Annotated in this window: 45 protein-coding genes and 2 pseudogenes (1 of these 47 cut by a window edge); 27 read left to right on the forward strand and 20 right to left on the reverse strand. The window is 71.4% G+C overall.

Going from position 1 to position 56953, the window contains the following annotated elements; all coding sequences use genetic code 11:
• Window positions 1-286: pseudogene (locus H537_RS54650) on the forward strand (hypothetical protein); the annotation flags it as partial.
• Window positions 287-395: 109 nt separating this feature from the next.
• Here the strand turns inward: H537_RS54650 and H537_RS0131505 are convergent.
• Window positions 396-1313 (reverse strand): LysR family transcriptional regulator, encoded by a 918-nt coding sequence (locus H537_RS0131505; RefSeq protein WP_029001062.1) that lies wholly within the window; start codon window positions 1311-1313, stop codon window positions 396-398.
• 154 nt (window positions 1314-1467) lie between these two features.
• Between H537_RS0131505 and mdlC the strand changes: the two genes are divergently transcribed.
• The 3 genes from mdlC to H537_RS0131520 all read left to right on the forward strand — a co-directional run bounded on the left by mdlC (window position 1468) and on the right by H537_RS0131520 (window position 5865).
• Window positions 1468-3066 (forward strand): benzoylformate decarboxylase, encoded by a 1599-nt coding sequence (mdlC, locus tag H537_RS0131510; protein WP_029001063.1) that lies wholly within the window; start codon window positions 1468-1470, stop codon window positions 3064-3066.
• A 36-nt stretch (window positions 3067-3102) separates the two neighbouring features.
• Window positions 3103-4554, forward strand: coding sequence for an aldehyde dehydrogenase (locus H537_RS0131515; RefSeq protein WP_029001064.1), 1452 nt, complete (start codon window positions 3103-3105; stop codon window positions 4552-4554).
• A 330-nt stretch (window positions 4555-4884) separates the two neighbouring features.
• Window positions 4885-5865: a Bug family tripartite tricarboxylate transporter substrate binding protein gene (locus tag H537_RS0131520; RefSeq protein ID WP_029001065.1), complete on the forward strand. Its 981-nt coding sequence runs from the start codon at window positions 4885-4887 to the stop codon at window positions 5863-5865.
• A 51-nt stretch (window positions 5866-5916) separates the two neighbouring features.
• On the opposite strand, the gene H537_RS0131525 is transcribed toward H537_RS0131520, so the two are convergent.
• Complete coding sequence (locus tag H537_RS0131525; RefSeq protein WP_238446886.1) at window positions 5917-6576, reverse strand: DUF1345 domain-containing protein; 660 nt, start codon at window positions 6574-6576, stop codon at window positions 5917-5919.
• 72 nt (window positions 6577-6648) lie between these two features.
• Here H537_RS0131525 and paeA point away from each other — a divergent pair, with 72 nt between their 5' ends.
• Window positions 6649-7974, forward strand: coding sequence for a polyamine export protein PaeA (gene paeA / locus H537_RS46610; protein ID WP_043460942.1), 1326 nt, complete (start codon window positions 6649-6651; stop codon window positions 7972-7974).
• A gap of 74 nt (window positions 7975-8048) precedes the next feature.
• Here the strand turns inward: paeA and xdhC are convergent, their stop codons facing one another.
• From xdhC to xdhA, 3 genes are read right to left on the reverse strand one after another with little or no spacing between them, the layout of a single operon-like run.
• Window positions 8049-8858 carry a xanthine dehydrogenase accessory protein XdhC gene (xdhC, locus tag H537_RS0131535; protein ID WP_051243846.1) on the reverse strand — a complete coding sequence of 270 codons (810 nt, stop codon included), beginning with the start codon at window positions 8856-8858 and terminating at the stop codon, window positions 8049-8051.
• The gene (gene xdhB, locus H537_RS46615) at window positions 8855-11260 is read right to left on the reverse strand and encodes a xanthine dehydrogenase molybdopterin binding subunit (RefSeq protein WP_051243948.1); all 2406 of its coding nucleotides are present in this window, start codon (window positions 11258-11260) and stop codon (window positions 8855-8857) included. Before xdhB ends, xdhC begins: the two co-directional genes overlap by 4 nt.
• A 14-nt stretch (window positions 11261-11274) precedes the next feature.
• Complete coding sequence (gene xdhA / locus H537_RS0131545) at window positions 11275-12759, reverse strand: xanthine dehydrogenase small subunit (protein ID WP_029001068.1); 1485 nt, start codon at window positions 12757-12759, stop codon at window positions 11275-11277.
• 114 nt (window positions 12760-12873) lie between these two features.
• Here xdhA and H537_RS46620 point away from each other — a divergent pair, with 114 nt between their 5' ends.
• From H537_RS46620 to H537_RS0131560, 3 genes are all read left to right on the forward strand, one after another.
• On the forward strand, window positions 12874-13839 hold the full coding sequence (locus tag H537_RS46620) for a LysR family transcriptional regulator (protein ID WP_375136348.1): 966 nt from the start codon (window positions 12874-12876) through the stop codon (window positions 13837-13839).
• On the forward strand, window positions 13836-15128 hold the full coding sequence (guaD, locus tag H537_RS0131555) for a guanine deaminase (RefSeq protein ID WP_029001069.1): 1293 nt from the start codon (window positions 13836-13838) through the stop codon (window positions 15126-15128). The genes H537_RS46620 and guaD overlap by 4 nt, the downstream gene beginning before the upstream one ends.
• Before the next feature lie 598 nt (window positions 15129-15726).
• A complete protein-coding gene (locus H537_RS0131560) occupies window positions 15727-17049 on the forward strand; it encodes an NCS2 family permease (RefSeq protein WP_029001070.1) in 1323 nt (440 codons plus the stop codon).
• Between the two features lie 4 nt (window positions 17050-17053).
• Here the strand turns inward: H537_RS0131560 and H537_RS46625 are convergent, their stop codons facing one another.
• The 4 genes from H537_RS46625 to H537_RS46630 are packed head-to-tail and all read right to left on the reverse strand — an operon-like array spanning window position 17054 to window position 23301.
• Complete coding sequence (locus H537_RS46625; RefSeq protein ID WP_051243852.1) at window positions 17054-18400, reverse strand: hypothetical protein; 1347 nt, start codon at window positions 18398-18400, stop codon at window positions 17054-17056.
• 37 nt (window positions 18401-18437) lie between these two features.
• Window positions 18438-18866: a hypothetical protein gene (locus tag H537_RS0131570; RefSeq protein ID WP_084151099.1), complete on the reverse strand. Its 429-nt coding sequence runs from the start codon at window positions 18864-18866 to the stop codon at window positions 18438-18440.
• 59 nt (window positions 18867-18925) lie between these two features.
• Window positions 18926-20035 carry a response regulator gene (locus H537_RS0131575; protein ID WP_029001072.1) on the reverse strand — a complete coding sequence of 370 codons (1110 nt, stop codon included), beginning with the start codon at window positions 20033-20035 and terminating at the stop codon, window positions 18926-18928.
• Window positions 20032-23301, reverse strand: coding sequence for a response regulator (locus H537_RS46630; protein WP_156902062.1), 3270 nt, complete (start codon window positions 23299-23301; stop codon window positions 20032-20034). Before H537_RS46630 ends, H537_RS0131575 begins: the two co-directional genes overlap by 4 nt.
• A gap of 333 nt (window positions 23302-23634) precedes the next feature.
• On the opposite strand from H537_RS46630, the gene H537_RS0131585 reads away from it, so the two are divergent.
• The 9 genes from H537_RS0131585 (at window position 23635) to H537_RS0131625 (ending at window position 33110) form a co-directional block, all read left to right on the forward strand.
• Complete coding sequence (locus H537_RS0131585; RefSeq protein ID WP_029001073.1) at window positions 23635-25167, forward strand: ABC transporter ATP-binding protein; 1533 nt, start codon at window positions 23635-23637, stop codon at window positions 25165-25167.
• 19 nt (window positions 25168-25186) lie between these two features.
• The gene (locus tag H537_RS0131590; RefSeq protein ID WP_029001074.1) at window positions 25187-26284 is read left to right on the forward strand and encodes an ABC transporter permease; all 1098 of its coding nucleotides are present in this window, start codon (window positions 25187-25189) and stop codon (window positions 26282-26284) included.
• Window positions 26284-27204, forward strand: coding sequence for an ABC transporter permease (locus tag H537_RS0131595; protein ID WP_029001075.1), 921 nt, complete (start codon window positions 26284-26286; stop codon window positions 27202-27204). Before H537_RS0131590 ends, H537_RS0131595 begins: the two co-directional genes overlap by 1 nt.
• Before the next feature lie 59 nt (window positions 27205-27263).
• A complete protein-coding gene (locus H537_RS0131600; protein ID WP_029001076.1) occupies window positions 27264-28430 on the forward strand; it encodes a BMP family ABC transporter substrate-binding protein in 1167 nt (388 codons plus the stop codon).
• Between the two features lie 376 nt (window positions 28431-28806).
• A complete protein-coding gene (locus H537_RS0131605; protein WP_043460945.1) occupies window positions 28807-29556 on the forward strand; it encodes a GlcG/HbpS family heme-binding protein in 750 nt (249 codons plus the stop codon).
• Between the two features lie 79 nt (window positions 29557-29635).
• Complete coding sequence (locus H537_RS0131610) at window positions 29636-30673, forward strand: adenosine deaminase (RefSeq protein WP_029001078.1); 1038 nt, start codon at window positions 29636-29638, stop codon at window positions 30671-30673.
• 215 nt (window positions 30674-30888) lie between these two features.
• Window positions 30889-31632 carry a matrixin family metalloprotease gene (locus H537_RS49885; RefSeq protein ID WP_156902063.1) on the forward strand — a complete coding sequence of 248 codons (744 nt, stop codon included), beginning with the start codon at window positions 30889-30891 and terminating at the stop codon, window positions 31630-31632.
• 256 nt (window positions 31633-31888) lie between these two features.
• Window positions 31889-32632, forward strand: coding sequence for a matrixin family metalloprotease (locus H537_RS49890; RefSeq protein ID WP_084151100.1), 744 nt, complete (start codon window positions 31889-31891; stop codon window positions 32630-32632).
• A gap of 13 nt (window positions 32633-32645) precedes the next feature.
• A complete protein-coding gene (locus H537_RS0131625; protein WP_029001079.1) occupies window positions 32646-33110 on the forward strand; it encodes a hypothetical protein in 465 nt (154 codons plus the stop codon).
• 28 nt (window positions 33111-33138) lie between these two features.
• Here H537_RS0131625 and H537_RS0131630 read toward each other — a convergent pair whose 3' ends face one another.
• From H537_RS0131630 to H537_RS0131655, 7 genes and pseudogenes are all read right to left on the reverse strand, one after another.
• Window positions 33139-34122 (reverse strand): Bug family tripartite tricarboxylate transporter substrate binding protein, encoded by a 984-nt coding sequence (locus H537_RS0131630; RefSeq protein ID WP_029001080.1) that lies wholly within the window; start codon window positions 34120-34122, stop codon window positions 33139-33141.
• Between the two features lie 40 nt (window positions 34123-34162).
• The gene (locus H537_RS0131635; RefSeq protein WP_029001081.1) at window positions 34163-35143 is read right to left on the reverse strand and encodes a hydroxymethylglutaryl-CoA lyase; all 981 of its coding nucleotides are present in this window, start codon (window positions 35141-35143) and stop codon (window positions 34163-34165) included.
• A complete protein-coding gene (locus H537_RS0131640; protein ID WP_029001082.1) occupies window positions 35140-36348 on the reverse strand; it encodes a CaiB/BaiF CoA transferase family protein in 1209 nt (402 codons plus the stop codon). Before H537_RS0131640 ends, H537_RS0131635 begins: the two co-directional genes overlap by 4 nt.
• Before the next feature lie 139 nt (window positions 36349-36487).
• Complete coding sequence (locus tag H537_RS55995) at window positions 36488-37408, reverse strand: LysR family transcriptional regulator (protein ID WP_029001083.1); 921 nt, start codon at window positions 37406-37408, stop codon at window positions 36488-36490.
• A gap of 81 nt (window positions 37409-37489) precedes the next feature.
• Window positions 37490-38968, reverse strand: a pseudogene (locus H537_RS56000) (PAS domain-containing sensor histidine kinase); the annotation flags it as partial.
• Window positions 38969-39143: 175 nt separating this feature from the next.
• A complete protein-coding gene (locus H537_RS0131650) occupies window positions 39144-39905 on the reverse strand; it encodes a carbonic anhydrase (protein WP_029001084.1) in 762 nt (253 codons plus the stop codon).
• A gap of 162 nt (window positions 39906-40067) precedes the next feature.
• Entirely contained in the window at window positions 40068-40424 is a 357-nt protein-coding gene (locus H537_RS0131655; RefSeq protein ID WP_029001085.1) for a hypothetical protein, read from the reverse strand.
• A gap of 147 nt (window positions 40425-40571) precedes the next feature.
• On the opposite strand from H537_RS0131655, the gene H537_RS0131660 reads away from it, so the two are divergent.
• Window positions 40572-41669 (forward strand): BMP family ABC transporter substrate-binding protein, encoded by a 1098-nt coding sequence (locus tag H537_RS0131660; RefSeq protein ID WP_029001086.1) that lies wholly within the window; start codon window positions 40572-40574, stop codon window positions 41667-41669.
• A gap of 34 nt (window positions 41670-41703) precedes the next feature.
• Window positions 41704-42822, forward strand: a complete 1119-nt coding sequence (locus tag H537_RS0131665; RefSeq protein ID WP_211235119.1) for a spore photoproduct lyase family protein — start codon at window positions 41704-41706, stop codon at window positions 42820-42822.
• Window position 42823: 1 nt separating this feature from the next.
• Here H537_RS0131665 and H537_RS0131670 read toward each other — a convergent pair whose 3' ends face one another.
• Window positions 42824-43666 (reverse strand): dioxygenase family protein, encoded by an 843-nt coding sequence (locus tag H537_RS0131670; protein ID WP_029001088.1) that lies wholly within the window; start codon window positions 43664-43666, stop codon window positions 42824-42826.
• Between the two features lie 95 nt (window positions 43667-43761).
• On the opposite strand from H537_RS0131670, the gene H537_RS0131675 reads away from it, so the two are divergent.
• Window positions 43762-46377: an ABC transporter permease gene (locus H537_RS0131675; RefSeq protein ID WP_084151102.1), complete on the forward strand. Its 2616-nt coding sequence runs from the start codon at window positions 43762-43764 to the stop codon at window positions 46375-46377.
• Between the two features lie 49 nt (window positions 46378-46426).
• Window positions 46427-47392, forward strand: a complete 966-nt coding sequence (locus H537_RS49895; RefSeq protein ID WP_051243862.1) for a DUF3293 domain-containing protein — start codon at window positions 46427-46429, stop codon at window positions 47390-47392.
• 21 nt (window positions 47393-47413) lie between these two features.
• Here the strand turns inward: H537_RS49895 and H537_RS0131685 are convergent, their stop codons facing one another.
• Both H537_RS0131685 and H537_RS56605 read right to left on the reverse strand, forming a co-directional pair.
• On the reverse strand, window positions 47414-49213 hold the full coding sequence (locus H537_RS0131685) for a methyl-accepting chemotaxis protein (RefSeq protein ID WP_029001090.1): 1800 nt from the start codon (window positions 49211-49213) through the stop codon (window positions 47414-47416).
• Window positions 49214-49421: 208 nt separating this feature from the next.
• Window positions 49422-51014 (reverse strand): methyl-accepting chemotaxis protein, encoded by a 1593-nt coding sequence (locus tag H537_RS56605; protein ID WP_043461007.1) that lies wholly within the window; start codon window positions 51012-51014, stop codon window positions 49422-49424.
• A 264-nt stretch (window positions 51015-51278) separates the two neighbouring features.
• Between H537_RS56605 and H537_RS0131695 the strand changes: the two genes are divergently transcribed.
• The 6 genes from H537_RS0131695 (at window position 51279) to H537_RS0131720 (ending at window position 56725) form a co-directional block, all read left to right on the forward strand.
• Entirely contained in the window at window positions 51279-51788 is a 510-nt protein-coding gene (locus H537_RS0131695; protein ID WP_029001091.1) for a MarR family winged helix-turn-helix transcriptional regulator, read from the forward strand.
• 282 nt (window positions 51789-52070) lie between these two features.
• Window positions 52071-53294 (forward strand): ABC transporter substrate-binding protein, encoded by a 1224-nt coding sequence (locus H537_RS0131700; RefSeq protein WP_043460950.1) that lies wholly within the window; start codon window positions 52071-52073, stop codon window positions 53292-53294.
• A 16-nt stretch (window positions 53295-53310) separates the two neighbouring features.
• Complete coding sequence (locus H537_RS0131705) at window positions 53311-54171, forward strand: branched-chain amino acid ABC transporter permease (protein WP_029001093.1); 861 nt, start codon at window positions 53311-53313, stop codon at window positions 54169-54171.
• Window positions 54171-55181 (forward strand): branched-chain amino acid ABC transporter permease, encoded by a 1011-nt coding sequence (locus tag H537_RS0131710; protein ID WP_051243866.1) that lies wholly within the window; start codon window positions 54171-54173, stop codon window positions 55179-55181. Before H537_RS0131705 ends, H537_RS0131710 begins: the two co-directional genes overlap by 1 nt.
• A 76-nt stretch (window positions 55182-55257) precedes the next feature.
• Entirely contained in the window at window positions 55258-56025 is a 768-nt protein-coding gene (locus H537_RS0131715; RefSeq protein WP_029001095.1) for an ABC transporter ATP-binding protein, read from the forward strand.
• Complete coding sequence (locus H537_RS0131720) at window positions 56018-56725, forward strand: ABC transporter ATP-binding protein (protein ID WP_029001096.1); 708 nt, start codon at window positions 56018-56020, stop codon at window positions 56723-56725. The genes H537_RS0131715 and H537_RS0131720 overlap by 8 nt, the downstream gene beginning before the upstream one ends.
• A gap of 18 nt (window positions 56726-56743) precedes the next feature.
• On the opposite strand, the gene H537_RS49900 is transcribed toward H537_RS0131720, so the two are convergent.
• Window positions 56744-56953, reverse strand: partial view of a DUF2272 domain-containing protein gene (locus tag H537_RS49900; protein ID WP_211235120.1) — the 3' end only. 564 nt of this gene lie beyond the right edge of the window; only the last 210 of its 774 coding nucleotides appear in the window; the start codon falls outside the window, past its right edge — the gene reads right to left on this strand; the stop codon is at window positions 56744-56746.

A 56953-nucleotide genomic window follows, 5' to 3' on the forward strand; every position in this document is an offset into this window, starting at 1 on the left:
CGACGTGGACGATGTCTCGCTGTACTACTTGGCCAGCGAGGTCCGTGCGCATTACGCGGGCATGCTCGTGGCTGTAGAGCCGCAGGCCTGGCTCGCCTATGAGCAGCTTGATGCTGCGGCACTGGCGCAGGCGCTGCTGGACGTTGCGGCGCATGTCCAGCCCGCCCAGTTGCGCCGCCATCGCCGCGCGGCCAAGCCTGCGGCCAAGAAAAACTACGTCACGCACCGCGAAGCCTCTCGCCATGTCGCGACAGCGCGTGTTCTGGCCCGTGGCCGAGTTGACTGAGGAACTGACCTTGAAAGGGGTGGGCCTGAGGGCACGCGCCGCATCCGACCCATACGCTCTTCACAGCCCCTCTCCCGCGCCAGCGGGCGAGGGGTTTTTCTTTTGGGGCTCAGGACGCGGCCCGCTGCTCCTCCTGCCGGAACAGCCGCATCAGCAGCTCCCGCACCCAGCGCTGCGCCGCGTCGGCCTCGAAGCGGCGGCTCCAGTGCAGCGACACCGTGAAGTCCGGTTGCGGCAGCACCGGCTCCACCAGCGCGCAGCTGCCGTCCAGCGTGAAGTCCAGCGCCACGTCGCGCGGCAGCACCACCGCCAGCGCCGTGCTGCGCACGATGGCCGACAGCGCCAGGAAGTTGCTGCAGGTCAGCCGCACCCGCTCCTGCAGCCCCAGCTGCTGCAGGATGCGCAGCGTCTCGCCGTGCGAGCGCACCGCCACGAACTCCAGCGCCTGCAGCGCCCGCGCATCCACCGGGCCGGCGGCCTGCGCCAGCAGCGGGTGCTGGCCGTTGACCAGCACCACGTAGCGGTCGCGCAGCAGCGCCACCTGGCGCGTCTCCAGCACCGTGGGCAGGAAGCCGATGGCGAAGTCGAGCTGCCCGCCGTCCAGCGCCGCGGCGATCTCCTCGTGCGGCAGCCACACGCTGCCCACCGTGATGCCCGGCGCCTCGCGGCCCAGCGCCGCCATCAGCGGCGGCAGGAAGCGCGCCTCGCCGATGTCGCTCAGGTGCAGCCGCAGTGCCATGCGCGAGGCCGCCGGGTCGAACTGCTCGAACTCGCCCAGCGCCTGCTCCAGCGCGCCCAGCGCCGACTGCACCGCCGTCGCCAGCCGCTGCGCCCGCGGCGTGGGCCGCACCCCGCCCGCGGCGCGCATGAACAGCGGGTCCTTCAGCCGCAGCCGCAGCCGCGTCAGGCCCTGGCTGGCCGCCGGCTGCGACAGGTTCAGCGCCTCGGCGGCACGGCTGACGTTGCGCAGCCGGTACACCGCGTCGAAGAGGCGCAGCAGGTTCAGGTCCAGGTTCTCGATGTGCATGGGGAAAACAGGCGCGGCAGCGCGGCGCGTGGGCAGCGCCGGGTCATGCATTGCATGGATAAGACTTAGAAGCCTCATCTTATTGATGCATGAGAGGATGGCGCGCAGACTGCGCCCCAAGTCCTGAGCAGGACACGGACGCAGGAGACACCCCATGACCAAGCCCGCCGCGCAGCCCACCGTGCGCGAAGCCGTGATCGCGCTGCTGCGCGAGTTCGGCATGACCAAGATCTTCGGCAACCCCGGCTCCACCGAGCTGCCGCTGTTCCTCGACTTCCCCGAGGACTTCAGCTACGTGCTGGGGTTGCAGGAGGCGGTGGTGGTGGGCATGGCCGACGGCCACGCGCAGGCCACGCGCAACGCGGCCTTCGTGAACCTGCACTCCGCCGCCGGCGTCGGCCACGCCATGGGCAACATCTTCACGGCCTTCAAGAACCGCACGCCGCTGGTCATCACCGCCGGGCAGCAGGCGCGTTCCATCCTCCCTTACGAGCCCTTCCTGTACTCGGGCCAGGCCACGGAGCTGGCCAAGCCCTACGTGAAGTGGAGCATCGAGCCCGCGCGCGCCGAGGACGTGCCGCACGCCATCGCGCGCGCCTATTACCTGGCGATGCTGCCGCCGCGCGGGCCGGTGCTGGTGTCCATCCCGGCGGACGACTGGACCAAGCCCTGCGATTTCGTGCCGGCGCGCCAGGTCAGCACCCAGCTCCGCCCCGAGCCGGCGCTGCTGGCGGCCATCGGCGAGCAGCTTGACGCCTGCGAGCGCCCGGCCTTCGTCATCGGCGCCGCGGTGGACCGCGACGAGGCCTGGCAGGAGACGGTGCAGCTGGCCGAGCGCCACAACGCGCGGGTGTTCGTGGCGCCCATGTCCGGGCGCTGCGGCTTCCCGGAGGACCACCGGCTTTTCGCCGGCTTCCTGCCCGCCATGCGCGAGCGCATCGTGGGCAAGCTCGCCGGGCACGACTTCATCTTCGCCATCGGCGCGCCGGCCTTCACCTACCACGTGGAAGGGCAAGGGCCGCACGTCCCCGAGGGCGCCACGCTGGCGCAGCTGATCGACGACCCGGCCACCGCGAGCTGGACGCCGCTGGGCACTTCCGCGGTGGGCAGCATCCGCCTGGGCCTGCAGGACCTGCTGGCGCGCCCCGCGCCGCGTGCGCGGGCGCTGCCGCCGGCGCGTGCGGCCCGGCCGCGCGCGGAGCCGCCGGTGGCGGGCGAGCGGCTGTCGGTGGCCTACGTGCTGCAGACGCTGGATGAGCTGCGCCCGCGCGACTCCATCGTGGTGGAGGAGGCGCCCAGCGCGCGCCCCGTGATGCACGAATACCTGCCGATCTACGAGAGCGAGACCTTCTACACGATGTGCAGCGGCGGCCTGGGCCACTCCATGCCGGCGGCGGTGGGCGTGGCGATGGCCAAGAGCGCGCGGCAGCGCGTGATCGGCCTCATCGGCGACGGCTCGGCGATGTACTCGATCCAGGCGCTGTGGAGCGCGGCGCAGATGAAGCTGCCCATCACCTTCGTGATCCTGAAGAACCGCCGCTACGCCGCGCTGCAGGAGTTCGCCGGCGTGTTCGGCTTCAAGCCGGGCGACCGCCTGGAAGGCACCGACCTGCCGGACCTGGACTTCACCGGCCTGGCGCGTGCGCAAGGCGTGGAGGGCGTGCGCGTGGAGACCGCGGCGCAGCTGCGCGAGGCGCTCGCGTCCGCGCTTTGCTCCGACCAGCCGGTGCTGGTGGAAGTGGAAGTGGCCTGAGCGGGCCCGCGCCATCCAAGTAAGAGGAGACGACACATGAACCGCATCGACATGCTGATCAACGGCGAGGCCTGCCAGGCGGGCAACGGCGCCACCTTCGAGCGCCGCAACCCGCTGGACGGCGGCGTTGCCACGGTGGCGCCGGCCGCCACGGTGGCGGACGCGGTGGCGGCGGTGGACGCCGCGGCCGAGGCCTTCAAGAGCTGGTCGCAGACGGGCCCCGGCGAGCGCCGCGCGCTGCTGGCCAAGGCCGCCGATGCGCTGGACGCCCAGGGCGACGCCTTCGCGCAGGCCATGGCCGCGGAGACGGGCTCTTCGGCCATCTGGGCCGGCTTCAACGTGCACCTGGCAGCGGACATGCTGCGCGAGGCTGCGGCCATCACCACGCAGATCGGCGGCGAGGTGATCCCGTCCAACGTGCCCGGCAGCGTGGCGATGGCGGTGCGCCAGCCCGCGGGCGTGGTGCTGGCGATCGCGCCGTGGAACGCGCCGGTGATCCTGTCGGTGCGCGCCATCGCCGTGGCGCTGGCCTGCGGCAACTCGGTGGTGCTCAAGGGCAGCGAGATCTGCCCGGCCACGCACGGGCTGATCGTGCAGGCCTGCCAGGCGGCGGGCTTCCCGCGCGGGGTGGTGAACTTCATCACCAACGCGCCCAAGGACGCGGGCGAGATCGTGGAGGCGATGGTGGCGCACCCGGCGGTGCGGCGCGTGAACTTCACCGGCTCCACGCGCGTGGGCAAGCTCATCGCCGCCACCTGCGCCAAGTACCTCAAGCGCAGCGTGCTGGAGCTGGGCGGCAAGGCGCCGCTGGTGGTGCTGGACGACGCGGACGTCGACGCCGCGGTGGCCGGGGCCACCTTCGGCGCCTTCGCCAACTCGGGGCAGATCTGCATGTCCACCGAGCGGCTGATCGTGGACGAGGCGGTGGCCGACGAGTTCGTCGCCAAGCTCGCGGCGCGCGCGCAGGCGCTGCCGCTGGGCGACCCGCGCAAGGGCCCGGTGGTGCTGGGCTCGGTGGTGGACATGGCGACCGTGCACCGCTGCAACGAGCTGATCGACGACGCCGTGTCCAAGGGCGCGACGCTGGTGTGCGGCGGCAAGGCCGACAGCACGCTGATGCCCGCGACGCTGCTGGACCACGTGACGCCGGCGATGCGGATCTACCACGAGGAGAGCTTCGCGCCGGTGAAGGCGATCGTGCGCGTGAAGGGCGTGGAGGCGGCGGTGGCCTGTGCCAACGACAACGAGTACGGGTTGTCGGCGGCGGTGTTCGGCCGCGACATCGCGCGGGCGATGCAGGCGGCGCAGCGCATCGAGAGCGGCATCTGCCACGTCAACGGCCCCACGGTGCACGACGAGGCGCAGATGCCCTTCGGCGGCGTCAAGGGCAGCGGCTGGGGCCGCTTCGGCGGCAAGGCCGGGATCGACGAGTTCACCGAGCTGCGCTGGATCACGGTGCAGACGGGGGCGCGGCACTACCCGTTCTGATTTGATTGATGGAAGGGGCGCGGGCCTGGAAAGCGGTTTCGAGCGCATCGCGCCAGTCGGTGCGCTTCGCATCCTGTTTCGTCATTCCCGCGAAGGCGGGAATCCAGTCGGCCCCCAAGGAGGCCGCAAGCCACTGCGGTGGCGGGCCAAGAAACCGAAGGTCGTGATGCCTGCGCCAACTCTGGCGTGCTGACGTGGGGCCGCCTGGATCCCCGCCTGCGCGGGGATGACGAAGTAGTAAGGAAAGCGCACCAGCTTGCGGCCGACGTCCAGCAACTTTGCTCAGGCAACACCGCTTCGCTTTCCCAGCAAGACACAAGGAGACAAACCATGAACAAGCGCATTCGCACGCTGGCCGCGGTCTGTGCCGTTGCCTTGGGCAGCGCTACCGCCACCGCCTGGGCCCAAGGCCCGCAGTGGCCGACCAAGCCCGTGAAGATGGTCGTGAACTTCCCGCCCGGCGGCGCGGCGGACCAGATCGGGCGTGCCATCGCGCAGCCGCTGCAGGAGGCGCTGGGCCAGCCGGTGGTGGTGGAGAACCGCGGCGGCTCCGGCGGCAACCTGGGTGGCGATGCCGTCGCCAAGAGCCCGCCCGACGGCTACACGATCCTCATGAGCTCCGGCGGCATGGTGTCGGTGAATCCGCACATCTACGCCAAGATGAGCTTCGACCCGGCCAAGGACCTCACGCCCGTGGCCGCCGCAGCGCGGGTGCTGGTGTTCCTGGTGGTGCGCCAGGACAGCCCGGTCAAGGACTTCAAGGGCTTCCTCGCCGACCTCAAGGCCAACCCCGGCAAGCGCAGCTACGGCACGCCGGGCAACGGCAGCTCGCCGCACCTGGCCACGGAGATGATGAAGAGCCAGGCCGGCGTGTTCGCCACCCACGTGCCCTACCGCGGCGCGGCCCCGGCGCTCACGGACCTGCTGGGCGGGCAGGTGGACTTCCTGTTCGACCCGGGCGTGGCCATTCCGCACGTCAAGGCCGGCAAGCTGCGCGTGCTGGCGGTGGGCAGCCCCAAGCGCTCGCCGCTGTTCCCGGACGTGCCCACGCTGGACGAGGCGGGCCTCAAGGGCTTCAACGCCGACAGCTACTTCGGCCTCTACGCCCCCGCCGGCACGCCGGCGGAGGTGGTGAACCGCCTGAATGCCGAGGTGAACAAGATCATCGCCACCCCGGCCTTCAAGGAGCGCATCGCGCAGCTCGGCGGCATTCCTGCGCCCATGACGCCGGCGCAGTTCGGCGCCACGGCGGCGGAGGATTCAAAACGCTTTGGCGCCATCATCAAGGAGCGCCACATCGTGGGCGACTGATCGCCCAATGTGCCGCGGCCGGCCCGGGAGGGTAGGCCGCGGCGGCGTCGCTCAGAACAGCCCCGCCGCGATGTTCACGCTCAGCGCCAGCACGGTGGTGTTGAAGGCGAAGGCCAGCAGGCAGTGCAGGGTGCCGATGCGTCGCAGCGCGGAGCTGGTGAAGGACACGTCGGCCGTCTGGGCCGAGGTGCCGATGACGCAGGCGAAGTAGAAGAAGTCGCCGTAGTCGGGCTCGGCCGTGCCGGGGAACTGCAGCAGGTCGGGCTGGCCGCGCAGGCGCGCGGCGTAGAAGTCGTGGGCGTAGTGCAGCGCGAACATCGCCTGCGTGAAGAGCCAGGAGCTCACGACGGTGAGCGCCGTCAGCGCCAGGTGCGGCAGCCGCTCGATGCCGGTGAGGTTCTTGACCGCGGCGAGCTGGCTGGCGATGGCCACCATCACCGCCACGGCGGCCAGCACCACGCCGGTGAGGATCAGGATCCGGCCCTCGTGCTGCTGCAGCGCCCGGCGGCGCATGGTGGCGGCGGGGACCCGGGCCATCATCTCCCAGGCCAGCAGCAGGTACAGCAGCGCGCCGGCGTTCCAGCCGATGAGCGCGCGCGAGGCGGGATGCGCGACCCAGGCGCTCGGCAGCGCCACGTACACCAGCGCGCCCGCCACCATCGAGGACCACAGGCGTGGACGCGTGCGCAGCACGCGCAGGGTTCGGGACATGGACATGGGCAGAAGGGGCGGGGCTGCCATTGTGGACAGGGCCCCGGCCGTGCCGCTCACTAAACTGCTTGCATGCATTCCGCGGGCAGCCTGGTCACGATCGCATTGCTCATCGCGCTCAGCGCGTTCTTCTCGGTGGCGGAGCTTTCCATGGCCTCCGCACGCCGGCTCCGGCTGCGCCAGCTGGCCGACGAGGGCGACTCCCGGGCCGAGAGGGTGCTGCAGGTGCAGGCGCACCCGGGCAGCTATTTCACCGTCGTGCAGATCGGCCAGAACATGGTGGCGATCCTGGGCGGCGTGGTCGGCGAGGACGCGCTGAGCCCCTGGGTGTTGTCGCTGGTGGGCTCCTGGCTGGCGCCGCGCACGGCGGAGGTGACGAGCTTCATGGCGTCGTTCCTGGTCGTCACGTCGCTGTTCATCCTGCTGGCGGACCTGCTGCCCAAGCGGCTGGCGCTCGCGGAGCCGGAGTGGCTGGTGATGCGGCTGCTCACGCCCATGCGCTGGTGGATGCGGCTGCTGCGCCCGGTGGTGTGGGTGTTCAACGGCCTGGCCAACGCGCTGGTCCGGCTGCTGGGCCTGCCCGAGCAGCGCGATGACCGCATCACCTCGGCCGACATCCTGGCGTTGACGGAGGCGGGTGCCGAGGCCGGTGTGCTGCACGTGCGCGAGCAGGAGGTGATCGAGAACCTCTTCGAGCTTGAAACCCGCACCGTCGAGAGCGCGATGACCACGCGGGACCGCATCGTCTTCCTGCTGCTGGAGGAGGGCGAGGACATCATTCGTGCCCGCATCGCGGCGCAGCCGCATTCGACCTACCTGGTGTGCGACAAGCACATCGACCAGGTCGTCGGCTACGTGGACGCGGCGGACCTGTTCGCGCGCGTGCTGCGCGAGGAACCGATCGTGCTGCACGGCGAGGCCGGCAAGGGGCTGCTGCAGAAGGTGCTGATGGTGCCGGACCGGCTGACGCTGTCGGAGGTACTGACGCAGTTCCGCCAGGCGCACGAGGACTTCGCGGTGATCGTCAACGAGTACGGGCTGGTGGTGGGCGTGATCACGCTCAACGACGTGATGAGCACCGTGATGGGCAGCATGGTGCTCACGGGCGACGAGGAACAGATCGTGCGCCGCGAGGACGGCTCGTGGCTGATGGACGGGCTCACGCCCATGGCCGACGTGGTGCGCGCGCTGCACCTGGAGCCGGCGGAGCTGCCGCAGCGCGGCCAGTACGACACGCTGGCGGGCTTCCTGATGGTGATGCTGCGCCGCATTCCGCGGCGCACCGACTGTGCGCAGTGGGGCGGCTACCGCTTCGAGGTGATGGACGTAGACCACACCAAGATCGACCAGGTGCTGGTGACGACGCAGGCCGACGCGGCACAGGTGGCGGTGGCGTAGCCGTCAAAGCGGCGCGAGTTGGGGGAATCGCGCCACGTCGGACGCAGGCAGGTACTCGTCCTCTCGGGCAGGGCTCAGGCCCGTGCCGACCCCACCTGCAGCAACTGCGCCACCACCGACACCGCAATCACCTCCGGCTCCTTGCCCTCGATACCCGGAATCCCGATCGGACACGTCATCCGCCCCAGCACCTCCCGGGAGATGCCGCGGGCCTCGAAGCGGTGCAGGAAGCGCGCCCGCTTGGTCTGCGAGCCGATCAGCCCCAGGAAGCCGAAATCCCCGCGCCGCAGCACCGCCTCGGTGATGCGCATGTCCAGATCGTGGTTGTGCGTGAGCACCAGGTAGAAGGCGCCGGGCTCGGCCACGTCCACCTCGCCCTCCACCGCGTCCACGCACACCTTCTCGACGTGCGGCGGCAGCGGGCCGGCGGGGAATTCGTCCTCACGCTCGTCGATCCACTGCACCTTGCAGTCGATGCCCGCCAGCAGGTTCACGATCGCCCGCCCCACGTGGCCGGCGCCATAAAGCTGCAGCGTGAAACGCGGCTGCGGCGCGGGCCAGTTCGCCAGCACGGCGGGCGTCAGCGGCTCGAAGGCCAGCGTCACCGCGCCGCCGCAGCACTGGCCCAGCGCCGGGCCCAGCGGGTAGTGCTTTTCCCGTGGCAGCGTCTCGCCGGCCGCGAGCATGCCCCGCGCCAGCTCGATCGCCTGCAGCTCCAGGTGCCCGCCGCCCACCGTGCCGGCCGCCTCGCGCGCGCTCACCAGCATGCGCGTGCCCGCCTCGCGCGGCGCGGAGCCGCGCGCCTGCGCCACGCGCACCTCGATGGCGCTCTCGCCGCGCGCGATCCACTCGCGCGCCGTGGCCTGCAGCGCGGCGGTGCTCACTTCGCCTCCACGGCTTCAGCAGCGTCGACGGACGGCGCGCAGGCTTGCGCCGCGGCGGCCTGCACGGCTTCCACCGCGTCCAGCACGGCTTCCGCCGTGGCCGGGGCGCGCAGCGGCGGGTCGAAGCGGTGGCCGCCGATGGAGGACACCGCGTCGCGGATTGCGTGCCACACGCTGAAGCCCAGCAGCAGCGGCGGCTCGCCCACCGCCTTGCTGCGGTGGATGCTGTCGGCCACGTTGGTGTTGTCGAACAGCCGCGCATTGAACACGGGCGGCGCGTCGTTGGCGGTGGGGATCTTGTAGGTGCTGGGCGCGTGGGTGAGCAGGGCGCCGGTCTTGGGGTGCCACACCAACTCCTCCATGGTCAGCCAGCCCATGCCCTGGATGTAGGCGCCTTCCACCTGGCCCAGGTCCAGGGCAGGGTTCAGCGACTTGCCCACGTCGTGCAGCAGGTCCCCGCGCAGCAGCTTGGTCTCGCCGGTGAGCGTGTCCACCACCACCTCCGACACCGCGGCGCCGTAGGCGAAGTAGTAGAAGGGCCGGCCCTTCATGTTCTTGGAGTCCCAGTGCAGGCCCGGCGTGGCGTAGAAGCCGTCGCTCCAGAGCTGCACGCGCGCCAGGTAGGCCTCCACCAGCAGCTCCTCGATGGGCACGCGCCGGCCGTTGACCTCCACGTGGTCGTGGACGAAGCGCACCTCGTCGGCCGCGCCGCCGTGCTTGCCCGCCGCGAAGGCCGCCAGGCGCTCGCGGATCTGCCTCGCCGCGTCCTGCGCCGCCTTGCCGTTGAGGTCGCTGCCGGTGGACGCTGCCGTGGCCGAGGTGTTCACCACCTTGAAGGTGTCGGTGGCCGTGACGCGGATGCGGTCGAAGCTCAGCCCCAGCTCGTGCGCCACCACCTGCGCCACCTTGGTGTTAAGCCCCTGGCCCATCTCCGTGCCGCCGTGGTTCACCAGCGCGGAGCCGTCGGTGTAGAGGTGCACCAGCGCGCCGGCCTGGTTCAGGTGCTGCACGTTGAAGCTGATGCCGAACTTCACCGGCGTGAGCGCGATGCCGCGCTTGAGCACCGGGCTTTGCGCATTCCAGGCCGCGATCTCGGCCCGGCGCGCCTGGTAGCCCGACGAGGCCTCCAGGTCCGCTACTAGCGGCTCGATCACGTTGCCTTCGACCTTCTGCTCGTAGGGCGTCACGTCGCGCTCGCCCACGCCGTAGAAATTGGCGCGGCGCACCTCCAGCGGGTCGCGGCCCAGGCGGCGCGCGACGGTGTCGATGACGTGCTCGATGGCGAAGGCGCCCTGCGGGCCGCCGAAGCCGCGGAAGGCCGTGTTGCTCTGCGTGTTGGTGCGCGCGCAGTAGCCGTGCATGGCCACGTCGGGCAGCCAGTAGGCGTTGTCGAAGTGGCACAGCGCCCGGCCCATCACGGCGGCGGAGAGGTCCGCGCTCCAGCCGGCGTTGGTCAGCATCTCCACTTCCACGCCCAGCAGCCGGCCCTCGTCGTCGAAGCCCACGTCCACGTCGAATTCAAAGGCGTGGCGCCGGCCGGTGATCATGAAGTCGTCGTCGCGGTCCGGCCGCAGCTTCACGGGCCGCCCCAGCTTGAACGCCGCCAGTGACGCCACGCTGGCGAAGATCGCCGATTGCGACTCCTTGCCGCCGAAGCCGCCGCCCATGCGCCGGCACTCGACCTGCACGTGGTGCTTCTGCTTGCCCAGCATGTGCGCCACCACGTGCTGCATCTCGCTGGGGTGCTGGGTGGAGCAGTGCACCTTCAGGCAGCCGTCCTCCTGCGGCACGGCGTAGCTGATCTGCCCCTCCAGGTAGAACTGCTCCTGGCCGCCGAGGACGAAGCGGTCCTGCAGGCGGTGCGGCGCGGCGGCGATGGCGGCGCGCGCGTCGCCGCGCACCAGGTGCGCGGGCGGCACCACGTACTGCCCCTTCGCATGCCCCTCGCGCGCGGTGAGCACGGGCGGCAGGGGCTCGATGTCCAGCACCTGCCTGGCCAGTGCTGCGGCGCGGCGCGCCAGCTCGCGCTCGGTGGCGATGATGGCGAACACCGGCTGCCCCAGGAACTGCACCTCGCCCACGGCCAGGATGGGCTCGTCGTGCACGATGGCGCCGCAGTCGTTGCTGCCCGGGATGTCCGCGGCGGTGAGCACCGCCACCACGCCGGGTTGTGAGCGCAACTTGTCCAGGTCGATGCCGCGCAGCTTGCCGTGCGCCACGGGCGAGAGGCCCAGCGCGGCGTGCAGCGTGCCGGCAACCTCGGGGATGTCGTCCACGTAGGGCGCGGCGCCGGCCACGTGCAGGTGCGCGGACTCGTGCGCGCGCGGCACGCCCACGCGGGCGCCGCTGTGCGCCTGGGCGGCGGGGTCGGTGTTCAGGAAGCTTTCGACGGCTCGGTTCATGGTTTTGTCCTCCGTCAGGCGGCCTGCCACACGCTGCCGGCCTCGACGGCCAGGGGCGGCGCGTCCACGCGCGTCTGCAGCCAGAGTTTCAGCAGCAGGTTGCGCGCCACGCGCAGCCGGTAGTCGGCGCTGGCGCGCTGGTCGGTGAGGGGCTTGAAATCGTTCGACAGCGCCGCCATGGCGGCGTTGACGGTGGCCGTGGTCCAGGGCTGTCCCGTCACGGCGGTCTCGGCCTGCGCGGCGCGCTTGACGGTGGCGGCCATGCCGCCGAAGACGAAGCGCGCTTCCTTGACGCGGTGGCCGTCCAGCTCCAGCAGGAAGGCGCCGCAGACGGCGGAGATGTCGCTGTCGTAGCGCTTGGAGATCTTCCACACCCGCACCGTGGCCTCGGGCGCCAGGCGCGGCACCTCGATGGCCTGCAGGAACTCGCCCGGCTCCAGGCGGTTCTTCATGTAGTCCACGTAGAAGTCCTGCAGCGGCAGCCGGCGCACGCTGGCGCCGCGGCGCAGCACCAGCGTGGCGCCCAGCGCCATCAGCACCGGCGCGCCGTCGCCGATGGGCGAGCCGTTGGCGACGTTGCCGCCCAGCGTGCCGGCATGGCGCACCGGCGGCGAGGCGAAGCGCAGCCACACCTCGCGCAGCTCCGGCACCCGCTGCTCCAGCGCGCTCCAGGCGTCCTCCAGCGAGGCGCCGGCGCCGATGCGCAGCACGCCGCCGTCCTCCTCGATGCGCTGCAGCTCCCGCACCTCGCCCACGTACAGCAGCTGCGGCAGCGGCCGGAACTGCTTGTTGTGCCACAGGCCGATGTCGGTGGCGCCGGCCAGCAGCGTGGCCTGCGGCTGGGCCTCGCGCAGCGCGGCCAGGTCGTCCAGCGTGCGCGGCGCCTCGAAGCCGGGCAGGGACAGCGCGGGCTCTTCCCGCAGGCTCTTGAGCGCCTGCACGATGGGCGCGGCGTCCAGCCGCGCGGTTGAGTAGTCAAACATTTTCTGGCCGGCGTCGAGGATGGGCCGGTAGCCGGTGCAGCGGCACAGGTTGCCGGCGAGCTCGTCGGCCAGCGCCTGGCGCGTGGGCCGCGTGCCGGACTCGCAGTGGCGCTCGTAGCAGGCGGTGAGCGACATGGCGAAGCCGGGGGTGCAGAAGCCGCATTGCGAACCGTGGCAGTCCACCAGCGCCTGCTGCACCGGATGCAGCTGGCCGCCGGCGATGGACTTGAGATCCTCCACCGTCAGCAGGGCCTTGCCGTCCAGCGTGGGCAGGAAGCGGATGCAGGCGTTGACGCTGCGCAGCCGCAGGCCCTGTACCACGTCGGCGCCAGGGCCATCGGCCAGCTCGGCCACGACGACGGTGCAGGCGCCGCAGTCGCCCTCGTTGCAGCCTTCCTTGGTGCCGGTGCAGTTCTCGTCCTCGCGCAGCCACTGCAGCACGCTGCGCGTCGGGGCGGACGACACCGAGACGATGCGGCCGCGGTGGAAAAAGCGGATGGGGCGGGGCGTGTTCATGGCCGCAAAGGTACACGCTTGCCGACAGGCGGTGTATACGATGGCCCGCATCATCACTATGCCGGTGGACGTATGGCGCAAGGCTCTGCATTGGACAAGATCGAGCTCCAACTCGTGAAGGTCCTCCACACCGTGATCACCGAACGCAGCGTCTCGCGTGCCGCCTTGAAGCTCGGCAGCACGCAGCCCGCCGTCAGCGCCCAGCTGCGGCGGCTGCGCCATCTGGTGGGTGACCACTTGCTGGTGCGCGCGGGCAGCGGCATGGCGCCCACGCCGCTGGCGCTGGAGCTGCTGGAGCCCGCCGGCGAGCTGCTGCGCCACGCGGCCACGATCTTCGGCGGCAGCAGCGCCCGCGCCTTCGAGCCGGCTACGGCGAAGCAGGCCTTCCGCATCGCCGCGAGCGACTACCTGGACCCGCTGTTCCTGCCCGGGCTGGTGGAGCGGCTCAAGACCGTGGCGCCCGGCATCGAGCTGGAGATCCACGCCCTGTCCGCCGACTACGACTACCGCCGCGGCCTGGCGCGCGGCGAGGTGGAGCTGGTCATCGGCAACTGGCTGCAGCCCCCGGGCGAGCTGCACCTGGCGCGGCTGTTCAGCGACGAGGTGGTGTGCCTGGTGGCGCAGGACCACCCGGCGGTGCGCAACCCGCGCGCGTGGACGGCCGAGCGCTACCTGGCCGCGGAGCACCTGGCGCCCACGCCGCTTCACCCGGGCGCGCGCGGCGTGATCGACGAATTCCTCACCCAGCAGGGCCTTTCGCGCCGCGTTGCCGTGCGCAGCCCTTACTTCGGGCTGGCGCCGCTGATGGTGGCGCGCTCGCGGCTGGTGCTCACCACCGGGCGGCTGTTCTGCAGCCGCTACGCGCAGCGCCTGCCGGTGCGCGTCGTGAGGTGCCCGGTGGGCTTTCCGCCGCTGAGCTACTACCAGCTCTGGCACGACGCCACCCATGCCGCGCCCGCCGCGCGCTGGCTGCGCGAGCAGGTGCGCGACGTGGTGCGCAACCTCGTCGCCGAGGCCCAGGCCCCGCGGCGGCGCACGCCCGCCCAAGACGACTCAACCTCCCAGGAGACCCCCGCATGACCCGCCGCCTCGCCTTGCGCGCCGATTTGCTCGACTTCACCGGCGACCCCGGCCTGAGCACCGTGGACTCGCCTGCCGTGCGCTTCGACCCCGACTGCTGGCTGCTGATCGAGGACGGCCGCATCGCGGGACGCACCCGCGAGCAGCCCGGCGAGGACTGGGACCAGCGCGACTTCTCCGGCCGGCTGCTGATGCCCGGCTTCATCGACACGCACGTGCACTGCCCGCAGCTCGACGTGATCGCCAGCCACGGCGAGGCGCTGCTGCCCTGGCTGGAGCGCTACGTGTTCCCGGCCGAGCACCGCTTCGAGGAGGCCGCCGCCGCGCGCGACGGCGCCAACCGCTTCCTGGACCTGCTGCTGGCGCACGGCACCACGTCGGCGGTGGTGTTCCCGACCGTGCACAAGGTGTCCGTCGATGCGCTGTTCGAGGCCGCCGTGGGCCACGGCATGCGGCTGGTCACCGGCAAGGTGCTGATGAACCGCTTCGTGCCCGATTACCTCAGCGACGACGTGGAGGGCGCCGAGGCCGACTGCATCGAGCTGATCGAGCGCTGGCACGGCAAGGGACGGGCGGCCTACGCGCTCACGCCGCGCTTCGCGCCCACCAGCACGCCCGAGCAGCTGCACATGGCCGGCAAGCTGCTGGCGCGCTATCCCGGCACCTACATGCACACGCACGTGGCCGAGAACATGGACGAGGTGCGCTGGGTGGCGGAGATCTTCCCCGAGGCGCGCAGCTACCTGGACGTGTACGCCGCGCACGGCCTGCTCAACGAGCGCTCGGTGCTGGCGCACGGCATCTGGCTGGACGACGCGGACCGGCGCCTGCTGGCCGAGACGGGCGCGCACGTCGCGCACTGTCCGACCTCCAACCTGTTCCTGGGCAGCGGGCTGCTGGACTGGGTCAAGCTGCAGGACGCCGGCGTGGGCGTGTCGCTGGCCACCGACGTGGGCGCGGGCACGACGCTGTCGATGGTGCGCACCCTGGCCGAGGCCTACAAGGTGCAGGCGCTGCAGGGCGTGAAGCTCACGGCCTGGAAGGCGCTGTACGCCGCCACGCTGGGCGCGGCGCGCGCGCTGCGGCTCGATTCGGAGATCGGCTCGCTGGAGCCGGGCGCCACCGCGGACCTCGCCGTGTGGGACTGGGCCCACGGCCCGCTGGCGCAGCACCGCGACCGCCTGACGCGCCACCTGCACGAGCGCGTGTTCGCCTGGATGACGCTGGGCGACGAGCGCAACCTGGTGTCCGCCTGGGTGGCGGGCACCGAGCGGTGGGCGCGCGGCTGAAGCCGCGGCACTGCTGTCCTGACACGTGCGAGCCCGGGAAAAGCTGCTGGACGTTGGCCATGAGCTGGTTTGCCTCGCCAACTACTTCGTCATCCCCGCGCAGGCGCACTGCTGTCCGGGGAACGTCGAGGCATTTCTGCAGGACGAAGTACGGGTGGCCTCTCCACTACTTCGTCATTCCCGCGCAGGCGGGAATCCAGGCGGCCCCACGTCAGCGCGAAGCCTGGGTGCTGCGAACCGGGATGCAAGCCCCGGTGTTCACCCCGATCTGCTGGCAGCGACTTGGGGGCCGCCTGGATTCCCGCCTTCGCGGGAATGACGAAGTAAAGGGCGAACCGGAGCAGCTCTCGGCCGGCGTCCAACAACTCGCCCGCACACCCCTGCGTCTTCCCGGGCATGACGAAGCAGCGCGCAGGACGCGCCTGCTGCAGCGCTGCCAGCGCGCGCGACCTTTCATGAATTCCCTCAGCCATCAGGCGCCGCAGAGCGTCCTTTCATCCACCACAGGAGACACCCCATGGCCTTGCCCGATTCCACCTTGCCCGGTGGGCGCCTTGCCGCGTCCGTCGCATCCTCGCCCGGCAACACCGAGCCCGACATGAGCGCCGTCGGCGTGAACCGCTCGCTGGTGGAACGCATGTTCCGCCTGCGCGAGCACGGCACCAGCGTGCGCACCGAGCTCGTCGCCGGGCTCACCACCTTCCTGACGATGGCCTACATCGTCTTCGTCAACCCGGCCATCCTGGGCGACGCCGGCATGCCGCGCGAGGCGGTGTTCGTCGCCACCTGCCTGATCGCGGCGCTGGGCACGCTGGTGATGGGCCTGTTCGCCAACTACCCCATCGCGCTGGCGCCGGGCATGGGGCTCAACGCCTACTTCGCCTACGTGGTGGTGCAGGGCATGGGCTACGACTGGCGCGTCGCGCTGGGCGCGGTGTTCATCTCCGGCTGCCTGTTCCTGACGGTGACGCTGCTGCGGCTGCGCGAGCTGATCATCCGCGGCATACCGCACACGCTGCGCGTGGCCATTACGGTGGGCATCGGCATGTTCCTGGCGCTGATCGCGCTCAAGAGCGCGGGCATCGTGGCCGCCTCGCCGGCGACCTTCGTGACGCTGGGCGACGTGCACAAGATGCCGGTGCTGCTGGCGGTGCTGGGCTTCCTGGTGATCGTGGTGCTGGACCGCTTCAAGGTGCGCGGCGCGATCCTGATCGGCATCGTGACCGTGACACTGCTGTCCTTCCTGGTGGGCGGCAACCACTTCAAGGGCGTGTTCTCCGCACCGCCCTCGATCGCGCCGACCTTCCTGCAGCTGGACATCAAGGGCGCGCTGGCCGCGGGCGTGCTCAACGTGGTGCTGGTGTTCTTCCTGGTCGAGCTGTTCGACGCCACCGGCACGCTCATGGGCGTGGCGCGCCGCGCCGGGCTGCTGCAGGCCGGGAAGATGGAGCGCATGAACAAGGCGCTGCTGGCCGACAGCGGCGCGATCTTCGCGGGCTCGCTGCTGGGCACCTCCAGCACCACGGCCTACGTCGAGAGCGCCACGGGCGTGCAGGCCGGCGGCCGCACGGGGCTGACGGCGGTGACGGTGGCGGTGCTGTTCCTGTCCTGCCTGTTCATCGCGCCGCTGGCCGGCGCGGTGCCGGGCTACGCCACGGCGCCGGCGCTGTTCTACGTCGCCTGCCTGATGCTGCGCGAGCTCACCGAGCTGGACTGGGACGACAGCACCGAGATCATCCCGGCGGCCGTGACGGCGCTGGCCATGCCCTTCACCTACTCCATCGCCAACGGCCTGGCTTTCGGCTTCATCACCTACGCGGCGCTGAAGCTGTTCACCGGGCAGGTGAAGCAGGTGCACTTCATGAGCTGGCTGATCGCCGCGGTGTTCCTGTTCAAGTTCGTGTGGCTGGGCGGGCATTGAGCCCTCAGAACACCACGCTGTAGCTCGCCGAGAGCACGTTGACGCCGCGCCGCTGCGTCAGCGGCTCGCCCGCGGGCCGGTCGATGAACTGCGTGCCGCGCACCCGCGCATGCAGCCACTCGGCCTTGAGCTTGCTGCGCGGCGTGAGCGCATACGCCGCGCCCAGCGTCAGCGACTGCTGGTCGTACAGCGGGATGGTGTCGGCATACAGGCGCATCGAGGCGTTGAGCAGCCCGGCGCCGGGCACGCCCGCGGGCAGCGTGGTGGTGTCCAGCGTGCGCGCCCAGGTCCATGCGCGCTGGTCGGAGCGGATCGCCGCCAGCGTGGCGTAGCCCGTCAGGCCGCCCCAGCCGCGGTAGGCCGTGACGTAGCCCCCGCTGAAGCTCAGGCCGCTTTCCAGGGTCCGCATGTGCCCGCGGCCGGCTTCCGCGGCCAGGCTCCAGCCCCCGCCCAGCGCCGCCTCCACGCTCGCGCTCAGGATGAGGTTGCCGGCGTCGCCGGTCGTGGCCACGCCCGGCCCCGGCAGGTCGTTGCGGGTCTGCCAGTAGCCCAGCCCGGGGCCCAGCTCGGCCCAGCTCGGCCGCACGGGCAGCGGCGTGCCGTCGGTGCTGCGCACGCGTGCGTGGTGCACGCCGCTGCGCAGCGTCAGGTCCGGGCCGCGCCACGTGAGCACCAGGCCCTGCATGGCGACCTTCATGTCCGGGTACAGCGCCCCGGCCGGCACGGCGCCCGGCAGGCCCTCGCGCAGCCAGTAGCGCGTGTTGAGACGGTTGTGGCCGCGGTAGAGGTCGAGGCTGAGCTCGCCGTCCCCCAGGTTCCAGCTCCGCGTCAGGTGCACGCCGGTGAAGTCGTTGGCAGGCAGCAGGCTGTAGATCTCGCTGGGCAGGCGCAGCTCGGCGTAGGTCTGCTGCACGTCCATCTGCTCCGAGCGCAGCAGCACGGGCAGGCGCAGCTTGCCGGCCCGCAGCAGCCAGTCGTTGTCCGGGCGCCAGGCGGCGAAGGCCCAGGCATTGCGCAGCGCCCAGCCCGTGTCGTGGCGCGCCGCGGGCGCCAGCCGCGACTGCAGCGTGGCGGACCACTCCGGCGCGAGCTGCGCATCGAGCTGCGCGCCCAGGGTCGTGTCGCGCTTGAAGGTGCCGTGCTCGTCGATGTGGCGCTGGTAGTGCCAGGGCTGGTCGGAGCGCGCATAGCCCACCGTGCCGAAGGCCGACCACGACAGCGTCCTGTCCTGGGGCTCCTCCTCTACGGTCGCGGACCGCGCCTGCGCCAGCGCCGCCATGGCCACCAGTGCAGCGCCCAGGACGGGCCCGCGCCAGGCAGCGAGGTTCACGGAGCGGAGGAGGTACTGCATATGGATTTCGTCTGGAAGCGGCCGGCGGGCGGGGCTGCTAGCGGCGCAGCAGCACGTTGAGGCCCGGGGTCCATTGCTCGGCATCGATGTAGCCCAGCGCGCCCGGCGTGCGATGCACGTAGTCGATGACCCGCGCCGTGGAGTCGAGCTCGCGCGGCGGCGTGCCCTTGCCGATGTAGCGGCGCACCGTCCAGTAGGCCTGGTAGTCGTCGTCGCTTTGCTGCAGCACGCCGGCGAGGAAGCGTCGGCGCAGGGAATGGCCCGGCGCCAGGTTCACGGGCCGCAGGTCCTGGCCGTCGAGCTCGATGACGCGGCCGGTGTAGATGCGTTTGACGGTGTCCGCGTCCAGGGCACGCAGCGCGGCATGGCCGATGACGATCACGCCGTTGTCGGCTTGTGCGCGCAGGCTGGCGACGGCCAGCAGCAACCCCGCCAGCAAGCCCAGGAGGACGGATCGCTTCGTCACGGTTCAACACCCCCGGCCCAGCGGCCGTGGCCGTGCCCGGCAAGTGGGCTGCCGTGGCATCAGTCCCGCCAGGTGTGCGCGATGTCGATGAAGCGCTGCTCGCAGGCCACCAGGGCGTCCACCAGTTGCGGATCGAAATGGCTGCCCGAGCCTTCGAGCACGAGGGACATGGCCCTGTCGTGCGGGAAGGGCTCCTTGTAGGGGCGGCGGGTGGTGAGCGCGTCGTACACGTCGGCCACGGCCATCAGCCGCGCGGCGAAGGGGATGCCGCGCCCGGCCAGGCGGTCCGGGTAGCCGTTGCCGTCCCAGCGCTCGTGGTGATGGCGGGCGATCTGCATGGCGTAGACCAGGAACTCCGGGTCGCCGCCCATGCGCTGCGCGGCGCGCTGCAGCATCTCCCAGCCGTGCATCGAGTGCGTCTGCATCACCGCGAAGTCCTGCGCATCCAGGCGGCCGGGCTTGAGCAGGATGTGGTCGGGAATGGCGACCTTGCCGATGTCGTGCAGCGGCGCGGACTTGGCCATGAGCTCGATGGCGCCGTCGTCGAGCGCGCGCGCCTCCTCGCAGTCGCCCGGGTGGGCACGCAGGTACTGGGCCAGCACGCGCACGTACTCCTGCGTGCGCTTGATGTGGTTGCCGGTGTCCTCGTCGCGGAACTCGGCCAGCGACACCATCACGTGCAGCGTCGCGTCGCGCAGCTGCTCCACCTGGCTCATGCGCTCGGCGAGCTCGGCCTGCAGCCCGGCGTTGTGGCGGCGCATGGAGTCGCGCCAGGCCTTGACCTCCAGGTGCGTCTTCACCCGCGCGCGCACGATGGGCGGGCTGATGGGCTTGTGGATGAAGTCGGCGGCGCCGGCCTCGAAGCCGCGGGCCTCGTCCTCCGGCTGGCTCATGGCGGTGAGGAAGATCACCGGCACGTCGCGCGTGGCGGGCTCGGCCTTGAGACGGCGGCACACCTCGTAGCCGTCCATGCCCGGCATCATCACGTCGAGCAGCACCAGGTCCGGCGGGTCGCGCAGCGCCAGCGCCAGTGCCCGGGCGCCACTGTTGGCCAGCTTCACGCGGTATGGCTCGTTCAGCAGCCCCGCCACGAGGGACAGGTTGTCGGGGTTGTCGTCCACCACGAGCACCGTGCTGCGCTCGTTGGGGGTCAGGTCGCGCTCTGTCATGTGGATTCGCGGCCCGCGGTCGCGGGCAAGGGCGGGTCGGGAAGGACGTGCAGCGCGGCATCGAAGTCGCAGCGCTGCAGCGCGTCGTCCAGCGCATTCGCTTGCGCAGGGGAAAGGGTGGGCATCAGCTCATCGCGCTGTGCACGCCACAGCAGCAGCGCCTCGCTGTCGCCGTCGGCCAGCAGCTGGCGCAGCCGGGCCCAGCGCAGGGGATCGTCCTGGGCCGAGCGGGAGGCTGGCGCCGGGTGCCCCAGCCGCGTGGGCCGGGGCGGCTGCGCGGCGAGCGTGTGCAACACCGCCTTCAGCGCCTGGGCCAGCGTGCCGAGCTCGGCTCCCGGCACGGCACCGTGCGCACAGGTCTCCAATGCCGCCTCCAGGGCCTGTGCCGCGTCGGCGACGGCGGGCATGCCGAGCTGCCGGCCCAGCGCCTTGAGGGTGTGGGCCTCGCGCGCCAGCGTGCGCAGGTCGCGCCCGGTGGCCAGGGCCTCCAGCCACTCCACGAGGTGCGCGTGGTGCCGCGCGAAGCCGGCCAGGCCGTCGCGGTACAGCGCCGGGGAGCCGCAGCGGCGCAGTCCGTCGGCCACGTCGATGCCCTGCCACGCAGGCCAGGGCGACGGTTCGGCCGTGCCGGCGTCCGCGGAGGCCGTGGCGGCCTCCGGCGGTGCGTCCTGCGCCGCCGGCACGTACGCCACCAGGCTGCGCACCAGGGCGTGCGGATCCAGCGGCTTGGCGATGTGGCCCTGCATGCCCAGCGCCAGGCAGCGCTCGCGCTCCTCCTGCATGGCATGGGCCGTCATCGCCAGGATGGGCAGCTGGCGCCACAGCGGGTTGGCGCGCAGCACCTGCGTGGCCTCGTAGCCGTCCATGACGGGCATCTGCAGGTCCATGAGCACCACGTCATGGGCCTGGGCGCCGGTGCGCTCCAGCGTGGCGAGGGCCGCGCGGCCGTTCTCCGCGGTCTGGACCACGGCCCCTGCGCGCGCCAGCAGCTCGCAGGCGAGCTGGCGGTTCACCGGGTTGTCCTCCACCAGCAGCACCCGCAGGCCGCGCAGCCGCCGCGAATCGGTGGCCGTGGCCTCGGGCGCCGGGCGGGCCGGTTCCGGCACGTCGGCCAGGGCGCAGCGCAAGGACTGGGGCAGTACGGGCTTGGCGAGCACGCTCCCGGCACCGGCGTCCAGCGCCTCGCGGTGCAGCCGCTCCTGGCCGCAAGCCAGCATCGCCACCACGCGGGGCGCGTCCGGGCCCAGGGCCCGCAGCCTTTGCAGCACGTCGGCGCCGCCAAGGTCGGGCAGCGACCAGTCCAGCAGCAGCAGCCCGTAAGCCCGTCCGGCGTCCAGCGCCGCCCGGCAGCGCTGCAGCGCCTCGGCGGCGCTGGTGGCGGCATCGAGCGCACCGCCGTGGCCCTGGCCGGCACCCAGCGTCCGCAGCTGGCCCAGCAGGCCTTGGCGCGCCTCGCGCTGGTCCTCGGCCACCAGCACGCGCAGCCCGCCGATGCCGGGCAGCGGGACGGGGGCGGGGTGTGGGGCCACCCGCACCGGCAGGACGACGGTGAAGGTGGAGCCCTTGCCGGCCTCGCTGTGCACCTCCAGGGTGCCCTCCAGCAATTGCACCAGGTGCTTGGTGATGGACAGGCCCAGGCCCGTGCCGCCGTAGCGGCGCGTGGTCGAACCGTCGGCCTGCGTGAACTCCTGGAACAGCTGCTGCACCTGCTCGGCCGTCATGCCGATGCCGGTGTCGGAGACCTCGAAGCGAAGCCGTGCACGCTGGTCCGGGGCCGCGCCGTTGCGACGCTCCAGCCGCAGGGCCAGGCGCACGTGGCCGTGCTCGGTGAACTTCACGGCGTTGGACAGCAGGTTCACCAGGATCTGCCTCAGGCGCAGCGGATCGCTCCAGACCGTTGCAGATTCCCCCAGCAGCGCCGGGCTCTCCATGTCGCAGATCAGCTCCAGCTCCTTGCCCTGGGACTTGTCGCGCAGCAGCGACAGCGCATCGGCCACCAGGCCTTCCAGGTGGCAGGGAACCGACTCCAGCGCGAGCTTGCCGGCCTCGATCTTGGAGAAGTCCAGGATGTCGTTGATCAGGTCCAGCAGCAGCGTGGAGGCGCCGTGCACCTTGTCCAGGTAGTCGCGCTGCCGCGCATCCAGCTCGGTGTCCAGCGCCAGGTGCGTCATGCCGATGATGGCGTTCAGCGGCGTGCGGATCTCGTGGCTCATGTTGGCCAGGAAGCGGCTCTTGGCCTGGGTGGCCGACTCCGCCTGCGCGCGTGCGGCCTCCAGCTCGCGCTGGGTGCGTTCGCGGGCGGCCAGGTCGTTCTGGATCGACCTGGCCATGTGCTCCAGCGTGCGCGCCAGGCCGTCGAGCTCGTCCACGCGGCCCTGGGCAGGGCTGACGGGCACGGCGTAATCGCCCCGGGCGAAGCGGTCCGCCGTGGCCGCCAGCGCCGTGATGGGCTGCAGCACGCGGCGGCGCACGCCGTACCAGGCCAGCCCCATCGCCACGGCGACCAGCAGGTCCATCGCCACGGCGGCGAACACGAAGTAGCGCAGCCGCTCGCTGGCGTCCCGGACGTCGCCGGCCGTACGCGCATCGGTGAGCCGAATGAGCGTGTGCACGTTGTCGGCCAGTGCCGCGGACTGCGCCGCGTAGTCCTCGCCGTAGACGAGCTTGTGCGCGAAGGCCGGGTCGGGCGTGCCGTCGGAGACGAAGGTGGCCTTGCTCGCGTCGTACAGGCCCTGGGTGGCGGCGAAGGCGATCTGCTCGGTTTCGCTCAGCATCGCGGTGGCCGTCAGCACGGCGCTCAGCGCACGCTGCTCGGCCAGGTCGAAGTCGAGCTGGCGCATGCGTTCCGACAGCGACACGCCGGCACGGCCGGCCGGCAACGCGTGCGGCCGCAGGCCGCCGATCACGTGTTCCCAGTACTGCGGGTCGCCACCGTCCGGCGCGGGCTTCTCGCCCTGCCGGACCGCCAGGATGTCGTAGAAGTAGCGCAGGTAGCGCGAATCCGCCGTGGCGACGTAGGCGCGCACCAGGTGGCCGAGCAGCTGGGTTTCATGGCGCAGCTCCTCCACCAACTCCATCGCCTGGTCGCGCCGCTGTGCGGCCTGCCGCGCGCTGTCGAAGGCATTGCCGATGGCCGCCAGAAACAGCAGGTTGGCCACCAGCGCCACCGACACCAGCAGGAACAGGCCGCGCGAGACCGTGCGCAGCCGCAAGCCGGGGCGGGCGGGTGGCTGCGTGGTGGGCAGGTATAGCGATGTGAAGAGCACGGCTGTAAGACGGCGACGCCCGAGGCCAAACCTTGGGTTGAACTCTTCTGAAATCGGCCCGTTGTCGGACAGCTTTAAGTGCGGATGCGGACTTTGTTGGCACTTTGGCCCGCAGCCTGCATTGATCCAGTGCAACCGGATGCATTGCTCGGCAATGCGCCGCTGGGACGCTGACCCGGCACGAAAGCTGCAGCCTGTAACAGTCCGGCCGCGGTGTTCGTCCCGCCCGGCAAGCACCGGTGCACCGGGCTGGGGCGGGAAGCCCCTTGCGCCATAGCACAATCACGACTTTTGCCGGCGCACCAGCCGGCATCCAAGGGAGTTTCACCGTCCATGTTGCGCCTGGAGCTGGTGGGGATCAGCAAGCAGTACCCGGCCGTGAAGGCCAATGACGGCGTGAGCCTTCGCGTCGCGCCCGGACAGATCCACGCCGTGCTGGGCGAGAACGGCGCCGGCAAGTCCACCCTGATGAAGATCATCTACGGCGCCGTGCGCCCGGATGAAGGAGAGATCCGCTGGAACGGCCGCCCCGTGCAGGTGCGCAATCCGCACGAGGCCAGGGCGCTGGGCATCTCCATGGTGTTCCAGCACTTCTCGCTCTTCGACACCCTCACCGCCGCCGAGAACGTCTGGCTGGGCCTGGACAAGTCCATGGCGCTGCCCGAGGTCGTCACGCGCATGCGCGAGGTGTCCAAGGAATACGGGCTCGAAGTGGACCCGATGCGCCCCGTGCACAGCCTCTCCGTCGGCGAGCGCCAGCGCGTGGAGATCGTGCGCGCGCTCATGGGGCGGCCGCAGCTGCTGATCCTGGACGAGCCCACCTCGGTGCTCACGCCGCAGGCGGTGGAGAAGCTCTTCGTGACGCTGCGCCAGCTCGCGGCGCAAGGCTGCTCGATCCTCTACATCAGCCACAAGCTCGACGAGATCCGCAGCCTGTGCCACCACTGCACCGTGCTGCGCGGCGGCAAGGTGACGGGGGAGGTCGATCCGGGGCAGGAGACCAACGCCTCGCTGTCGCGCCTGATGATCGGCAGCGAGCCGCCGCAGCTGCGCCACGCCGCCACCACGCCCGGCGACGTGGTGCTGGCGGTCAAGGGCCTGCGGCTGGAGCGCCAAGACGTGTTCGGCACCACGCTGCAGGACATCGCGCTGCAGGTGCGCGCCGGCGAGATCGTCGGCGTGGCCGGCGTCTCCGGCAACGGCCAGCAGGAGCTCATGGCCGCGCTCTCGGGCGAGGACCGCCGCGCGGCGCGCGGCAGCATCACGCTCTTCGACCGCGACATCGCCACGGCCTCGCCGAGCCGGCGCCGCCGCCTGGGGCTGCACTTCGTGCCCGAGGAGCGGCTGGGCCGCGGCGCGGTGCCCACGCTGTCGCTGGCGGAGAACGTGCTGCTCACCCGCACCGAACCCGTGGCCGCCGGCGGCTGGCTGCGCCGGGCGCAGGTGAGGGCGCTGGCGCAGTCGCTGATCGAGCGCTTCAACGTCAAGGCCGGCGGCTGGCACTCGGCCGCCAAGAGCCTGTCCGGCGGCAACCTGCAGAAGTTCATCGTCGGCCGCGAGATCGACGCCCGGCCCAAGCTGCTGATCGTTTCCCAGCCGACCTGGGGCGTGGACGTGGGCGCGGCGGCGCAGATCCGCGGCGAGCTGCTGAAGCTGCGCGACGCCGGCTGCGCGCTGCTGGTGGTGAGCGAGGAGCTCGACGAGCTGTTCGAGATCAGCGACCGGCTGGTCGTCATCGCGCAGGGGCGCCTGAGCCCCAGCATTCCCACCCCGCAGGCCACGGTCGAGCAGATCGGGGCCTGGATGAGCGGCCTGTGGCCGCGGGACGAATCCGGCGCGCAGCCCGCCACGGCCGCCGTGGCCTGACCTTTTTCGAGCCTATCCCATGCTGAAACTCGAAGCCCGGCCGCAGCCGTCCGGCCTCATGTCCTGGGCCTCGCCGCTGCTGGCGCTGGCCCTCACGGTGCTCATCGGCATCGCCCTGTTCATGCTGCTGGGCAAGGACCCGGTGCGCGGCCTGCAGCTCTTCTTCGTCGAGCCCGTCAAGGACGCCCGCGCCTGGGGCGAGCTCAGCATCAAGGCCGTGCCGCTGGTGCTGATCGCGCTGGGCCTGGCGGTGTGCTTCCGCTCCAACGTCTGGAACATCGGCGCGGAGGGGCAGTTCATCCTGGGCGCCCTGGGCGCCGGCTGGATGGCCATGCAGGCCGGGCCGGACAGCAGCCGCTGGATCGTGCTGCCCATCCTGCTGGCCGGCGTGCTCGGCGGCATGCTCTGGGCGGGCATCACGGCCTTGCTGCGCGACCGCTTCAATGCGAATGAAATCCTGGTCAGCCTGATGCTGGTGTACGTGGCCGAACTGCTGCTGGGCTACCTGGTCTACGGCCCGTGGAAGGACCCGCAGGGCTTCAACTTCCCGCAGACCATCACCTTCGCCGCGGCCACCAAGATCCCGCGCCTCATCGACGGGCTGCGCGCCAACATCGGCGTGCTGATCGCGCTGGGGGCGGTGGTGGCGGCCTGGCTGTTCCTGTTCCGCACCTATGCCGGCTTCCAGCTGCAGGTGGGCGGGCTGGCGCCGCTGGCGGCGCGCTATGCGGGCTTCTCCTCGCGCGGCGCGCTGTGGACGGCGCTGCTGCTGTCCGGCGGCGCGGCGGGCCTGGCCGGCGCGCTGGAGGCGGTGGGGCCGCTGGGCCAACTCACGCCGCACGTGCCCGCGGGCTACGGCTTCGCCGCGATCATCGTCGCCTTCGTCGGGCGGCTGCACCCGGGCGGCATCGCGCTGTCCGCCATCCTGATGAGCATGTTCTTCATCGGCGGGGAGCTGGCGCAGTCGCGCCTGGGCCTGCCCAAGTCCATCACCGGCGTGTTCCAGGGCCTGCTGCTGTTCAGCTTGCTGGCCTGCGACACGCTCATCCACTACCGCCTGCGCTGGCAGCGCGGCGCCCGGGCCGCCGCGTCCGCCACCGCGCAAAGGAGCGCCTGATGGAAGCGCTTGCCCTGCTGCTGGCCGCCACGCTCAACGCCGGCACCGTGCTGGCGATCGCCGCGCTCGGCCTGCTGATCAACGAACGCGCGGGCATCCTCAACCTCGGTGCCGAGGGGATGATGCTCGTGGCCGCCATCGCCGGCTTCGCCACCGCGGTGCACACCGGCTCGGACGTGCTGGCCTTCGGCGCCGGCGCGCTGGCCGGGGCGCTGCTGGCCGCGGCCTTCGGCGCGCTGGTGATCTGGCTCAACACCAACCAGTACGCCACGGGCCTGGCGCTGAGCCTGTTCGGCGCGGGCTTCTCGGCCTTCGTGGGCATCCGCTACACGCAGGAGAAGCTGCCCGAGCGCGCGCGCTTCGAGATCCCGGGCCTGGCGGACATTCCCTTCGTCGGTCCGGCCTTCTTCAAGCAGCACCCGATGGTCTACCTCGCCATCGCGCTGGCCATCGGCCTGGCCTGGTTCCTCTACCGTTCGCGCGCCGGGCTGGTGCTGCGCGCGGTGGGCGAGTCGCCGGAGTCGGCGCATGCGCTGGGCTACCCGGTGCGGCGCATTCGCCTCGCCGCGGTCATGGCCGGCGGCGCGCTGTGCGGGGTCGCGGGCGCCTACGTCTCGGTGATCTACACGCCGCTGTGGGTGGAGGGGATGATCGCCGGCAAGGGCTGGATCGCGCTGGCGCTGACCACCTTCGCCACCTGGCGCCCGGCGCGGGTGCTGCTGGGCGCATACCTCTTCGGCGGCGTGACGATGCTGCAGTTCCACCTGCAGGGCGAGGGCGTGGAGGTGGCCAGCCAGCTGCTGACCATGCTGCCCTACCTCGCCACGGTGCTGGTGCTGGTGCTCATCTCGCGCAACCCCACGTGGATCCGCGCCAACATGCCGGCCTCGCTGGGCAAGCCCTTCTTCCCCGGTTCCTGAGTCCCCTGTTTTTTACCCAAGCTGACCCCACAACCTCGCATTACCAAGAGAGGACTTTCATGACGATTTCCAAGCGATCGCTGCTGCGCCTGAGCGGCTGGGCCTCGCTGGCGGCCACCGCTGCCCTGGTGGGCTGCGGCAAGAAGGAAGAGGCCGCGCCCGCCGCGCCGGCAGCTTCCGCAGGGGCCTCCGCCCCGGCGGCGGCAGCCAAGCCCGAGCCGCTGAAGGTGGCCTTCGCCTACGTCGGCCCGGTGGGCGACGCGGGCTGGACCTTCGCCCACGACCGCGCCCGGCTCGAAGTGGAGAAGGAATTCGGCGACCGCATCCAGACCAGCTTCGTCGAGAACGTGCCCGAGGCCGCCGACGCCGAGCGCGTGATCCGCGACATGGTTGCGCAGGGCAACAAGCTCGTCTTCGGCACCACCTTCGGCTACATGGAGCAGATGCTCAAGGTGGCCGAGGACAGCAAGGACGTGCGCTTCGAGCATGCCACCGGCTACAAGAGCGCCGAGAACATGCGCACCTACGACAGCCGCACCTACGAGGGCGCCTACATGGCCGGCGTGATCGCCGGCAAGGTGACCAAGACCAGCACGCTGGGCGTGGTGGCCTCGATTCCCATCCCCGAGGTGATCCGCAACATCAACGCCTTCACCCTGGGCGCGCAGTCGGTCAACCCGAAGGTCAAGACCAAGGTGGTGTGGGTCAACAAGTGGTTCGATCCGCCCAAGGAAGGCGAGGCCGCGCAGAGCCTGATCAACCAGGGCGCCGACGTGCTGATGCAGAACACCGACTCCTCGGCCGTGCTGCAGACCGCCGAGAAGGCCGGCAAGTTCGGCTTCGGCTGGGATTCGGACATGAGCAAGTTCGGCCCCAACGCGCACCTGGGCTCGGCCGTCATCAACTGGGCGCCGTACTACAAGAAGGCCGTGGGCGAGATGCTCGAAGGCACCTGGAAGACCGGCCCCAACACCTGGTGGGGCGTCAAGGAAGGCGCCATCGACCTGGTGAGCCTGTCCGACAAGGTGCCCGCCGACGCCAAGGAAGCGCTGGAGAAGGTCAAGGCCGGCCTGAAGGACGGCAGCTTCGCCATCTGGAAGGGTCCCATCGTTGGCCAGGACGGCAAGCCGCTGCTCAAGGACGGCGAGACCGCCGACGACGAGTTCCTGCACAAGATCAACTGGTACGTGAAGGGCGTGGAGGGCAAGCTGCCCAGCGCCAAGTAAGCGCTTGCTGAAGCGCCGGGCCGCAGCGCGGTCCGTGCGCGCGCACCGAACCGCCGCTGCCGCAAGGCACGGCGGTTTTTTTTGGTGTCCTGACGCCGCAGGGCGTCAGCGCTCGTGAAAGCACGTGAACGTGAACGCGGCGTTGCGCACGCCTCTTGTTGCAAGAGCGACCCCCAGCTCCGGTTAATTCAAGCGGCACAAGTGTGCGTCTGAAGCCAATATGCGCGCCGGTGTTTGCGGCAGAAGATCATTTTTTAGATCTTCTTTTCGCCGCGCACTCCCTTCTGCAGCCTGCTGCCCTCGGCGTCTGGCCGGACGGCGCCGCGGCTGGTGCGGAAGACGGCAAGTCCGGCATGTCATCGCTTTGGAGGCAAGCATGCGCGTGAACAAGAACTTCCTCATGGTCGCCGCGGTGTTGGCGCTTGGCACGTCGATGGCCCATGCCGGTTGCGGCTCCCTGCCGGGCTGGGGGCAGCTCAAGGCGGCTCTGCGGGGCGCCGTTGCTGCCGAGAGCAGCGGGCTCAACCTGCAGATGTGGGCCACCATCGTGGACCGCGACGGCGTGGTGTGTGCCGTGGCCTTTTCAGGCAGCGACCGTGGTGCCCAGTGGCCCGGCAGCCGTGTGATCTCGGCCCAGAAGGCCAACACCGCCAATGCCTTCAGCCTGGACGCGCTGGCGTTGTCCACGGCCAACCTCTACTCGGCCGTGCAGCCTGGCGGCAGCCTTTTCGGGCTGCAGGAAAGCAATCCGGTGGACACCGGCGTGGCCTACGGTGGCGACCCCGAGCAGTACGGTACGCCCAGCGATCCCATGACGGGCAGGCGCATTGGTGGCGTCAACGTCTTCGGTGGGGGGCTGCCTCTCTATGACAGCAACCGCAAGGTGGTGGGTGCCGTGGGCGTGAGCGGCGACACCTCCTGTGCCGACCACATGATCGGCTGGCGCGTACGCAACCGCCTGAACATGGACCACCTCGCCGGTGTCGGCGGCGTCTCGGGCGATGCCCAGCGGCCCGACAACATCGTCTACGACATCAATCCGAGCACGGGCAAGAGTGCTGGCGGCTTCGGCCATCCACTTTGCATCAACACCGCCAACGCGAAGAACCTGCCGGCGGTGGAGTGACCCTGGCGCCGGGCCGTCGCCGCACGGCCTAGTCCGGCAGCGAGAATGGGCCGATTTCCACATCAGGCCCATTCCCGCCATGACCAACCTGACCGGCCACGAACCCCTGAACGCGCTGCTGCGCCGCATGCCCAAGGCGGAGCTGCACATCCACATCGAAGGCTCGCTGGAGCCCGAGCTGATCTTCAAGCTGGCGCAGCGCAACGGCGTGGCGCTGAAGTACGAGAGCGTGGAGGCGCTGCGCGCGGCCTACGCCTTCACGGACCTGCAGACCTTCCTCGACATCTACTACGCCGGCGCCAGCGTGCTGCTCAAGGAGGAAGACTTCTTCGACATGGCCTGGGCCTACTTCGAGCGCGCCGCGGCCGACAACGTCGTGCACGCCGAGCTGTTCTTCGACCCGCAGACGCACACCGAGCGCGGCGTGCCCTTCGAGACCGTGATCCTCGGCCTGCACCACGCCTGCCAGCGCGCGCACCAGGAGCTGGGCATCAGCAGCCGGCTGATCATGTGCTTCCTGCGCCACCTCAGCGAGGAGGACGCCTTCAAGACGCTGGAGCAGTCGCTGCCCTGGCGCCAGTACATCGTCGGCGTGGGGCTGGACAGCAGCGAGCGCGGGCACCCGCCCTCCAAGTTCGCGCGCGTGTTCGAGCGCTGCCGCGCCATGGGCCTGCACGTGGTGGCGCACGCGGGCGAGGAGGGGCCGCCGGCCTACATCGAGGAGGCGCTGGACCTGCTCGGTGCCGAGCGCATCGACCACGGCGTGCGCTGCGTGGAGAGCCCCGAGCTGGTGCAGCGCCTGGCGCGCGAGCGCGTGCCGCTGACGGTGTGCCCGCTGTCCAACGTCAAGCTGTGCGTGTTCGGCACGCTGGCCGAGCACAACATCGGGGCGCTGCTGGAGCAGGGGCTGGTCGCCACCGTCAACTCCGACGACCCGGCCTACTTCGGCGGCTACCTGAACCAGAACTTCGTCGAGCTGTTCGAGGCGCTGCCGCAACTGGGGGCACGCGAGGCCTACCAGCTCGCGCTCAACAGCTTCGAAGCCAGCTTCGTTGACCAGGCCACCAGGGACGGCTGGAAGCGGCAGCTCGACGCGGTGTTCGCCGCGGCGCTGTAAGCCCGCGCCAATCCCCCATTCGGCATGGCTCATTGCCGGGGGGACGGATACCGCTTCACACAACCCGTACGGGCAGTCGCTTTCATGGTGCCGGGGGGCCGTGCCAATACTGGCCGCCGCCGGCGGCCTCGCTGCCGGTGGCGGGGCTTGCCGGATGTGCGCCGGTCGCGGCAGCGCTAGCCGGTGCAGCCTCCTTCAATCCCTCAGGAGGTGTCGTGAAGAAAACACTGATGTGCGTTGCGCTGTCCGCGCTGCTGGCCGTGCCGCTGTCGGCTTCGGCCTACGAGCTCGGTCCCACCTTTCCTGGCAAGTGGGGCTCGTCGACCTACGGCACCCCGGCCACCGTGACCTGGAGCCTGATGGACGGCGGCGTGAGCTGCGAGCTGGAGTTCTCAGGCTGCAAGACCGCGGCGCTGGACAGCTTCATGCCCACCGGCTACCTAGAGCAGATCCGGCTGGCCTTCTACGCCTGGTCCAAGGTGGCGGGCCTGACCTTCAAGCAGGTGGCCGACGATGGCGCGCCCTTCGATGCGGCCACGTCCTCCGGCGACATCCGCATCGGCGCGCACCAGGTGGACGGCCCGCTGAACACGCTGGCCTTCACCTACTTCCCGCCGATCAACGGCCGCAGCGCGGCCGGCGACCTGTTCCTGGACACGGCCGAGCGCTGGACGATCGGCTTCGACGGCCCGGGCCATGACGTGTTCCAGGTCGTGAGCCACGAGATCGGCCACGCCATCGGGCTGGATCACGTCACCGGCGTGCAAGCGCTGATGAACCCGATCTACACCGAAGCCTTCCGCGGCCCGCAGGCCGACGACATCGCCGGTGCGCGCTTCCTCTACGGCCCGCCGGCGCCCATCCCCGAGCCGGCCACGCTGCTGCTGTTCGCCGCCGGCCTGGCGGGCGTGGCGGCGCAGCGGCGCCGGGTGCGGACCGCCGCCGCCACGCCGGCGTAGCAGCCCGCGCCGGTCGGGGCCGCTGCCCGCTGTCTGCAGCCGGCCCACCGCGTGGATTCCGATTGCGAGATCCTTTCAAGATCACGCAACTGAAAAAATCAACCCCCCCAGCCTTAGGTTCCTTCCCGCGGTGACGATGTAACAAAGGTCTTTTGGTTTCCCGGGGAGTCCCGGTGCGGTTCGCTGTGCCTGGCTGTCCGGCTTTCGGTCGGATGGACCCGGGATGCATCCGGCCGGTTTGATGTAGGGGGGAAATATGAAAAAAGCATTGACGGGCCTGGCCCTGGTGGCCGGGATGGCGGCTCCGATGTCGGCGTCGGCCTACGTGTTGAGCGGGACCAAGTGGGGCGATCCCACCATGGGCACCGGCGCCACGATCACCTGGAGCCTGATGAGCACCGGCGTGAGCTGCTCCCAGGAATTCTCGGGCTGCTCCATCAAGTCGCTGGCGTCCTTCATGCCGTCGAACTACCTGACCGAGCTCCAGCGTGCCTTCGACTCCTGGTCGGCGGTGGCCAACCTGACCTTCGTGCAGGTGGCCGACGACGGCGCGTACTTCAATGCCGCCTCCACGAACTCGGGCCAGATCCGCATCGGCGGCCACACCATGGACGGCGCCTACAACGTCTTGGCCCATGCCTACTACCCGCCCCCCAACGGCAGCTCCGCCGCGGGCGACGTGCACTTCGACACCGCCGAGAACTGGACCGTCGGCTACGCCGGCTCCGGCATCGACATCTACCAGGTGTTCACGCACGAGCTCGGTCATGCGCTAGGCCTGAAGCACTCCAGCGACAACGGCGCGCTGATGGCCCCGTACTACAACGAAGGCTTCGTCGGACCGCAGGCGGACGACATCGCGGGCATCCAGTACCTCTACGGCGCGGCACCGGCCAGCGGCGGCGAGCCGGCGCCGGTGTCCGAGCCCTCCACGCTGGCGCTGCTGGGCGCCGCGGTGCTGGGCATGGCGCGCCGCCGCAAGACCAAGGCTCAGGCCTGAAGCCGGATCGCGCATGCACGGCCCCGCACCCTTGCCCGATGCCGCGCGCCGGCGCCTGCTGCGCCTGGCCGCTGCGCTGGGCCTGCCGGCCGCCGGGCCGGTGGCGGCGATGTGGGCGCGCATGAGCGAGGCCGAGCTGGTGCAGCACTCCGAGCTGATCGTGGCGGGCGAGTGGAGCAGCGACGCGCCCGCGCCGCTGCCCGGTACCCCGGCGCGGGCCGTGGGCCGCATCGCCGTCACCGAGGTCTGGAAGGGGCCGCCGGACCTGAAGGCGGTGCGGGTGGTGGTGCCCGCGCCCGGCGGCCTGCAGTCCAGCGACGCCATCACCTACCGCCGCGGCGACCGCGGCCTGTGGCTGCTGCGCCCCTGGCAGGGCGGCGGCGGCCTCTACGCCGCGGACAGCCCGCAGCGCTTCGTGGCCGAGGGCAGCGACCCGGCGCTGCTCAAGACGCTGCGGGAGCTGCTGGGCCGGCGCTGAGCGGGAGCCGGCCCGGCTCCTCCCGGCTTCAGTCGCCCTGGATCTTCGACGCCTTCACCACCTGTCCCCAGCGCGCGAGCTCGGCGCGGGCGTAGTCGCCGAGCTGCTGCGGGTTCATGTACTCGGCCGTGGCGCCGAGCTCGGCCGCCTTCTGCTTGAACGCGGGCGTGGCCATGATCTTCGCGATCTCGCCGCTGAGCTTGTCCACCACCGGCTGCGGCGTCTTGGCCGGCGCGAACACCGCGAACCACGAGGTGGCGTCCAGCTTGGGCAGCCCGGCCTCGGCCGCGGTGGGCACGTTGGGCAGCGAGGACAGGCGGCTCTTGCCCGTCACCGCCAGCACGCGCAGCTTGCCCGAGGCGATGTGCGGCATGTACGGCGGCGGGGTGCCGAAGGTGAGATCGACCTGGTTGCCCAGCAGGTCCTGCAGCGCCGGGCCCGTTCCCTTGTACGGGATGTGGTTCATCTGGATACCCGCCTGCTGCTCCAGCATCGCGCCCGTGACGTGCTGCAGCGAGCCGTTGCCCGAGGAGGCGTAGTTGAGCTTGCCCGGGTTGGCCTTGGCGTAGGCGATGAGCTCGGCCATCGTCTTCACGGGCAGCCCGTCGCGCACCACGATCACCTGCGGGGCGCTGAACACGTTGGCCACCGGGCGCAGGTCCTCGAAGCTCCACTGCGCCGGCTGCGCGCTCACGTGCGGCGTGATGACGTGGTAGCCCGAGTACTGCATCAGCAGCGTGTAGCCGTCGGCCTCGGCGCGCTTGACGGCCACCGCCGCCACCGCGCCGTTGGCGCCGCCGCGGTTGTCCACCACCACCGTCTGCCCCAGCGCCTTGCCCAGCGGCTCGGCCAGCATGCGCGCGGCGATGTCGGTGGTGCCGCCCGGCGCCGTGGGCACCACCAGCGTGATCGGCTTGCTCGGGTAGCCGCCCTGCGCGGCAGCAGGGCCGGCGGCGAGGGTGGCGACGGCCGCCAGGGCCAACAGGGTGAAGTGGCGCTTGTGATGGTTCATGGTTGTCTCCTGATGCTTGTGTTGGTTCGTCGGTGTCGGTTCAGCCCCGCGCCAGCGCCCGCTCGCGGATGGCGTCGAAGTCCGCAGGCCGCGGGTGCAGGTCCAGCCGGCGCCCGGCCGCGACGATCTGGCTCGGCACCGCATGCCCCACCAGCGCCGGCAGCCGCCGCGCGGCCTCCAGCAGCCGCGCCAGGTCCACGCCGGTGTCGTAGCCCATGAGCGCCAGCGCGTGCACGATCTCCTCGCTGCACACGTTGCCCGTGGCGCCCGGCGCGTAGGGGCAGCCGCCCAGCCCGCCCAGCGAGGCGTCGAAGCGGTCGGCGCCGGCGGCGATGGAGGCCAGCACGTTCGCCAGCCCCATGCCGCGCGTGTTGTGGAAGTGCAGTGTCAGCTCGGTGTCCGGCCAGCGCTCCCTGAAGGCGCGCACCAGCGCCGCGACCTGGCTCGGGTAGGCCATGCCGGTGGTGTCGCACAGCGTCACGCCGCGCGCGCCCAGCTCGTCCACGTAGCGCGCGCACCAGTCCAGCACGGTGGCTTCGGGCACGTCGCCCTCCATCGGGCAGCCGAAGCTGCACGACAGCGACACGTTCACCGCGGTGCCCGCGTCCCGCGCGATGGCGTTGACGGCCGACAGCGCCTGGTAGGACTGCTGGCGCGTCATGCGCAGGTTGGCCAGGTTGTGGCTCTCGCTGGCCGACATCACCAAGTTCATCTCGTTGGCCCGCGCGTCGATGGCGCGCTCGGCGCCGCGCACGTTGGGCACCAGCGCGCTGTAGACCACGCCCGGCACGCGCTCGATCTCGCGCAGCACCTGCTCCGCGTCGCGCAGCGCCGGAATCGCCTGCGGCGAGACGAAGGCCGTGACCTCGATCTTGGCCAGCCCCGCGCGCGAGAGCGCGTTCACCAAGGCGATCTTGTCCTCGGTGGGCACGAAGGCCGGCTCGACCTGCAGCCCGTCGCGGGTGCCCACTTCCTGCATGTGGATGCGCCGCCCGGCGCCGTTCCAGACTTCGTTGTTCATGCCACCACCTTGTGTTCGCGCAGCGCCGCGATCTGTTGTTCCGTGAGCCCGATCTCGCGCAGCACCGCGTCGGTGTCGTCGCCGAGCTTCGGGGCCGAGTGGCGCACGCCGCCCGGCGTGCCCAGCAGCTTGGGCACGATGCCCGGCACCTCCACCACGTGCCCGTCGCGCGTGGGCTGCCGCAGGATCATGTCGCGCGCCCGGTAGTGCGGGTCCTCGACGATGTCCCGGGCGGTGTAGACCTTGCCCACCGGCACGCGCGCGCCGTTGAGCACCTCCATCACCTCGGCCACGGTGCGCGTCTGCGTCCAGGCCTCGATGGCCGCGTCGATCTCGGCCACGCGCTTCACGCGCCCGGCGTTGTCGGCCAGCGCCGGGTCGTTGCCCAGGTCGTCACGGCCGATGGCCGACATCAGGCGCTTGAAGATGCTGTCGCCGTTGCCCGCCACCAGCACGTAGCCGTCGCCGCAGCGGTAGGCGTTGGACGGGGCGATGCCCGGCAGCGCGCTGCCCGCGGCCTCGCGCACCGCGCCGAAGGCGCTGTACTCGGGCACCAGGCTCTCCATCACGTTGAACACCGCCTCGTGCAGCGCCACGTCGATCACCTGCCCTTGGCCGCCATGCGCCTGGCGGTGGTAGAGCGCCATGAGGATGCCGATGGTCCCGTGCAGCGCCGCCAGCGTGTCGCCGATGGAGATGCCGCAGCGCACCGGCACGCGGCCGGGCTCGCCGGTGAGGTGGCGCAACCCGCCCATGGCCTCGCCGATGGCGCCGAAGCCCGGCAGGTCGCGGTAGGGGCCGGTCTGCCCGTAGCCGGAGATGCGCAGCATGATCAGCTTCGGGTTGAGCGCGCTGAGCGCCTCCCAGGACAGGCCCCAGCCCTCCAGCGTGCCGGGCCTGAAGTTCTCGATCAGCACGTCCGCCTCGCCGATGAGCTGGCGCGCGATGTCCTGGCCTTCGGCGCTGCGCAGGTCCAGCGCGATCGAGCGCTTGTTGCGCGACTGCACCTGCCACCACACCGAGGTGCCGTCCTGGATCAGCCGCCAGTTGCGCAGCGGGTCGCCGCTGCCGGGGGCCTCGATCTTGATGACGTCGGCGCCGAAGTCCGCCAGCGTCTTGCCGGCGAAGGGGCCGGCGATGAGCTGGCCCATCTCCACGACCTTGAGGCCGCTGAGGGCGCCGGGCGGGATCGGGATGTCGGTCATGGGGTCTCCTGTGTTGAGGCCGGGCCTCGCATGCGGGCCCGTTGCTGGGCGCCATTGTGGAAACCGGCACGGCGCCGGGGAATGACGGTGTGGCGAGCCGAGCTTTCGCGGAATGCGAAAGCGGCGCCGCCGCGGGCGTTCAGCCGGGCGCGCGCCGGTGCGCCGCGCCGCCCTGCAGCAGGTGGTCCAGCAGCAGCCGCGCCGGGCGGGGCAGGGCGGCGAAGTCGCGCGCGCCCAACAGCAGCTGGCGCTCCACCCAGGCGTCGTTCAGGCCGATCTTGTGCAGCCCCATGGACACCAGGTGCGGACGCACCGCCGCCTCGGGCAGCACCGCCACGCCCAGGCCCGCGGCCACCATCTGGCACATGGCGTCGAAGCTGCGCACCTGGATGCGCAGCTTCAGCCGCCGCCCCAGTGCGGCGCTCTCCAGCTGCAGCCGCTGCGCCAGCGAGGTGCCACCGGCGAGGCTGACGAAGTCCAGGTCGGCCGCCTCCACGAAGTCGATGGCCTCGCGCCCGGCCAGCGGGTGCTCGCGCGGCACCACCAGCACCAGCCGGTCGCGCCGGTAGGGCAGCGACTGCAGGCCCAGCGGCGGCGTGCGCTCGGCGTAGATGCACAGGTCCGCGCGCCCGTCGGCCACGGCCAGCACCACGTCGGCGCTGTCGCGCTCCTCCAGCTCGATGCGGATGCCCGGGTTGTCCGCGATGAAGGCAGCGATGTCGGCGGGCAGGAACTGGATCACGGCCGAGGTGTTGGCCCACAGCCGCACCACGCCCAGCACGCCGGCGGCGAAGTCCGAGAGCTCGGCGGCGAGCTGGTCCACGTCGCCCAGGATGCGCTGCGCGTGCCGCTGCAGCGCCTGCCCCGCGGGCGTGAGCGTGACGCCGCGCGAGTGGCGCTCCAGCAGCGGCGCGCCCACGGCGGCTTCTAGGTCGGAGATGCGCTTGCTGGCCGCGCCCACCGCCAGGTGCGCCAGCTCCGCGCCGCGGCTGATGCTGCCGCTGCGCGCCACGAAGCCGAACAGCGCCAGGGAAACGAGGTCGAGACGGTGCAGGTTCATTCGGGAATTGGAAAGAGGGTTCAGCCCCGCGGCAGCCATACCGTGAAGGTGGCGCCCTGGCCGAGCCCCGGGGCTTTCGGCACGTACGTGGCCGCCGTGCATCTGCACCAGGCGCCGCACCAGCGCCAGCCCGATGCCCAGCCCGCCCTGGTACGGGCCCACGCCGGGCTCGGCCTGCACGAACAGGCCGAACACGGCTTCCAGCTGCTCCGCGGCGATGCCGATGCCGTCGTCGCTCACGCGCACCGTCGCGCCGGCGGCGTCCTGCTCGGCCTCGACGCGCACTTGGCCGTGCTCCGGGGTGTACTTGCAGGCGTTGGTCAGCAGGTTGCCCAGGATCTGCGCCAGCCGCACCGGGTCGGCCACCAGCGGCATCGGCCCGGGCGGCAGCTGCAGGTGCAGCCGCTGCTGCTTGGCCTCGAAGGCCGGCAGCGCGGCCTCGGCCGCGTCGCGCAGCGCGGCGTCCAGCCGCATGGCCTCGGGCTGCAGCTCGATGGCGCCGCGCGTGATGCGCGAGACCTCCAGCAGGTCGTCCAGCAGCCGCTTCATCTGCGCGGCCTGGCGCTCGATCATGGCCACGGCGCGCTGGCCGGCCGGGCTCAGCGGCTCGTGCCGCGCCAGCACCCGGGTGGCGTTGACGATGGGCGCCAGCGGGTTGCGCAGCTCGTGCGCCAGCGTGGCCAGGAACTCGTCCTTGCGCGCGTCGGCCTCGCGCAGCGCGTGCTCGGCCTGGCGGCGCACGCTGATGTCCTCCACCACGGAGATGAAGTAGTCCGGCGCGCCGGCCGCCGTGCGCACCAGCGACACCGTGAGGTTTGCCCAGACCGTGCCGCCGTCCGGGCGCAGGTAGCGCTTCTCCAGCGTGTAGGTGCCGATCTCGCCGGCGAGCATGCGGCGCACGTGTTCGAGATCGAGATCCAGGTCCTCGGCGTGGGTGATCTCCTGGAAGCCGTGGTCCAGCAGCTCCTGGCGCGCGCGGCCCACGATCGCGCACAGCCGGTCGTTGACCATCAGCCAGCGCCCGTCCAGGCCCACGTGCGCGATGCCCACCGCGGCGTTGTCGAAGGTGGCGCGAAAGCGCTGCTCGCCCGCGTGCAGCGCCTCCGCGGCCAGGCGGTGGCGGGTGACGTCGGTGACCATGCCGACGATGCGCCGCACCTGCCCGTCCTCGCCGCGCACCAGCCGGCCGCGGTCGGCGATCCAGATCCAGTGCCCGGCCTTGTGCCGCACCCGGTACTCCATCGAGAAGGTGTCGCCGGCCTGCAGCGCCGCGTCGAGGTGGCGGTCGAAAAGGCGGACGTCCTCGGGATGCAGCAGCGCGCGCCAGCCGTTCTTGCCGGGCCCGATCTCCTCGGCCGCATGGCCCGTGACGCCCTGCAGGCTCGCGTTGCGCAGCACCTCGCCGCTGTGGGGCCGGTACTCGTACAGCGAGGCGCCGGCGGCCTGCTGCGCGACCTCGGTGCGCTCGATGGCCCGTTCCAGCGCGGACTGCACCAGGGTAGGGTCGGCGGCGCCGAGCGCCGGCCCTGGCGGACCGCCACTGAAAGGCTTGTTGCTCATGGGGGCCCCCGTCTGCGCACCAGGGCGCTGGAACTTGCTTGCCGCGTGGGCCCACCGCGGCGCCCGTTCGGGGCGCGCCGCCGGCGGGCAGGCGTTGTGCGGCCAGTCTAGTGCGCGCGCCCAAGGCTCCGGGCACGGCCGGAGGGCGCCGTGCGACGGGGGCTTCCGCCCCGTTTCACCCCTTGGTGAACACGACGCGCCCGTTGAGCGGCTGCACCGGACGGGCGTTCATCGGGTAGAGCTTGCGGAAGGCCGCGAGCTGCGCCTTGGACACCTCCACCGGCTGGCGCAGCACCTGCCACTTCACGCCCTCGCTGCAGGGCGGCGTGGTCAGCGAGCCCTCGAAGGCCCAGTAGCCCTGCTTGGCGGGGAGCAGCGCGGCGGTGTCGAAGCCACCGTCCAGCGCCGCCTTGGCGCCTTCCTCCTTGGGCATGGCGTCGAACACCTTCTGCAGCGCGGCGTTGGCCTTGCCCTCGCGGAACAGCACGCCCACCACCGCCAGCTCGTTGGCGGCGTTCTTGTGCACCAGGTGCGCCACCAGCGGGTAGGGCTTGCCGTTGACCTTCTCCTCGCTGGGCGTGTGGAAGTGGAACTGCAGCAGCTGGTACTCGCCCGAGGCCAGCTTCACCGTGCCGCCTTCGGGCAGGTTGACCTGGATGGTGTGGCCGTTGTTGAGCACCTCGGCGGCGCCGGCCTTGTAGCCGAAGCCGATGGACGGTAGCTCGCCGCTCTTCTTCGCGCCGCGGATGTCGATGGGCGACTGGTGGGTGCCGAGCTTGCAGGTCTCGAAGCTCTTGTCCAGGTCGCCCCAGTGCGACGCGCCGGCGTGGCCCGTGTACTCCCAGTGGGCATGGTCGGTGGCCGCCTGGGCGGCACCGGTGGTGGACAGGACGGCGGCCAGGGCCAGCAGGGGCAGGGGACGGGGAAGCAGGCGCATTGAAAGGTCTCCGACAGGGTAGTTATGGAATGAAACGGCGCGGATGCTAGCCACGCGCCGTCCTGCCGGATCGCCGATCCCCCGCCGGAAATGCCCGCCGTGAGAGCTATGTCACATCCAGGGCTCCACGGGCCAAAGCACGGGCTGGCGCCTGCCGGGGCTTCAGGCCGCGGCGCGCCGAGCCGAGGCCTTGCGCAGCAGCTTCACCGACAGCGTGAGCAGTCCCGCGCCGGCCAGCACGAAGCTGGCGCACAGCGCGAAGAAGATGCACGCCACCACCGGCGCGGCCGTGCCGGCCCAGCCCAGCAGCCACTGCGCGGCCTCCACCGCCCAGTGCAGCAGCTCCTGCCAGCCGGGGAAGAAGTGGTCCAGCCCCTCCTGCCAGGGCAGCCGCTGCGCGAGGCCGGGCAGGTCGCCGAGCCAGGCGGGGTCCATGCGCAGCAGCGCGTACAGCGCCCAGGCCAGCAGCGCGCACAGCGTGATGCCCAGGACGGCGAGGGACCAGATCAGGATCAGCATGGGGGTTCTTCCTCTTGAAGCTTGGTGCGGAATTGGAGAAGCCCCGCTGCCCCCGGTTCCGCCCCTGCCTACAATTCCGCCTTCCTCACGCGCCGCGCGCCACCCGCGGCGCGTTTGTTTTTGCCGGTGGCCATGTCGAGGACAACCATGTTCAAAAACCTCTCGCGCGGCGCGCTGCTCGCCGCGTGCGTCGCTGCTTCTCCCGCCTTCGCCCAGACCGCCGCCGGTGCGCCCTCCGCGCCGCTGAAGGCCGCCTTCGTCTACGTCTCGCCCATCGGCCAGGCCGGCTGGACCTACCAGCACGAGCAGGGCCGCCTGGCGATGGAGAAGGCGCTGGGCGCCGCCGTGAAGACCACCGTGGTGGAGGCCGTGCCCGAGGGCGCCGACAGCGAGCGCGTGATGCGCGACCTGGCGGCGCAGGGCCACGAGCTGATCTTCGCCACCAGCTTCGGCTACCTGGAGCCCGCGTTGCGCGTGGCCGCGGACTTCCCGAACGTCAAGTTCGAGCACGCCGGCGGCTACAAGACCGCGGCCAACTTGAACACCTACAACGCGCGCTTCTACGAGGGCCGCTGGCTGGCCGGCTACTTGGCGGGCAAGGTCAGCAAGAGCGGATCGGCCGGCTACGTGGCGGGCTTCCCGGTGCCGGAGGTGATCCAGGGCATCAACGCCTTCGCCTTGGGCATGCAGGCCGCCAACCCGAAGGCGCAGGTGAAAGTGCTGTGGCTCAACACCTGGTTCGACCCGGCGCGCGAGCGCGAGGCCGCGCTGTCGCTGGTCAACGCCGGCGCGGACGTGCTGACGAACCACAGCGGCTCGCCCGCGGTGCCGCAGGCGGCGGAGGAGAAGGGCGTGCACCTGCTCGCCTACCAGAGCGACATGAGACGCTTCGCCCCGAAGGCGCAGCTCGCCGCGGTGGTGTCCAACTGGGGCGGCTACTACACGCAGGTCGCCAAGGCGGTGATGGACAAGCGCTGGAAGCCCGCGCCGGTGTGGGGCGGCATCCAGGACGGCATGGTCGAGCTGGCCGCGCTGAACCCGTCGCTGCCCAAGGCGCTGCGCGAGGAGGTGCTGGCCAAGCAGCGCGCCATCGCCAAGGGCCAGCTGAAGCCCTTCGGCGGCCGGCTGGTGGACCAGTCCGGTCAGGTGCGCCAGGACAAGGGCGCGCTGGACGACGCCGCCATCGGGCACATGGACTGGTTCGTGGCGGGCGTGGCGGGGACGCTGCCGGCGGCGGCGAAGTAAGGCGATGGCCTGCGGTTCGGCCTGAAGGGCGTGCGTGCGCTTCACCACGGAACATTCCTTGCCGCTGCCCGGCATGGAAGCCACCACGACCCGCCCCGCCTCGCTGCTGCGGGTGAAGACGATCTACCTGGAGCCCGCCGTCGAAGGCTTCCAGCGCGGCCGGGAGATCCTGGAGCGCTTCCCCGAGGCCGAGCGCATCGAGGTCCCCTCGCACTGGAACATCGCCGGCCTGCACGGCAACGAGGGCCTCGTCGGCGAATGGCTGCGCACCAAGCGCGACGTGCTGGTGCTGGGCGTGCGCAAGTCCATGGCCTGCCGCCCCAACGGCCGCAGCGCTGACTGGATCGCCCCGGGCAGCTCCAATGGCTGCGCCATGGCCTGCGCCTACTGCTACGTGCCGCGGCGCAAGGGCTACGCGAACCCGATCACGGTCTTCGTCAACATCGAGCAGATCGCCGACGCGCTGGAGAGGCACGCCAAAAAGCTCGGCCCCAAGACCGAGCCGAACCAGGTCGATCCGGCCTACTGGGTCTACGACATCGGCGAGAACGGCGACCTCTCCGCCGACGCGCTGGTGTCAAGCAACGTGCGCGACTTGGTTGCGCTGTACCGCCGCATTCCCAACGCCAAGGGCTCCTTCGCCACCAAGTACGTCAACCGCGAGCTGCTGGACTACGACCCGCAGGGCAAGACGCGCATCCGCTTCTCGCTCATGCCGCAGCGCGCGGCCAAGGTGGTGGACGTGCGCACCTCGCCGATGGCCGAGCGCATCGCGGCCATCAACGACTTCGTGGACGCCGGCTACGAGGTGCACCTGAACTTCAGCCCCGTCATCGTCTACGAAGGCTGGCGCGCGGACTACGCCGAGCTGTTCGCGCAGGTGGCGGACGCGCTCTCGCCCCGGGCCCGGGCGCAGATCGCCGCCGAGGTGATCTTCCTGACCCACAACGAGGCGCTGCACGAGGTCAACCTCGGCTGGCACCCGAAGGCCGAAACCATGCTCTGGGTGCCCAAGCTCCAGGAGACCAAGCGCAGCGAGAACGGCGCGGACAACGTGCGCTACCGCACGGGGCTCAAGGGGAAGATGGTGAACATCTTCCGCGAGTTGCTGGAGGCGGGGCTGCCAGGGTGCCCGATCCGCTACGCGTTCTGAATCAGGCGGCCAGCGCCTCCCGCAGCTTCTGCGCCTCCGGCCCGAACCCGTACGCATCCATTCCCAGCGCCCCGTAGGCGTGGCTCTCGTGCAGCCGCAGCGGGGTGGTGTCGCGCCCGCCCGCGCCGGCCGCCACGTACCAGGGCAGCAGGTGCTCGTCGGTCGGGTGCATCAGTGCGCCGTGCGGGGCGCGGGCGCGGTAGTCGAAGAGCGCGTCCCAGTCCCGCTGCGCGGCGCGGTCGGCGAACCAGTGGCGGAACTCGGCGCTCTCCGGCTTCTCCGGCGCGTCCAGTGGCGCACGGCCGGTGAAGGTGGAGAGCAGTCTCAGGTTGTGCGTGATGGAGCCGCTGCCCATCACCAGCACGCCCCGCTCGCGCAGCGCGGCCAGCGCCTGTCCCAGCGCGAACTGCTGCGCCGGCGGCGCCATGGGCATCCAGGCCAGCGGCAGCACGGGCACGTCGGCCTCCGGGTAGACGTAGCGCAGCGGCGTCCAGATGCCGTGGTCCAGCCCGCCTTCGTCCACCACGTGCGCCGCCACGCCGGACTCGCCCAGCAGCGCCTTCACCTCCTGCGCCAGCGCCGGCGCGCCCGGGGCGTCGTAGCGCATCTCGTACAGCGCCTGCGGGAAGCCGCCGAAGTCCGGCACCGCCTCGTGGCGCTCGGCGGCCAGCAGCACCGGCTCGCGCGTGATCGTGTGCGCCGACACCGCCAAGATCGCGCGCGGGCGGCCGAAGGCCGCGTCGATGGCCGGGCCCAGCCGCCGCATGAAGGCGCCGGCCGCGCCCGGCTCCAGCGCGATCATGGGCGAGCCGTGGGACAGGAAGATCGAGGGCAGGGTGTTCATGCAGCCGATTGAAGCAGCGCGGCCCCTGCATGGCGTTGCAGGGGTTTGCACCCGGCGTTCAGGCGCTTGACAAGGCTCGGGTATCGTCCCCGCGCATGAGCTCCCTGCCGCCCGATGCCCTTGCCACGCCGTCCGCTGCCGCCCCCGCCCCGGCCCCGGCCAGCGCGCCCTTGAAACCCTCGCTCGTGAAACTGGCCTGGCGCCAGACCTGGCGCGACCTGCGCGCGGGCGAGCTGCGGCTGCTGGTGGTGGCGGTGCTGCTGGCGGTGGCGGCGCTCACGGCGGTGGGCTTCTTCGCCGACCGGCTCAACGCCGGGCTGGCGCGCGACGCCGGCGCGCTGCTGGGCGGCGACGCCAGCGTCGCGGCGGACCACCCGCTGCCGCCGGCCTTCGAGGCGCAGGCCCGCGCGCTGGGGCTGCGCGTCACGCAGCACTCGAGCTTCCCGAGCATGGCGCTGGCCGAGGAGGCGCAGGGCGGCGGCTCGCGGCTGGTGGCGGTCAAGGCGGTGGCCGAGGGCTACCCGCTGCGCGGCCAGCTGCGCGTGCGCGAGTCGCCCGACGCCGGCGCCCGCCCGGCCCAGGGCATTCCCAGCCCGGGCAGCGTGTGGGTGGACGCCGCAGTGCTGGACGCGCTGCAGCTGCGCGTGGGCGACGCGCTGCTGCTGGGCGACGCGAAGCTGCGCATCGAGCGCGTGATCGCGCTGGAGCCCGACCGCGGCGCCGGCTTCCTGAGCTTCGCGCCGCGGGCAATGCTGCGCGCCTCGGACCTGGAGGCCACGGGGCTGATCCAGCCCGCCAGCCGCGTCACCTACCGGCTGCTGGCCGCCGCGCCGGACGAGAGCAAGGCCGGCAGCGCGGCGGTGCAGCGCTTCGTGGACTGGGCGCAGGAGGAGATCCGCAAGCAGAACCTGCGCGGCGTGCGCGCGGAGTCGCTGGAGGCCAGCCGCCCCGAGATGCGCCAGACGCTGGAGCGGGCCAACAAGTTCCTGAACCTCGTGGCGCTGCTGGCGGCGCTGCTGGCAGCGGTGGCGGTGGCCATCGCGGCGCGCGACTTCGCGCAGCGCCACCTCGACGACTGCGCGCTGCTGCGCGTGCTGGGCCTGCCGCAGCGCGCCATCGCCTCGGCCTACGTGCTGGAGTTCGGCGCCGTGGGCCTGTTCGCCAGCGCGCTGGGCGTGGCCGCGGGCTGGGCGATCCACTTCGTGTTCGTGCTGCTGCTGGGCTCGCTGGTGGAGACCACGCTGCCCGCCGCCGGCTGGCGTCCGGCGGCCTTCGGGCTGGGCGTCGGGCTAACGCTGCTGTTCGGCTTCGGGCTGCCGCCGGTGCTGCAGCTGGCCAAGGTGCCGGCGCTGCGCGTGATCCGCCGCGACGTGGGGCAGCTCAAGGCGGCCTCGCTGATCGTGCTGGCCGCGGGCACGCTGGGTTTCGCGGCGCTGCTGGTGGCGGCCTCGTCGGACCTGAAGATGGGCCTGATCGCCGTGGGCGGCTTCGCCGGCGCGGTGGCGCTGTTCGCGCTCATCGCCTGGGGCGCGGTGCTGCTGCTGCGGCGCACGGTGCCGCGCATGCGCCGGGCGCCGCGCTGGCTGGTGCTGGCGACGCGGCAGGTGGCGGCGCGGCCGGGCTTCGCGGTGCTGCAGGTGTCGGCGCTGGCGGTGGGCCTGCTGGCGCTGGTGCTGCTGGTGCTGCTGCGCACGGACCTCATCGACAGCTGGCGCCGGGCCACGCCACCGGACGCACCGAACCGCTTCGTGATCAACCTGCAGCCGGACCAGGCAGAACCCTTCCGGCAGCGGCTGCGCGAGGCGGGCGTGGAGCGCTACGACTGGTACCCGATGTTCCGAGGCCGGCTGGTGGCCATCAACGGCCGCAGCATCCGCGGCGAGGAGTGGAGCGAGGACCGCGCGCGGCGCCTGGCCGAGCGCGAGTTCAACCTCAGCTTCGACGCGCAGATGCCGGGGCACAACCAGGTATCCGCCGGCAAGTGGACGCCGGACGAGCCCGACGCGGTGAGCGTGGAGGAGGGCCTGGCGCAGACGCTGGGGCTGAAGCTGGGCGACCGGCTGCGCTTCGACGTGGCGGGCGGCATGCACGAGGGCCGCATCACCAGCCTGCGCAAGGTGGACTGGGGCTCGATGCGGGTGAACTTCTTCGTCATGTTCCCGCGCGAGCGCATGGACGAGGTGCCCGCAACCTACATCTCCGCCTTCCGCGCCCCGGCGTTGCCGGGCTTCGACAACCGGCTGGTGAGGGAGTTTCCGAACATCACGAACATCGACGTCTCGGCCTCGCTGGGGCAGGTGCAGGCGGTGCTGGACCAAGTGATCCGCGCCGTGGAGTTCCTGTTCGGCTTCACGCTGGCGGCCGGGCTGGTGGTGCTGTTCGCGGCCGTGACGGCCACGCGCGAGGCGCGCGAGCGCGAGTACGCGGTGATGCGCGCCCTGGGCGGGGGCCGGGCGCTGCTGCAGACGGTGCAGCGCGCGGAGCTGCTGGGCGTGGGCGCGCTGGCCGGCTTCCTGGCCTCCGTCGCGGCGGTGGCGGTCGGCTGGGCGCTGGCGAAGTACGCGTTCGAGTTCGAGTGGCACGGCTCGCCGCTGGTGCCGCTGGTCGGCACGGTGGCCGGTGCGCTGCTGGCGCTGGCGGCCGGGTGGTGGGGCCTGCGCGGGGTGCTGCGGCGGCCGGTGGTGCAGACCTTGAGGCGGGCGGCGGAATAGGGGGTTGCGCGGTGGCGCGGCGTGCCCGCGGCTTGCTCCACTGCGGTGTATGAAGCCCGTACTCCGCTCCCGCATCCCCGCCGAGAAACTCCCCCTGGCCGTGCCGCCCGCCTACCGCGACGACGTGCGCAAGGCGGCCCGGCCCGAAGGCCAGTATTCGCTGCTGCTGTTCGCGCACGCGCCGCGCGACGTCGTCATGTCGGCGCCGGTGCGCAAGGCGCTGCGCCGGCTGGGGCCGCCGGCGGCCGACGGCATCGTGGCCGTGGGTACCGTGTTCACCGAGGAAGCGCTCGCGCTGCTGCACGAGGCCGGCGCCCGGGTGGTGGCTTACCGCAAATCGAAATGGACCGACGAGTCCGCGCGCCAGCGCCAGCTCAAGCCCGAGACCATCGAGGCGGCGGCGCCGCAAGCGGTGCCGGTGCCCTGTCCGCCGGCGCTGGACGATGCGGCCGTGAAGTCGCCCGCCTGCGTGCTGGCCCATGCTGATCCCTATCCCGAGGCGCCGGCGCCCGATGACGACGGCCCGGGCCTGCCCGCCGAGCCGGGCGCGGGCGCGGCCGAGGACGCCGACCACCTGCTGGCGGGCTACGCCGACACCAATTACTTCGTCACCGGGCTGGAGTTGCCGCTGCACCCGGGCGAGCCCAACGCCGGGCTGCCCGGCTTCCTGGCGGCGCAGGGCGCCCGGTGTCTGGCCGTGCTCACGGCCTACAACCCGCGCAGCGACACGCTGCCGGAGGGCGAGAACCAGCAGCGCCAGGCGACGCTGGAGGACTGGCTGGAGGAGGCCGGGCTGCGCTGGGTGAGCGCCGAAGGAAGGCCCCGTGACGGCAGCGTGCGGCCGCACGAGCCGCTGCTGGCGGTGTTCGATGCGCCGCCGGCGCTGCTGCAACGGCTGATGGAGAGCTATGGCCAGAACGCCGTGATCGTCGCCACGGCGGACGCGCCGCCGCGGCTGTGGCTGCGGCCGGCCTTCATGCGCGAGCTGGCGCGCGAGGAGTACGCGGCGGGCTGAGCGCGGCCCGCACGCCGGGCCTCAGAAGGCGACCCACTCCTCGTGGTCGCTTTCCGCCTGGGCGCTGCGCACCGGTGCCGGGCGCGCGGCCGGGGCCGACGGGGCGGGCGACGCGGCGCGCGCCGTGGCCGGAGCCGGGGCGGCCTTCGCAACCGGCTTGCGCGCGGCGGGAGCGGGCTTGTGCACCACCGCCGGGGCCGGCGCTGCGGGCGTGAAGGCCGGCGCCGGCTCGAAGCTCGCCAGGCCCGGCGCCACCGCCACGGCCTCGTCCGAGGCGTTGAGCTTGAAGGTGCCCACTATCTGCGCCAGGCGGCCGGCCTGGTACTTCAGGCTCTCGGCGGCGGCGGCGCTCTGCTCCACCAGCGCGGCGTTCTGCTGCGTCACCTGGTCCAGCTGCGCCACGGCGTCACCGACCTGGCTGATGCCCTGGCTCTGCTCCACGCTGGCGGCGCTGATCTCGTTGATCATGTCGCTCACGCGCCGCACCTGGGTCACGATGTTCTCCATCGAGCGGCCCGCGTCGCCCACCAGGCTGGAACCGGCCTCCACCTGCTGCACGCTGTGGCTGATGAGGATCCGGATCTCCTTGGCCGCATCGGCGCTGCGCTGCGCCAGGGAGCGCACCTCGCTGGCCACCACCGCGAAGCCGCGGCCGGCCTCGCCGGCGCGCGCCGCTTCCACCGCGGCGTTCAGGGCCAGGATGTTGGTCTGGAAAGCGATGCCGTCGATGGTGCCGATGATCTCGGCGATCTTGTGCGAGCTGCCGCTGATCTCCTGCATGGTCTGCACCATGCGGTTCATCACCGCGCCGCCCTCGGACGCGGCCTCGCTGGCGCTGCCCACGAGCTGGTTGGCCTGCGTGGCGGTCTCGGCGTTGTGCTTGACGGTGGAGGTCAGCTGCTCCATCGAGGCGGCGGTCTGCTGCAGGTTGCTGGCCTGCTCCTCGGTGCGCTGGCTCAAGTCGGCGTTGCCGCTGGCGATCTGCTGGCTGCCGGTGGCGATGGAGTCGCTGCCGTGGCGCACCTCGCCGACGATGCGCGACAGGCTCCGGTTCATCTGCTGCAGCGCCTCCAGCAGCTCGCCCATCTCGTCATGGCGCTGGATGGTGATCTTCGAGCGCAGGTCGCCGGCGGCCACGTTCTGCGCGATCTGCACCGCCTCGTGCAGCGGCGTCGTGATGGAGTGCGTCAGCCACCAGGCGAAGCCCACGCCCACCACCAGGCCGACCAGTCCCAGCACCACCATCGTCGCCCGAGCCTTGCCGACGTCATCCTGCACGCCCTGCGCCGTGGCCTGCGCCAGCTGCCGCTGCAGGTCCGCCACCACCACCACTTGCGACTGCAGCGTGTCCATCGCCGGCAGCGTCTCGCGCATCAGCAGCCTGGAGGCTTCCTCGCGCTGGCCCTCGGCCATCAGCTTGTTCACCTTGGTGAAGGAGGCGACATAAGCCGCGCGCGCCGTCTTGATCTCCTGGATCAGCGCCTTGCCTTTGGCGGTGTAGGCCAGCCGCTCCAGGGTCTCCAGCGCCTCGGTGACCTTCTTCTTGTTGTCCTCGATGGCCGCCTGGACCTTGCCCGCGTGCACCGCGTCCTCGACGAAGAACAGCTCCATGGTGCGCCGCGCGTTGTCGCGCGTGGCGACGTTGAGCGTGGCCACCGCTTCGGACTTGGCCAGGTCCACGCTGACGTTCTTCTCGGCGGCCTGGTTGACGCGGTTGAAGCCCAGCACCGCCGTGGCGATGCTCAGGACCAGGAGCGCCAGCACCGCGGCGAAGCCGATGCCCAGCCGGGCGCCGAGGCGGAGGTTGTGAAGGAAGTTCATGTCGGTCGGTTGGCGCGCCCGCTGCGGGTGCTGGCGGGTCGCGGCCTGGAGCTGTGACCTCCCCATGATCGGAGCCGCCCGTCACGGGCTGAAGTCCCGCGCGGCCATGCACGGCCCGCACCGTGCACGAGTTCACATCAATGGAAGCTGACGTCGGCCTGACGGCGGCAACTTACGCGGCGGCATTGACACAGCCGCGCGTCGCTGCTCAAGCCGCGGCCAGCTTCGAGCCGTCCGGCGCGATGAGGTCGCCGCTGCTGAGCCTGAAGGTGCCCACCATCTGCGCCAAGCGGCTGGCCTGGTGGCGCAGGCTCTCGGCGGCGGCGGCGCTTTGCTCCACCAGCGCGGCGTTCTGCTGCGTCACCTGGTCGAGCTGCTGCACCGCGTCGCCCACCTGGCCGATGCCCTGCGTCTGCTCCTGGCTGGCGGCGCTGATCTCGCTGATCAGGTCCGTCACGCGCTTGACCTGCGTGACGATCGCGTCCATGGAGCGCCCGGCGTCGTTCACTAGCTGCGAGCCGGCCTCCACGCTCTGCACGCTGTGGCTGATGAGGCCCTTGATCTCGCGCGCGGCCTCGGCGCTGCGCTGCGCCAGGGCGCGCACCTCGCCGGCCACCACCGCGAAGCCGCGCCCGGCCTCGCCGGCGCGGGCGGCTTCCACCGCCGCGTTGAGCGCCAGGATGTTGGTCTGGAAGGCGATGCCGTCGATGGTGCCGATGATCTCGGCGATCTTGCGCGAGCCGGTGCTGATCTCGTCCATCGTGCTCACCACGCGGCCCATGACGTTGCCGCCGTCGGCGGCGGCGCGGCTGGCGCTCAGGGCCAGCTGCGAGGCCTGCGCCGCGGTGTCGGCGTTCTGCCGGACGGTGGAGGTCAGCTGCTCCATCGAGGCGGCGGTCTGCTGCAGGTTGCTGGCCTGCTCCTCGGTGCGCTGGCTCAGGTCGGTGTTGCCGGTGGCGATCTGCTGGCTGCCGGTGGCGATGGAGTCGCTGCTGCGGCGCACCTGGGACACGATCTGCACCAGGCTGCGGTTCATGCTGTCCAGCGCGCTCAGCAGCTCGCCGGTCTCGTCCTGGCGCGTGGTCTCGACGCGCGAGGTCAGGTCGCCCGCGGCCACGGTCTTGGCCACCTGCACCGCCTGGTGGATGGGCTGCGTGATGGTGCGCGTGAGCCACCAGGACAGGCCGCCGCCCACCAGCAGCGCCACCACGCCCAGCACCAGCATCTCGATGCGCGCGAAGGCGATGTCGTCCGTGAGCACCTTGGCGCTATTGGCCACGACCTGCTTCTGCAGCACGGACAGCGCGTCCACGTGCTGCTGCAGCGCGTCGATGGCCGGCAGCGTCTCGGCCAGCAGCACCCGCGTGGCCTCGTCGCGCTGGTCGGAAGCCAGCAGCTGGTCTACCTTGGTGAAGGCGGCCACGTAGGTGACGCGCGCCTCCTTGACCTTGGCCACCAGCGCCTTGCCCTCGGCCGATGCGACCAGCCGATCCAGCGTCTCCAGCGACTCCGCCACCTTCTTCTTGTTGTCGGCGATGCGCTGGCGCACCTGTTGCGCATGCGCCGCATCCTGGGCGAAGAACAGCTCCATGGTGCGGCGGGCGTTGGCGCGGGTGGTGGCCGTGAGCGTGGCGGTGGCCTCGGCCTTGACCCAGTCCACCTCGATGGTGCGCCTGGAGGCTTTGTCGGCCTGGTTGAGGTTGAAGACCGCCGTGGCAACGGCCAGCAGCATCAGCGCCAGCACCGTGGCGAAACCCATGCCCAGCCGGGTGCCGAGCCGAAGCTTGTTCAGGAAATTCATGGCCGTATTGCGGCGCAACCGTACTCCGGTGCGCAGCGTAGATATGCAATCGGTATTTCTTCGGATGTTTGACGCCGAATTGAAGTGGTCTGCGAGGCGGCTGCGTGCCGGAGTCCATGCGTCTTGACATGGCTCAATCCCGGGCGGGATGCCGGCGCCGGCCCGGTGGCGCCGGCACGGCCGCTGCTTGGGCGGGGGGCGCCGGGCGCCGCGTGCAGAATTCCCACTTCCCTTGCCGCCGCGCCTGCTCTTCGCCGACCTGCCATGCCCGTTGATGCCGCTTCGTCCGCCGACCCCCTGGCCATCGAGCTCTACGAGCAGCCGGGCCACCTGTTGCGGCGCGCGCAGCAGATTGCGGTGTCAGTGTTCTACGAGGAGGTGGGGCGCGAGGTGACGCCGATCCAGTACGCAGTGCTGCGCATGCTGCAGGAGAAGCCGGGGCTGGACCAGGTGACGCTGGCGCAGGAGGTGGCGCTGGACACCTCCACCGCCGCGGAGATGGCGGCGCGGCTGGAGAACAAGGGCTGGATCACGCGCGAGGTGCTGCCGCGGCGCCAGCGCCGGCTGCTGCTCACGGCCGAGGGCGAGGCGGTGCTCGCGCGCACCGTGCCCGGCGTGCGGCGCATGCAGCAGGTGCTGCTGTCCAAGCTCGACGCCGACGAGCAGCAGGAGTTCATGCGGCTGCTGCGCAAGTTCGTGCTGCTGGGCAACGAGCAAAGCCGCGCGCCGATGCGCCCGGGCGGCGCCAGCGCCGAAGGGCCGTCCGAGGTCTGAAGCGCCCGGGGCGGCCGTCCGCCCCTCGTCCATGACGCCCGACCTGCGCCGGGACGGCGCCACAGGGCGCGAAACGTCCCGGCGGGTGGGATGCCGTGCGCGCCCGCCGGCCCGCAGCGCGCATACCCGGGATTGCACCAATTCGGGATGCCTCTGATCCAGGTCAACTTCCGTGTACTGAATGTTGAGGGCCGGGCGTCAGTAGAACGCCCCCAGCCAGAGGCCACGAGGCCGGCGCGCACGCCGGTCCGGCGCTGCAAACCGAGGCAGAGGAGACAAGCCATGAGCACTTTCCAAGACCGCCGCGCCCCGGCGCGGCGCCGCCTGCTGGCGGCCGCCACGCTGCTGTCGGCGCTGCCGCTGCTGGGCGCGGCGCCTGCGGCGCTGGCGCAGCAGTCCGACCCGATCCGCATCGGTCTGATCCTGCCCATGACCGGGCCTTTCGCCTCCACCGGGCGCCAGATCGACGCGGCGGTGAAGCTGTACCTGGCGCAGCACGGCGACACCGTGGCCGGGCGCAAGGTGCAGGTGGTGCTCAAGGACGATGCCAGCGTGGCCGACACCACGCGGCGCCTGGCGCAGGAACTGGTGGTCAACGACAAGGTGACGGTGCTGGCCGGCTTCGGCCTCACGCCGCTGGCGCTGGCCACCGCGCCCATCGCCACCCAGAGCAAGACGCCGATGGTGGTGATGGCCGCGGCCACGTCGAGCATCACGCAGGCTTCGCCCTACGTCGTGCGCAGCAGCATGACGCTGCCGCAGGTGACCGTCGGCGTGGCGGAGTGGGCGCCGAAAAATGGCATCAAGAAGGTCGTGACGCTGGTGAGCGACTACGGCCCGGGCATCGACGCCGAGAAGGCGTTCAAGGAGCGCTTCGAGCTCAACGGCGGCAAGGTGGTGGAGCAGGTGCGCGTGCCGCTGCGCAACCCGGACTTCGCGCCCTTCCTGCAGCGCGTGCGCGACGCCGGCGCGGAAGCGCTGTTCGTCTTCGTCCCGTCGGGCGTGGGCGCGGCGCTGATGAAGCAGTTCGCCGAGCGCGGGCTGGACAAGGCGGGCATCAAGCTGCTGGGCACCGGCGACGTGACGGACGACGACATCCTCAACGACATGGGCGACGTGGCGCTGGGGGTGGTGACCTCGTTCCACTACTCGGCCGCGCACAAGAGCGCCGCCAACCAGCAGTTCGTCGACGCCTTCCAGAAGGCCAACAAGTTCCGCCCCAACTTCATGGCCGTGGGCGGCTATGACGGCATGCGCGTGATCATGGAAGGCCTCAAGGCCACCAAGGGCGCGGGCGGCGAGGCGCTGCTGAACGCCATGAAGGGCCAGACCTTCGAGAGCCCGCGCGGGCCGGTGTTCATCGACGCGCAGACGCGCGACATCGTGCAGGACGTCTACATCCGCAAGGTCGAGCGCCAGAACGGGCAGCTCTGGAACGTGGAGTTCGAAACCCTCAAGGGGGTGAAGGACCCGGGCAAGGCAGGGGCGGCGGGCGCGCCGAAGTAAGCCCGCTGGAGCCGACGTGCTGACCCTGCTCTTCGACGGCATCGCCTACGGGATGCTGCTGTTCGTGCTGGCCGTGGGGCTGGCCGTGACCATGGGGCTGATGAACTTCATCAACCTCGCCCACGGCGCCTTCGCCATGGCGGGCGGCTACGCCACCGTGCTGCTCATGCAGCATGCCGGGCTGCCCTTCCTGGCGACGCTGCCGCTGGCGTTCCTGATCACGGCCGCCGCCGGCGCGCTGCTGGAGCGCACGCTCTACCGGCCCATGTACGCCAAGCCGCACCTGGACCAGGTGCTGTTCTCCATCGGCCTGGTGTTCATGGCGGTGTCGGCAGTGGACTACCTCATCGGCTCGCAGCAGCAGTTCGTGAAGCTGCCGGCCTTCCTGCAGGGGCGGCTGGACTTCGAGGCGGTGGGCATCGGCAAGTACCGGCTGTTCATCGTGGCGGTGTGCGCGCTGCTGGCGCTGGCGCTGCAGTGGGTGCTGGCGCGCACGCGCTTCGGCAGCCGGCTGCGCGCGGCGGTGGACGACCCGCGCGTGGCCTCGGGGCTGGGCATCAACGTCAACCGCGTGTTCCTGCTCACCTTCGCGGTGGGCTCCGGCCTGGCTGGCCTGGGCGGGGCGCTGGGGGCGGAGGTGCTGGGGCTCGATCCCACGTTCCCGCTGAAATTCATGATCTATTTCCTGATCGTGGTCGCCGTGGGCGGCACCAGCAGCGTCACCGGGCCGCTGGTGGCCGCGCTGCTGCTGGGCATTGCCGACGTGGCGGGCAAGTACTACGCGCCCAAGATCGGCGCCTTCATCGTGTACGCGCTGATGATCGCTATCCTGCTGTGGCGCCCGCAGGGGCTGTTCGTGCGCAAGGGGGCCCGCTGATGAGCGCCGGTGTTTCCTCCGCCGCTTCCACCGCTGCGGCCCGACCGTCCGCCGACGTGCGCCTGGCGCTGCGCCGGGACGCGCGCTGGCACTGGTGGGAGATCGCGCTGCTGGCGGCGCTGGCGGCCTCGTGGTTTTTGCTGCCCGGGCACGCGCTGCTGGGCAACGAGATCGCGATCCTGGCGCTGTTCGCGCTGTCGCTGGACCTGATCCTGGGCTACGCCGGCATCGTCTCGCTGGGCCATGCCGCCTTCTTCGGCGTGGGCGCCTACGGCGCGGCGCTGTTCGCCAAGCACGTGATGCCCGATCCCATCGTCGGCCTGCTCGCAGCCATGGCCGCCGCGGCGCTGCTGGGGCTGCTCACCAGCGCCTTCATCCTGCGCGGCACCGACCTCACGCGGCTGATGGTGACGCTGGGCGTGGCGGCGGTCCTCTACGAACTGGCCAACCGTTTCGACCAGATCACCGGTGGCGCCGACGGGCTGCAGGGCGTGGTGATCGGCCCGCTGCCCGGCGGCCTGGAGTTCGACTTGGCCGGGCGCGTGGCCTGGGGCTACTCGCTGGCGGTGCTGGTGCTGGCGCTGCTGCTGTGCCGGCGCCTGGTGCACTCGCCCTTCGGCGTCGGGCTGCAGGCACTGCGCGACAACCGGCTGCGCGCGTCGGCGCTGGGCCTGAACGTGAACGCGCGGCTGGTGGCGGTCTACACCATCGCCGCGGCGCTGGCCGGCGCTGCCGGGGCGCTGCTGGCGCAGACGACGGGCTTCGCCTCGCTGGACGTGCTGGACTTCCACCGCAGCGCCGACGTGATGCTGGTGGTGGTGATCGGCGGCGCGGGCTGGCTGTGGGGCGGGGTGCTGGGGGCCATCGCCTTCAAGCTGCTGCACGACCTGATCGCGGCCTGGACGCCGCAGTACTGGACCTTCTGGCTCGGCCTGTTCCTGGTGGTGCTGATGCTGGTGGGCCGCGAGCGGCTGCTGCGGCCGTGGACTTGGTGGAGGAGGGGCGCATGAGCGCATACGCACGGCCGCTCCGAAGGGTGCGCTCCGTCCCCCGTGGGGGGACCGCGCGCAGGGCGAGGGGGCACCAATGAGCGCAGTCATGCAGCCCGTGCTGGAGACGCGCGGCCTGGTGCGGCGCTTCGGCGGCCTGGTCGCCACCAACGACGTGACGCTGGCGGTGATGCCCGGCGCGCGCCACGCGCTCATCGGCCCCAACGGCGCGGGCAAGACCACGTTGATCAACCTGCTCACCGGCGTGCTGGAGCCCACGCAGGGCCGGATCCTGCTCAAGGGCGAGGACGTGACCGGGCTGGCCGCGCACAAGCGCGTCGGCCGCGGCCTGGTGCGCACCTTCCAGATCAACCAGCTCTTCAACCAGCTCACGCCGCTGCAGTCGCTGGCGCTGGCGGTGTCGCAGCAGCGGCGCCAGGGCGCGCGCTGGTGGCAGCCGCTGGGGCGCGACGCGGCGGTGGCGCAGCGCGTGGAGGCGCTGCTGCACGAGTACCGGCTGGCTGACGTGATGCACCAGCGCACGGCGCTGCTGCCCTATGGCAAGCGGCGGCTGCTGGAAATCGCGCTGGCCATCGCCGGCGAGCCGCGGGTGCTGCTGCTGGACGAGCCCGCCGCGGGCGTGCCCGAAGGGGAGCGGCAGGAGATCTTCGACAGCCTGGCGCGGCTGCCGGCGGACGTGGCGGTGCTGCTGATCGAGCACGACATGGACCTCGTCTTCAACTTCGCCACGCACGTGACGGTGCTGGTCAGCGGCGCCGTGTACGCCGAGGGCGGCGTGGACGAGATCGCCCACGACCCGCGCGTGAAGGCGGTGTACCTCGGGGAAGGGGTGGCCCATGGCTGATGAGCTGCTGCGCATCCAGGGCCTGCGCGCCGGCTACGGCGAGGCAGTGGTGCTGGAGGACATCGAGCTGGAGCTGGCCGCGGGCCAGTCGCTGGCGCTGCTGGGCCGCAACGGCACGGGCAAGACCACGCTGATCAACTCCATCGCCGGCGTGACGCGGCGCCATGCCGGGCGGCTGTTCCTGGGCGGGCGCGAGATCACGCAGCTGCCGCCCTTCAAGCGCGCCGAAGCCGGCGTCGGCTGGGTGCCGCAGGAGCGCAACATCTTCAAGTCGCTGACCGTGGAGGAGAACCTCACGGCGGTGGCCCGGCCGGGCCCGTGGGACGTGAAGCGGGTCTACGCGATGTTTCCGCGGCTGGAGGAGCGGCGGATGAACATGGGCAACCAGCTCTCGGGCGGCGAACAGCAGATGCTGGCCTTCGCGCGGGCGCTGGTGCTCAACCCGCGCCTGCTGCTGCTGGACGAGCCGCTGGAGGGGCTGGCGCCGATCATCGTGGAGGAGCTGCTGCGCTCGATCGCGCGCGTGGTGCGGGAGGAAGGGCTGTCGGCGATCCTGGTGGAGCAGAACCCGCGGCTGATCCTGTCCATGACGCACCACGCCGTGGTGCTGGACCGCGGCCGCGTGGTGCACCGCGCCGGCAGCGAGGAACTGGCGGCCGATGCGGGGACGCTGGAGCGGTTGCTGGCGGTGGCACGCTGACGCGGGCCGTGCTCCGCCTCACGGCAGCTTGTTCCTGAGCACCACAATCCACGGCCGCTTGGCCGTGGGCAGCAGCAGGCCGCTGGCGTAGAGGGGCGCCACGGTCCAGACCACGCCGTCGCGCACGTTGCCGCCGATGGCGCCCAGCGTGCCGAGGCCGGTTTCCACCACCAGGTCGCAGTGGTAGCCGCCGCGGCTGGCGGGGTCGGCCAGCTGCGCGTAGGCCGT

This window comes from Azohydromonas australica DSM 1124 (assembly GCF_000430725.1).
In the GTDB taxonomy this organism is placed as follows: domain Bacteria; phylum Pseudomonadota; class Gammaproteobacteria; order Burkholderiales; family Burkholderiaceae_C; genus Azohydromonas; species Azohydromonas australica.

Excerpts from the sequence above, each read along its gene's own strand:
- H537_RS0131505 (WP_029001062.1), bottom strand. The coding sequence starts at position 1,313 with ATGCACATCGAGAACCTGGACCTGAACCTGCTGCGCCTCTTCGACGCG.
- mdlC (WP_029001063.1), top strand. The coding sequence starts at position 1,468 with ATGACCAAGCCCGCCGCGCAGCCCACCGTGCGCGAAGCCGTGATCGCG.
- H537_RS0131515 (WP_029001064.1), top strand. The coding sequence starts at position 3,103 with ATGAACCGCATCGACATGCTGATCAACGGCGAGGCCTGCCAGGCGGGC.
- H537_RS0131520 (WP_029001065.1), top strand. The coding sequence starts at position 4,885 with ATGAACAAGCGCATTCGCACGCTGGCCGCGGTCTGTGCCGTTGCCTTG.
- H537_RS0131525 (WP_238446886.1), bottom strand. The coding sequence starts at position 6,576 with ATGTCCCGAACCCTGCGCGTGCTGCGCACGCGTCCACGCCTGTGGTCC.
- paeA (WP_043460942.1), top strand. The coding sequence starts at position 6,649 with ATGCATTCCGCGGGCAGCCTGGTCACGATCGCATTGCTCATCGCGCTC.
- xdhB (WP_051243948.1), bottom strand. The coding sequence starts at position 11,260 with ATGAACCGAGCCGTCGAAAGCTTCCTGAACACCGACCCCGCCGCCCAG.
- xdhA (WP_029001068.1), bottom strand. The coding sequence starts at position 12,759 with ATGAACACGCCCCGCCCCATCCGCTTTTTCCACCGCGGCCGCATCGTC.
- guaD (WP_029001069.1), top strand. The coding sequence starts at position 13,836 with ATGACCCGCCGCCTCGCCTTGCGCGCCGATTTGCTCGACTTCACCGGC.
- H537_RS0131560 (WP_029001070.1), top strand. The coding sequence starts at position 15,727 with ATGAGCGCCGTCGGCGTGAACCGCTCGCTGGTGGAACGCATGTTCCGC.
- H537_RS46625 (WP_051243852.1), bottom strand. The coding sequence starts at position 18,400 with ATGCAGTACCTCCTCCGCTCCGTGAACCTCGCTGCCTGGCGCGGGCCC.
- H537_RS0131575 (WP_029001072.1), bottom strand. The coding sequence starts at position 20,035 with ATGACAGAGCGCGACCTGACCCCCAACGAGCGCAGCACGGTGCTCGTG.
- H537_RS0131585 (WP_029001073.1), top strand. The coding sequence starts at position 23,635 with ATGTTGCGCCTGGAGCTGGTGGGGATCAGCAAGCAGTACCCGGCCGTG.
- H537_RS0131590 (WP_029001074.1), top strand. The coding sequence starts at position 25,187 with ATGCTGAAACTCGAAGCCCGGCCGCAGCCGTCCGGCCTCATGTCCTGG.
- H537_RS0131595 (WP_029001075.1), top strand. The coding sequence starts at position 26,284 with ATGGAAGCGCTTGCCCTGCTGCTGGCCGCCACGCTCAACGCCGGCACC.
- H537_RS0131600 (WP_029001076.1), top strand. The coding sequence starts at position 27,264 with ATGACGATTTCCAAGCGATCGCTGCTGCGCCTGAGCGGCTGGGCCTCG.
- H537_RS0131605 (WP_043460945.1), top strand. The coding sequence starts at position 28,807 with ATGCGCGTGAACAAGAACTTCCTCATGGTCGCCGCGGTGTTGGCGCTT.
- H537_RS0131610 (WP_029001078.1), top strand. The coding sequence starts at position 29,636 with ATGACCAACCTGACCGGCCACGAACCCCTGAACGCGCTGCTGCGCCGC.
- H537_RS49890 (WP_084151100.1), top strand. The coding sequence starts at position 31,889 with ATGAAAAAAGCATTGACGGGCCTGGCCCTGGTGGCCGGGATGGCGGCT.
- H537_RS0131625 (WP_029001079.1), top strand. The coding sequence starts at position 32,646 with ATGCACGGCCCCGCACCCTTGCCCGATGCCGCGCGCCGGCGCCTGCTG.
- H537_RS0131630 (WP_029001080.1), bottom strand. The coding sequence starts at position 34,122 with ATGAACCATCACAAGCGCCACTTCACCCTGTTGGCCCTGGCGGCCGTC.
- H537_RS0131635 (WP_029001081.1), bottom strand. The coding sequence starts at position 35,143 with ATGAACAACGAAGTCTGGAACGGCGCCGGGCGGCGCATCCACATGCAG.
- H537_RS0131640 (WP_029001082.1), bottom strand. The coding sequence starts at position 36,348 with ATGACCGACATCCCGATCCCGCCCGGCGCCCTCAGCGGCCTCAAGGTC.
- H537_RS55995 (WP_029001083.1), bottom strand. The coding sequence starts at position 37,408 with ATGAACCTGCACCGTCTCGACCTCGTTTCCCTGGCGCTGTTCGGCTTC.
- H537_RS0131650 (WP_029001084.1), bottom strand. The coding sequence starts at position 39,905 with ATGCGCCTGCTTCCCCGTCCCCTGCCCCTGCTGGCCCTGGCCGCCGTC.
- H537_RS0131655 (WP_029001085.1), bottom strand. The coding sequence starts at position 40,424 with ATGCTGATCCTGATCTGGTCCCTCGCCGTCCTGGGCATCACGCTGTGC.
- H537_RS0131660 (WP_029001086.1), top strand. The coding sequence starts at position 40,572 with ATGTTCAAAAACCTCTCGCGCGGCGCGCTGCTCGCCGCGTGCGTCGCT.
- H537_RS0131670 (WP_029001088.1), bottom strand. The coding sequence starts at position 43,666 with ATGAACACCCTGCCCTCGATCTTCCTGTCCCACGGCTCGCCCATGATC.
- H537_RS0131675 (WP_084151102.1), top strand. The coding sequence starts at position 43,762 with ATGAGCTCCCTGCCGCCCGATGCCCTTGCCACGCCGTCCGCTGCCGCC.
- H537_RS49895 (WP_051243862.1), top strand. The coding sequence starts at position 46,427 with ATGAAGCCCGTACTCCGCTCCCGCATCCCCGCCGAGAAACTCCCCCTG.
- H537_RS0131685 (WP_029001090.1), bottom strand. The coding sequence starts at position 49,213 with ATGAACTTCCTTCACAACCTCCGCCTCGGCGCCCGGCTGGGCATCGGC.
- H537_RS56605 (WP_043461007.1), bottom strand. The coding sequence starts at position 51,014 with ATGAATTTCCTGAACAAGCTTCGGCTCGGCACCCGGCTGGGCATGGGT.
- H537_RS0131695 (WP_029001091.1), top strand. The coding sequence starts at position 51,279 with ATGCCCGTTGATGCCGCTTCGTCCGCCGACCCCCTGGCCATCGAGCTC.
- H537_RS0131700 (WP_043460950.1), top strand. The coding sequence starts at position 52,071 with ATGAGCACTTTCCAAGACCGCCGCGCCCCGGCGCGGCGCCGCCTGCTG.
- H537_RS0131710 (WP_051243866.1), top strand. The coding sequence starts at position 54,171 with ATGAGCGCCGGTGTTTCCTCCGCCGCTTCCACCGCTGCGGCCCGACCG.
- H537_RS0131715 (WP_029001095.1), top strand. The coding sequence starts at position 55,258 with ATGAGCGCAGTCATGCAGCCCGTGCTGGAGACGCGCGGCCTGGTGCGG.
- H537_RS0131720 (WP_029001096.1), top strand. The coding sequence starts at position 56,018 with ATGGCTGATGAGCTGCTGCGCATCCAGGGCCTGCGCGCCGGCTACGGC.